This window comes from Paenibacillus sp. J22P59 (genome assembly GCF_059383895.1).
The window spans coordinates 1-57,671 of sequence record NZ_JBXENX010000007.1; the positions used below are offsets into that span (position 1 = coordinate 1).

Here is a 57,671-nt window from a genome sequence, read left to right on the forward strand (position 1 = left end):
ACATTTCATCATATTGCTGGCGGCTATTTCCCATGTCACACCTCGACCTTTTAGTTAATTCTATTTTAAAGGTTTTTCCTTATGGTGTGTCCACTATTTAGTTTAATCTCAGACCTTCTCCACTAATGGACATAACTTCACTGTTGCTCCTTTTTACCCGTATGAGCAGAGATATAGAGCAAATGTATTCATTAAATTGCACATGACATTCCTTCTCTAGTTTGGGAGCCTGCCTTTGTGGCCATTCAGGGCGGCGATTGGACAGCTACAGGAACCTGACGCCACCTTTCATCCGATTGAAAGAAGATCACTTGCATAATGGTCAACTTAAACCCAGCTACAATGTGCAGATCGGAACGGAAAAGTACAATTAAGGATACATGCTAGGGGGGATTGAACCGGAGTGTGTTCGGACAACTCAACAACAATCGGACATTCCGGAATTTTTCACTTCGAGAACTGCCGAAAGTGAGCCTTGAGGTCGGGTGGCTTTCGCTCGCCCACAAGTTGCGCAAGGAGACAGCAATAGACCAAAAAAAAAGAAATGGCGGTGCAAGGATAACCACCTCCCTAGCATCGCCATTTCTTAAATTCCCACCAAATTTCCATTATGCAAACTGTCTCTTCAAGTGAGCATGCCTACTTTGGGACAGCCTCTCTCCTCTAAATTCTCTTATCTGCTTCTTACCTCGAATACAGCGAATTTCAAGTAATGCCCTTCATTAACGCCAAGCAGCTGAGGATGGTCCTTCCCTGCCGCACGCCATTCTACAAGACGCAATAGCTTGCCCGCATCAGCCGCTGCATCCTGGATCGTCTCTAGGAACAGATCAGGACGCATATGGTAGGAACAGCTTGCAGTAACGAGATAACCGCCTTCGTTGACGAGCTTCATGCCGTGCAGGTTGATATCCTTATATCCTCGGCATGCGCCAGCTACGGCGCTTTTGGTCTTGGCAAATGCAGGCGGGTCAAGAATGACAACATCCCAGGTACGGCCGTTGCCGCTTAGTGGCTTGGATGTATCAGCGCCTGCACGGCTTCTTTCCGCACGCTCCTCATTGCCTTTTACCTGCACCCGCAAATAATCAAAAGCGTCTGCAACTACGAACTCCACTCGATCTGTGAATCCATTACGCTCCATATTCCTCCGCGCCGTATCAATTGCATGCTCAGAGATGTCGAGGCAAGTAACTTTCTTCGCCCCGTATTTGCATGCATGCAGCGTGAAGCTTCCCGTATGCGCGAAGCATTCCAATACTGTCGCTCCATCCCAATAAGGAAAGGTAACCTCTTTCCCATTGGCATTCACTGGCACAAGCTGCTCTCCCTCATCAGCTGCGTCACGGCGTTCCAGATGAATGCCGCTCCGTCCGCCCCAGCCTTTCATAAGAGGAGCAATGGATGCTCGATTCTCACGCTGATCATAGAAATAGCCTGTTTTTTGCCCTTCAACGATATCCACCTCAAGGCGTAGACCATTCTCCTCAATCTCAACAATGCGTGGACAATCCCCGTACAATACTCCCGTACGCTGCTCCAGACCCTCCAATTGCCTTACCCCTACATCGCTGCGTTCATAGATCCCTTTGGGCTGAAATACCGCTACCAGTGCCTCTACCAATGCTTCACGATGAATATCCATTCCTAACGTAAGGAGCTGAATGACCAGAACATCATCGAAGCGGTCAACCACCAATCCCGGTAAAAAATCAGCTTCCCCATACACAAGCCGGCAATCCCGGTCCTGAACGAAGCGATTCCGATGCTCACTGCATTGCTGCAGCCTCTCACGGAAAAAAGCCCCATCCATCGCTGCCAATGGCTGATAGGATACAATTCTAACTGTGATTTGGGATTGCGGGTTATAGTAGCCAGTCGCCAGATAACGCCCTTGATGGGACACCACATCTACCAAATCTCCAGGGGAAGCTTCTCCCTCCAGGCGTTCAATTTCACTTGCATAAATCCATGGATGACCCGACTCCAGACGCTTCTTGCGTCCACGCTGCAGCCATATTTTCGCTGTACTCACTCTATGTATCTTCCTCTCTATCGTAACGGCTTGTCATGCTTGTCTGCTCACCAGCATAGGTATATCTACAACCTGACTATAAGGAGAGCATGCAATGCTGATGACTATTCTGCTGCCGATCCTGATCGGCTTTACTATATTTCTAAGCGGGATGAAGCTGATGGAGCTCGCTTTGCATCGGCTGGCTGGTCCGCGCCTAGATCAGGTGCTCCGCAAATCAACCGCGACCCCTTTGCACGGGCTCGCAGTAGGCACCGTATCTACTGCCTTTCTGCAGAGCAGCACCGCGGTAACCGTCATTGCTATCGGTCTTGTCAATGCCAGACTGCTGACGTTCCCGCGTACGCTAGGCATTATTCTAGGAACCAATATTGGCACCTGTATTACAACAGAGCTCATCGGCCTGAACTTAAACAAGCTGGCCCTGCCCTTGCTCGTCTTGTCATCCATCCTATGGCTCATAACGGTGCTGTTAATGGAGCTGCAAGTAATTCCCGGGCTGCGAATACCGACATGGATGGAGACTACCCGCTCCTCCTCAGTTGCTCTCGGAGGCTTCAGCATGCTGCTTGCTGGCATGACAGTCATGCAAAGCGTAGGCCCAGCTGTACAAGACAGCATCCTATTCAGCTGGTTTCTTGACAAGGCCAACGAGAGCCTTTGGTGGGGCCTCGCCGCAGGCGCTGTACTAACGGCTGTCGTTCATAGCAGTGCTGCTGTCATTGGCATTATTATGGGCTTTGCCGCTATTGGGGCTATGCCTATCGAGCTTAGTATTGCCATTGTTCTCGGAGCCAACGTAGGAACCTGTGCAACAGCGCTGTTGGCTTCGATAGGAGGCTCGCGGGCCGGGCAATTCGTCGCTCTGTCTCATGTCGTGCTCAATGCAGGAGGGGCCTTGCTGTTCATGCCTTTCATTGGCGAGCTCGCGATAGCCTCAGGCTACCTCGCGCATTCTTCTGCCAGCCAGATCGCCCATTCACAGACGCTGTTCAATGTATTAAGCTCTTTGCTTGCTCTTCCTTTATGCTATTTGCCGGCCTTCCGCAAGCTGCAAGCCTAGTCGACCTTCAACCCTAACAGCTGAAGGGCACCGGCAACGATTCGGTTATTATTATCATAGCCTGACAGTCGCTGTCTCCTCCAAGCGTCATACGGCTCGAACCAATCCACCCCTCGGATCTCCTCGACCTGAGCTTGAAGCGTACCTCCGACCGCCTCGACCAAATAATAATGCACCTCTTTATCGACGGTGCCTTTGCGTTCATCATGATATTGATATTTAATCTGGTCAATCGGGGTAATGATAACGCCAATTAGGCCGGTTTCTTCGGCAATTTCGCGGAGGGCTGTCTGTTCAACGGTCTCTCCTGCCTCCATCTTCCCTTTTGGCAACGACACTTTGCCGTAACGATCCTGGATGAGCTGGATTTGCAGAGCCCCTTCATCCGATCTGCGGTACACAACACCACCTGCTGAAATTTCCTGCATTCCCGTTTCCCCCTTGCCTGCTTGACATTGATATGCAACAACGAGGATTCCCCCTCTCATTCCTTCAGCGGAAGTAGAATCAGAACCCTCGCTATTGACTAATATAGATTTACACCTTCAGCGCTTCAGCTGTTTCTCCTTTATGCTGCTCCAAGACAAAGGAGTGTGCATCCATGCTGCCTGCTAAAGCCCCTAATCCGTCCATGACACGGACTAGCTGACCACGGCATTCATTAACGCCTGCTTCCGTTATTTTCACTCGGCACAGCTTGCCTATCAGTGCTTCTGTCCCTTCAAATACAACCTGCAAATAGTTGTCGGAGTACCCCATCACAAGCCCAGTACCTGGAGCACCCTTATAATCACGCTCTGGAATGATATCCAGCACTGCGCCTACATATTGCTTCGCATACGTCAGCTGCATCTTCTCAGACAAATCAATCAGCTTATGAACGCGCTCATTTTTGATCTCCTCATCGACTTGCTCTTCCATCCGTGCAGCAGGTGTACCCGTCCGTTTGGAATAAGGGAATACATGCATTTCTGAGAAGCCGATCTCCTCCATGAAACGGTAGCCGCGCTCGAACATTTCCTCCGTCTCGCCAGGGAAGCCCACAATAACATCAGTCGTAATGGCAACTCCGGGCATAACTTCACGAATACGCTTGATCTTCGCTGCAAATTCCGCCGTTGTGTATTTACGGCGCATCCGCTTAAGTACAGAATCATCGCCCGCTTGCAGCGGAATATGAAGATGACGGCACATTTTGGAAGAACGGTTAAGCACGTCGATCATAGCGTCGTCAATCTGGCTCGCTTCAATGGAGCTGATACGAATCCGTTCCAGCCCTTCCACCTTATCCAAGTCCCACAAAAGGTCGGTAAGATGATAGTTTTCCATGTCATCACCGTAACCGCCAGTATGGATGCCGGTCAGGACAATTTCTTTATAGCCTGAAGCAACCAATTTCTTCGCTTGCTCGATTACACTTTGCGCATCCCGGCTTCTGGATAAGCCGCGTGACCAAGGAATAATGCAGAAGGTGCAGAAATTGTTGCAGCCCTCCTGAATTTTCAAGAATGCCCGCGTACGCTCTGAGAAATCAGGAACATCCAGCTCCTCGAAATCACGCGTCTTCATAATGTTGCGTACAGCATTGACAGGCTTGCGGTCCGCATGGATTTGGTCCACGAACGTCATAATTTTATCGCGATCCTGCGTGCCAATCACAAGGTCGACGCCTTGAATAGCCATAATCTCCGCAGGCGAGGTTTGCGCATAGCAGCCCGTTACCGCAATTACGGCATCCGGGTTGCGGCGAACCGCACGGCGAATAATTTGGCGGCTCTTCTTGTCCCCTGTATTCGTTACCGTACATGTATTTATCAAATAAACGTCAGCGGTCGATTCAAAATCAACCTGTTCGTATCCTTCATTTTTGAACAGCTGCCATATTGCCTCTGTGTCGTAGAAGTTAACTTTGCAACCTAAGGTGTAAAATGCTACTGATGGCATAATTGCTTACGCTCCTCCCATTTCTCCGGCTTCATACAGCAAGCATGTCAATCCGACGATACCTGCGGTTTCCGTCCGCAATATCCGTTTGCCTAAGCCTATAATTATTGCTCCTGCAGCTTCGGCTTCGTCAGCTTCCCGTTCCGTGAAGCCTCCTTCGGGACCAACGATGAGCAGAATGCTAGGTGCAGCGTTCATGCTCCCGCTTCCAAGCTTCCATGCCTGCAGAGCCTCTCTGATGCCCCTGCCAGCTTCTGCATCGCCTTCCCGCTCATAACAAAACAAAGCTAAATCAAATACTGCTATAGCGCTTATAAGCTCACGCCAGCTGCGCACCGGTTCAATCGCCGGAATACGGCAGCGATGAGACTGCTCAGCGGCTTCCTTGGCGATCTTGCTCCAGCGCTCCAAGCGCTTCGCTTCCTTCTTGCTGTCATATTGCACAATCATTCGCTCAGACTGAAAAGGCGCAAACGAATATGCACCGATCTCGGTCCCTTTTTGAATAACCAATTCCATCTTGTCGCCCTTCGGCAAGCTTTGGGCAATCGTAACCGACCACACAGACTCGCTGTCCATAGGAAGCTGCTCAATAATATCAGCTAACACTTCAGAGGAAGAAGCTTCACGAACGGCGGCAAGCGCAACCTGCGCCTTCCCATCACTAACAATAAACTTATCATCCGGCTTCATTCGCATTACGCGAACCGCATGAAAAGCATCTTCACCAAGTAATCGCACGCTAGAGCCTTCGAACTGCTCCGCTGCTACAAAATATCGCTGCATTTTCTTCTGTCCAACCATCCTTCATAATAGCATGTTTTAACTTCCAAAATCCATGGCAAACTAGTGCCATTCCTAATAAGAACAGGATAGAGAGCTAGAGCCGTTCTTAATGGCAACTGCTCCCTATTTTTTATCTATTAGTAGCCGAAGATCGTACGCGCGATCGATTCAAAGAAGTCAGCAATCGGATTCATTAGTCCAAGAATCGGGTCAAGCGTCACATTCCGAAGCGGTGGAATAAATACGATTAGAAGAAAAATAAAAACTCCCCATTGCGTATTCTGTTCCATTTTGTATCTCACTTTAAGAGGCATTAAATCTTGCACAATCCGATAGCCATCCAGTGGAGGCAGCGGAATTAAATTGAAAACGAACAACATTAAGTTAATGGATATAAGATAGCTGAGAAACCGCTCAATTGCGGCTACAACCCCTGGTGAAGCATTGGTCAAAATTCCCGAAGCAATAAGGGCATAGATACTGAATATACCGAGCACACCTACAACCAAATTGCTGAGCGGTCCTACAGCGGATACAATAATGCCCATCAGCCTTGGATACTTGAAGCGGCTCTGATTGACAGGAACCGGCTTCGCCCAGCCAAAGCCCGCAATCAGAATGAGAATAGCTCCGAACCAGTCGATATGTACGCGCGGATTCAACGTTACTCTTCCTGCATCGTACGCCGTATTGTCCCCGAATTTATATGCGCTGTAGGCATGAGCGAATTCATGCACTGTGAATGCGATCATCAGAACAAGTGCGATAAACGGCAAATCCTCAAGCGGATACCTTAGTATGCTATCCCAATTCATTCACTCACCTGCGGTTTTCTCGCTACGAACGCAATCCAATCCTCGTCGCGGTGTTTCTCAATATTAATAAAGCCCGAACGAATCAATCCTTCCTCTACGTCTGCTTCTTTATTCTTATAGACACCAGATGCGATGTAGATACCATTAGGCTTGAGGGCTTCATAAACATCATCTATGAACAATAAAATAATCTCTGCTAAAATATTTGCAACCACTAGATCAACCGGAAGTGTAACAGAAGTATTCTGCGCATCACTTTCATTGACCGCATATACGACCTTACCGCCCAACAGACCCAGCAAATCACTTTCCTTCACTTCAATCAAGTTGCTCAATCCATTCAATTGAACATTTTCCGTCGCGCTCGATACAGCAACAGGATCAAGATCCAGAGCAAGTACGCGCCGTGCTCCAAGCTTAATAGCCCCTATCGCCAATATGCCTGAGCCAGTACCTACGTCGATAATCTCCTCATCGCCTTTAATAACCGATTCCAGCGTACGCAGACAAAGCGCAGTAGTTGGATGTGTCCCTGTACCGAAGGCCATGCCGGGGTCTAGCTCGATAATTTTCTCGCCTGGAGCAGCTTCATAATGCTCCCATGTTGGCTTGATCGTCAGGCTATTCGATACTTTAATCGGCTTGAAGTATTGCTTCCAAGCATTGGCCCAATCCTCTTCATCGACAAGCTTAACCGAAATCTCAAATTGGCCGGGATCAATTCCGAACTCTCTAAGCTGTTCAATTGAAGGAACCAGCTCCGCTGTCAGAGCGTCTGTATCGACTCCTTCGGTAAAATAACCTTTAATGACAGCATGCCCTTCCGGGATATCATTAAGAGGCAGCTCATACCATTGCCCTAGCGATGTATCGCGTTGCTTATTCAAGGTTCCTGATTCTTCAATGGATACGCCGCCCGCGTCCATTTCATGCAAAAAATTAGAGATCATTTCGATCGCTTGTTCCGTCGTATTAATAGTAATTTCTTTCCATTTCATTTCTAATACCTCCAGTGTGAAAACTAACATCTATTGTACACTAATCAGCATATATGCACAAAACATCGCAATTAAGCGCTAACTTGACTTTATTAACACCCCAAATAAGTTTACGAAGCTCCTAGCGCGGCGGAGCGATCAGTGTCAGCAATCAACCACCTAGGGTAGACAATATCATTATGGAAAATTGCAGCCTAATTCAAACGAACGCCATGAAAAAGAAGAGCCTTCAAAACCACTTTTGTAGCGGCTCTAAAGGCTCTTCTGCTCTTCATATAGATTTCACTTACACAAAGGGAGTCTATTCCAAGGTTTCTGTAGTGCCGCCAATCTGCTCGATCAAATGCAGCGCACGATCAACTGTGCTATCTTCAACGGTTGCTGTAAGCAGTCCGCTGTCAATTAGCCCGCTAATATCAATCGCACGAAGCGCTTGCAGCTTGCGAAGCGCCTCTTGGGCAGCCTCCGGACCTCCAAAATTCGCATGAATCTCTCTTTGAGTCATAAGCAGATGGACCTATTCTTGGGTTTGCTGCTGCGCGCGTTGATCTGCCTCGGCTGCACGTTTCAATGCTTGATTGTCCGCATCATCTGCCAGCTCTTCCGCGAATTCAACATCTTCATTTTGCCCTACAGGCAATACACCAAAGTTTTGGTGCTCCAATTCATTCTGCTCATTGTGTTGCTCATTGTTGTGTGTCATAGTAAGTCTCCTTCACCCTATTATTGGTTTTTCCAGCACCAACATAGACTTTACTTCTCAGGCACAAACTATGCACGTATTCATAAAAAAAACGTTCCGGGCTATTCGCCGCGGAACGCTTTCTTCATTCGATCAAAGATCGACTCATGATGCTCAGTAGCATCAGAGGATGCTTCACCCGTATCTCCACTGAATTGACGAAGCAAATCCTTCTGCTCGTCAGTCAGCTTGGTAGGTGTTACAACCGTTACTTTAACATGCTGATCGCCTTGTCCGTAGCCGCGAAGCTTCGGAACGCCTTTTCCTTTGAGGCGGAAATATGTGCCCGTCTGAGTTCCTGCTGGAATCTTCAGCTTCACCTTTTCCGTCAACGTAGGGATTTCGATTTCAGCCCCTAGTGCCGCTTGAACAAATGTCAGCGGAACCTCGCAATAAATATCGTCATTCTCACGCTCAAAGAACTCATGCGCCTTCACCCGAATGACGATATACAGATCGCCTGCCGGACCGCCGCGCAGGCCTCCCTCGCCCTCGCCGGAAAGACGAATTTGCGCGCCATCATCTACGCCCGCTGGAATGCGAACATTGATTTTGCGCTGCTTCTTCACTTTTCCTGCACCATGACAAGTACCGCATTTCTCTTTAATCACTTTGCCAGTACCACTGCAATTCGAGCAAGCACGGCGGTTAACCATACGGCCAAATGGCGTATTTTGTACAACCTCCTGCTGACCGCTGCCTTTGCATACCGAACAGGATTCAGGCTTCGTGCCCGGCTTAGCGCCAGAGCCTGCACAGGTATCACAGCTCTCCGTCCGCGGAATCGTAATTTCAGTTTCTTTACCGAATACAGCTTCCTTGAACTCGACTGTCATCGTGTATTGCAGGTCATTGCCTCGCTGCGGTGCATTGGGATCACGACGGCCACCGCCGCCTCCGCCGAAGAACATGTCGAATATATCGCCAAATCCGCCTCCGCCGAAATCACCGCCGCCTGAGAATCCGCCAGCGCCTTGGTTCGGATCGACGTGACCGAATCGGTCATAAGTCGAGCGCTTGCCATCATCGCTAAGCACGTCATAGGCTTCCTTCACTTCTTTAAATTTCGTCTCGGCGTTCGCTTCCTTGTTCACATCCGGATGAAATTTGCGTGCTAACGTACGGTAGGCCTTCTTGATGTCATCGCCTGAAGCATCCTTGCCAACACCAAGCACCTCATAATAATCACGTTTATCTGCCAACTTTATCTCACCTCCACCCCAACTTGCGAATACGTTAATGCGCATGAAGAAGGTCAAGGACAGATAGCCCTATCCTTGACCGCTTCTTTTATATAACGATAAGACTATTCTTTCTTCTCGTCTACTACTTCATAGTCAGCATCGACTACGTTGTCTTTGCCCTTAGCGCCAGCATCTTGCCCTGCGCCTTCAGCGCCTTGCTCTGCTTGAGCAGCTTGCTCATACAGCTTCACAGACAGCTGTTGTACAATTTCAGTCAGCTCTTGAGCAGCTGCATTAATTTCTTCCAGGTTGTCTGTTGCAAGTGCAGCTGTTACTTTTTCTTTTGCTGCATTAGCTTTTTCGATCTCGGAAGCATCTACTTTATCGCCCAGATCCTTGATCGTTTTGTCAACAGAGTATACGAGTTGGTCAGCACTGTTCTTTGCTTCAACCAGTTCGCGACGCTTACGGTCTTCCTCAGCGTTCAGCTCGGCATCCTTCATCATTTGCTCGATTTCTGCATCACTCAAGCCGCTTGAAGAAGTGATCGTAATTTTTTGGCTTTTGCCAGTTCCTTTGTCCAGAGCGGATACGTTAACGATACCATTCGCATCGATGTCGAAAGTAACTTCGATTTGCGGTACGCCGCGCGGTGCGAGTGGAATATCGCTAAGCGTGAAGCGGCCCAAAGTCTTGTTGCCTGCTGCCATTTCACGTTCACCTTGCAGTACGTGAATCTCAACACCCGGCTGATTGTCAGCGTAAGTGGAGAACACTTGCGATTTGCTCGTAGGAATTGTTGTGTTACGGTCGATCATCTTCGTAAATACGCCGCCTGCTGTCTCGATACCGAGCGACAATGGCGTTACATCAAGCAATACAACGTCCTTCACATCGCCAGTCAATACGCCGGCTTGAACAGCTGCACCAAGTGCTACAACCTCATCCGGGTTAACGCCCTTGTGCGGATCTTTGCCGATCAATTTCTTAACAGCTTCTTGTACCGCTGGGATACGAGTGGAGCCGCCAACAAGAACGACTTTGTCGATCTCGCTAGCTGACAGGCCGGAATCCTTCAGAGCTTGGCGAGCAGGTGTAAGCGTACGCTCAACCAGTGCTGCGGACAGCTCATCGAATTTCGCACGAGTCAGTGAAGTCTCCAAATGCTGAGGAACGCCATCTACCATCGTAATGAACGGCAGGGAGATTGTTGTAGTCAGAACGCCGGAGAGCTCTTTCTTCGCTTTCTCAGCTGCATCTTTTAAACGTTGTACAGCCGATTTGTCCTTGGACAGATCGATGCCTTGCTCTTTCTTGAATTCCGCAACAAGGTGATCGATGACTACTTGGTCGAAATCATCGCCGCCAAGCTTATTGTCGCCGCTAGTTGCTTTTACTTCGAAGAAGCCATCACCGAGCTCAAGGATCGAGACGTCGAATGTACCGCCGCCAAGGTCATAGACAAGAATCGTTTGATCTTCTGTTTTCTCAAGTCCGTATGCAAGTGCCGCTGCTGTAGGCTCGTTCACGATACGAAGCACTTCAAGACCAGCAATTTTACCTGCATCCTTCGTTGCTTGACGTTGGCTATCATTAAAGTATGCAGGAACGGTAATAACCGCTTGCGTTACAGTTTGGCCAAGGTAAGCTTCCGCATCGGATTTCAGTTTTTGCAAAATGATAGCGGAAATTTCTTGTGGCGTAAAGTCCTTGCCATCAATGGTGTCTTTATGGTTCGTACCGATATGGCGTTTTACCGAGCTTACTGTACGATCCGGGTTCGTAATCGCTTGGCGTTTTGCCGTTTCACCGACAATACGCTCTCCATCTTTCTTAAAGCCGACAACGGATGGCGTTGTGCGGTTGCCTTCCGGATTCGGAATTACGACGGCTTCGCCGCCCTCCATTACTGCTACGCAAGAGTTCGTTGTACCAAGGTCAATACCAATTACTTTACTCATCGTCAGTTTCCTCCTTATTTATCTATCACATATATATGAATGGTTCGTTTAGCCGCTTACTTTAACCATGGATGGACGCAGCACCTTATCCTTAAGGATATAGCCCTTCTGCACTTCCTCCACGACAATGCCTTCCTCATGCTCTTCAGACTCTACAGTCATAATAGCTTGATGGAATTCAGGGTTGAACGGTTCACCGACAACCTCCATCGCTTTCAATCCTTCCTGCTGCAGCGTTTGCTCCAGCTGGCGGAAGATCATGTCCACGCCTTTGGCAAGCGAATCGAAGTCCTTGTTCGCATTAGTAGCTGCAATTGCCCGTTCAAAATTATCTACAACTGGAAGCAGTTGTTCAATAAGTTTCATGGACGCATATTGCGCCAGCTCTTCTCTTTCCTTCTGAGTACGGCGGCGGAAGTTATCGAAATCCGCTTGTGCACGTAAGTATCGTTGCTGGCTCTCCTCAGCTTGCTTCTGAAGCTCCTCAAGACGAGGATCCTCCTGCAATCCAGTTTCAACCTCAGCCGCTTCCGTATACTCTTCAGCAACTATTTCTTCAACTGTATCATTATGTTGTTCTTTACTCACCCTATTCACCTCCTTAAACCAAGTTATTTATACCAGCGACCAAGCATCAGCGCCATATCCTTCGATATGATATCAAGCAAGCTAATGACTTTGCCATATTCCATCCTTGTCGGACCGAGTATGCCGATTGTGCCAAGCGATTGACCATCGACCGAATAGGTCGCGGTAATCAAGCTGCAATTCGAAATGGCCTCATGGTCATTCTCTGTTCCGATACGCACCTGTATGCCCGAAGGCAGTGCCGTGAACATCTTCATAATAGTTGGTGTCTCATCGAGCAGATCCAATATCGTCTTCACCTTGTCGACATCCTTGAACTCCGGCTGCGTCAGCATGTTCGTCGTGCCGCTCATGAAGATGCGATGCTCATCCTCGCTCTGGAGCGCTTTATCAAGCACTCCCATCACTTCTTCACAATGATCGACATAACGTTCAAGCTCTTGCCCGACTTCGGCATACAGCTTCGATTTCAGACGAACAAGTGGAATGCCGACAAGCTTCGTATTCAGAATGCGGACGACCTTCTCCATCTCTTCCATGTTGAATCCACTCGGAATGGAGACGGTTCGGTTCTCGACATGCCCGGTATTCGTTACGATAATAGCAACTGCCGACGTCTGATCCAGCGGTACCAGATTGAAATGCTTGAGCGAGGTGCTGAACATTTCAGGACCGAGCAGAATCGACGTGTAATTTGTCAAATTCGACAAAATCATGGCAGCATGCTGGATGACTTGCTCCATCTCACTCATTTTCTCAGTAAAGAAGGATCGGACATTGTTAAGGTCCTTCTCATTCACTTCATTAATCTTTACCAGATGATCGACGTAATATCGGTACCCTTTTGTGGATGGAATGCGCCCTGCCGAAGTATGAGGCTGCTCCAAGAAGCCTAGCTCCTCCAGATCAGCCATTTCGTTGCGAATCGTCGCGGGGCTGAACCCTACATCTCCTCGCTTGGAAATGCTCCTTGACCCGACAGGCTCTGCTGAACGGATATAATCATCTACTATTGCGGTAAGAATCATTCGTTGTCGATCCGTTAACATTCGCATCCCTCCCAAAATGGTTCTTCATCCGTCGTTAGCACTCAATAGCGCCGAGTGCTAATCATTAATACAAAAATACCAAACCCACTTGATCGTTGTCAAGTCAGTTCAGTATTTTTACGACCACAAATGCATAATATGCGAAGGAATGAAGAACGTTTCAACAGCGCTTGTCCGTAAAAATAGCTGATGCTATTGAGGAGACATGCCAAAAATATGCTCTAGCACCAACCGCTTCTCTTCGAGAATGCGAATAGTTGAATCATAATCTGCCTCTTCTTTGGTAAAGCCTCTTGAATCTTGACTGCAGGATTTACAAAACTTTTGACTAGCTTTATTGCTTTTGCCGCAGCGGCAGAGCCACTTGTCCTGATCCTCATGAATCGCCGTATCCGGGAACTGCTCCTCCACTAAAGGAATCAACCTATTCAAGATCGCAATATCCTTTTTATCATAGGTTCTTTTGTCATCGGACGATATCGCAAATAATGCTTTCTTGGAAGCTTCGTCTGCACCCGGAATCCTGTCAGCTAACTGTCCATAATCAACAAGTTGAGCCTCCTTGATCAATCTAACCCATTTGTCCGCACCCATTCCCTTATCTTGCATGAGCCTCGCATAAAGAAACTCCTTCGCTCGCCACTCTTCAATTATTTTAAAATAGTCGAATGCTTGGCTATCTGCGTCAAGGTAAGAAGAGATATAAAATTCATATACCTGCTCCATTACCTCATGTACTGCATGGTGAATAATAAACTCCCAGCTTGTCTCGATATGATAACTATGCTGTTTAATAGCGGAAATTAGCTTCAAACGCGTATATTCAGCTTCGAATTGCTCCAAAGAAACTTCACTTACAGCCTCCACCTCATTCATGCTGTCATCCGCAATTAATACAGCTGTGCCCGTAGCCGTGACCATGAACATTTGCTTGCCTTTGCCTGATATTTCATCATTATCAATACTTACGCCTAATATGGCATTTGCTCCCCGCCTCTTGGCTTCCGCCGATAATTGTTCAATTACTTCATCGTATATCGTTTTGAGCTGTTCCTGATAAGTAGAGGATCGGCCGCCAAAAAAATCACTGATACCAGCAAATAAATCCGAAAAAACATCTGTCCCTGCCACTACCCTTGCCAAAATAATTCCTTTATATTGCTTGACTGCAATGCCTTCTATTGCATTTGTTGTCGTTAGCAGTATAGTATTTCCTATCATTTCAAGACCCCCATCCATTCATTTTATTTTCCATAATTCTACAAAAATATCTTAAGACCTGCTCATTGGCTCCAATTTAAGGTTATGGTATACTTTGGTATTCAATATTTTATAAGGTCATAAAGAATTTAGTCGATACTGATCGGACAGGAGTGCTCGCATGATCATTACAAAAGGACAAAAAATTGATATCACAAAGGATAGGAAACTGGATGCCATTTCTCTTTCTTTAGGATGGAGCACGAACGTTTCAGGGCTGGATATTAATGCCTCGGCTTTTTTGCTTAATGAAAACGGCATTTGTGCAAGGGACGAAGACTTAATATTCTACAATCAGCAGACAAGCCGTCAAGATGCCGTCGTTCACTCGCAGCAGCCCGGCCCTGAGCAGGAAGCGATCCGCGTTGCCTTCTCTAAGCTTCCAGCTGATATAGTTAAAATTGCAATTACCTTAACGATCCATGAAGGCGAAAGACAAGGCTTCTGCTTCAAGCAAGTAAGCCATTCCATCTGCCGAATCGTTAATCCTGCAACCGGGCAAGAGATCGGCCGCTTTGCTTTTGGAGAGGGCCTTCAGAATGAGACGGCAATCGTTATAGCCGAGCTGTATTTACATAAAGGGGAATGGAAGCTTAATGCCGTAGGCAGTGGGTTTAATGGCGGTCTGGACGCTTTAGTCATGAACTTCGGGCTTGAAGTGGCAGACGCGCCCGCAGAAGTCGCCGCAGCCGCAGCCAAGGTGGTAGAAAAACCTGTCGTACCACCCGCTCCAGTATCTTTAACCAAGATCGAATTGAAGAAGAAAGCCTCCATTAATATTGAAAAGTCAGCGCGAGTGACTGCCACCCTGGAATGGGAGACTTCCAAGGATCTGGACTTATATTGCTTTTTTGTTATGAAAGACGATCGCATGGGAACGATTTATTACAAAAACCTCGGATCAGCGACCGAAGCCCCCTATATTACGTTGGATGGGGATGCCAAGGGACATGGCAAAGAAACGATCATCATTCATAAGCCCGAGGAAATTAAATACGCGCTATTCGCTGCATACAGTGCTGTAAGTAATGGAACTGGGAGCTTCTATTCGATGAAAGTCCGTGCCATTATCGATAACCATCAAGGACATCAAATTACCACCCCATTGCATGAAAAAAATAATTATTCTTATTGGGTTGCTATTGCTTTAATTGATTTCACTAATGACAATGAAATGAAAATCAAGCACGTCGAAACCTATTCCAAAAAAAATGTAGAGAGAAGCCCAATCCTCTATCTTACCGGCAAATTCGAGATGGATGCAGGCCCTGTCGAATTCAAATAGACGACAAAAAGACCGCAACAGAGCCAGTCCCATTGTTAGGACTGCTCTATTGCGGTCTTTCTTAAAGCTTCCGACCGATTAAACTTTATGGACTCTTCCAGCCTCGTCTATTGTAAACCGCTGCTTCCTGACACGGTTGTCGCCTTGATAGAGCTCAACGACTCTGCTGGACGCATCGGAATCATCAATCGTAGCTTTCCAGCCCTGCGTATTCAGTAAAGCCAGAACCTCGTTCAAATCCATTGCTTTAAAGCCATAGAAACCGCTTAGGCCCGCCCATTTCTTCAACAATACCGTCGTTACGTTATTCAGCTTATCCGCTACAGCTTCCGTAAGATCTGTCCTTTGAGTCATGTTTAATTTATCTCCTCTATTGTACAATAATCGGATGCTCTAGTTCCCTGAGCAATCCCTTTCGTATCATTCTACCCTATATGCCGCTCACAAAAAAGCCACTGTTCATTGGCAGCATGCGTTCCTAATGAAACAGTGGCTTATGAAGTTGATCTCAATAAGCTAATTCAGCATTTTCAATACCGCTATTTCATCACAAGCATGCTGCTTTGGACAATTGACGCAATCTGTCCAGACCTTCTCGGGAAAAATCTCCTTATTCACCACAGTGAAGCCATTTCTCTCGAAAAAAGCGACCGCATACGTAAGCGCCATAATCTTCGATATCTTCTGCTCTCTAGCTTGCTCAACCAGAAAATCTACGAGTTTGTTCCCGATTCCCATTCCTTTGTAGCCCTCAGTCATCCCTAGTGAGCGAATCTCTACCAGTTCAGCACCGAGCCGACATAAGGAACCACAGCCAACAACCTTGTGGCCTATCTCCGCTACGACAAACGTATCAAGCTGTCGCAGCAACGTTTCCCGGGTGCGGGGCAGCATGATCCCCTGTTCCGCATATCCTTTAATTAATTCAACTAATACATCGACATCCCTCGGCTCTGCTTTTCTGCAGACCGCCTGCAAACTCCCTGTCGCCTCCATGCTGCTGTCGCCTCCACCCGGTGCATATTTAATCTATTGAATAAATATACAGTATGGCGCATGTTTTCTCAAGAGGGAATTTGCTTATTTTTTTCTAATGATTATAAGCTTGTTGCAGTCTCTTCAAGACCGATAAAAGAGCCGAATACGTCGTTGCCGAATAGGACGCCTTTATCGGTCAGCTTATAGCCAATTCCATCCTTATCCTCAAGCTGCTCCAACAATCCATCCTTCAATAGCTTGTTAATAACAGCCCCGAACTTCTGCTCCAATTGCTGCCCTGCGAATTGATTAGCGAAATCCGCATTTCGGACTCCCTTCAGCAATCGCAAGCCCACCATCATGAAGTCTTCCATTGCCTCTTGCTCGGATACCTCATTCGTCTCCAGACGAGGCAGCTTCGTCTTCGTATATTCAATATACGGCTGAACGCCCTTCACATTGACGTGACGCACTCTTCCCGCATAGCCATGTGCACCCGCGCCCAGCCCATAATAGGGCTCATTCCGCCAATAGGTCGAGTTGTGACGGCTCTCATAGCCTGGTCGAGCAAAATTGCTTATCTCATAATGGCCACAGCCCGCATTTTTCAATCGCTCCATTAGAAGCAGGAACATATTATATTCTTCATCCTCAGGAGGCAATGGCAGCTCATCGCGTTGATAGAGCTTGTGGAACAGCGTATTCTCTTCCACCTTCAAGCTGTATAGCGAATAGTGAGGAAGATTTAGCGCTAATGCTTTGTCCACACTGTCCTCCAATGCAGCAAGCGTTTGCCCAGGCAAGCCGAACATCAAATCAATGGATAAGTTCGTAAAGCCTGCCCCTCGCGCATTCTCCAGACTGCGATATACGTCATCTACGCTATGAATACGTCCGATTCGCTCCAGCAACCCGTTATCAAAGGATTGCACGCCAAAGCTTATTCGGTTCACCCCGCCCGCATACATAGCTGCGAGCTTCTCAGGGTCCGTTGTTCCCGGATTCGCTTCCATCGTAAATTCAACATCGTCTGCCAAGGGAAAATATCGCTTTACAGAGGCCAGAAAACGCTCCATCTGCGGCGGTGTCAGTACCGTCGGCGTACCACCGCCGACAAATACCGTATCTATGCGTTCAGGAGGCATAGTCGCAACGGTTAGCTCCATCTCGCGATCTAATGCTTCCAAATATTCGTCAACTGGCTGCCCTTTCAACACATACGATGTGAAATCGCAGTAATGGCATTTGTTCGTACAGAAAGGGATATGAATATATAGCGCTCTAGGCGCCTTGTTCGTTGTCATGATCATGTTGTCCTCCCTTCCTACTGTTCATAAATTAGAAAATCGACAGGCTTATAAGGAAAACAGCACTCTCCTTGTAGGCCTGCCGATGCACTTGTTAAGTGTAAGACTGCGGAATGAGACAGTGTAAACTGTTCTTAATCCTCGTCGATTTTCAGTACCGCCATGAAGGCCTCCTGAGGCACCTCTACGCTGCCGACCTGCTTCATCCGCTTCTTGCCTTCCTTCTGCTTGTCAAGAAGCTTCCGCTTCCGGCTGATGTCGCCGCCGTAACATTTGGCAAGAACGTTTTTACGCATCGCTTTGACCGTCTCACGGGCAATAACCTTCGTCCCGATCGAAGCCTGCACCGGAACCTCGAACATTTGCCGAGGAATAAGCTCCTTCATCTTCTGGCAGATGATCCGTCCACGATGATAAGCACGATCTCTGTGTACGATAACGGAGAGAGCATCGACTTGCTCGGCATTAAGCATAATATCCATCTTGACCAGATTCGATCTCCGATAGCCCGATACTTCATAGTCGAACGAAGCATAGCCTTTGGTGCTCGACTTCAACTGATCGAAGAAATCATAGACAATTTCGGATAATGGAAGCTGATAAGTAATCGTTACACGATTCGTATCCAGATATTCCATATTCACGAATTCACCGCGCTTGTTCTGGCATAGCTCCATAATCGCGCCAACATAATCATTAGGGACAATGATAGCGGCCTTTACGTAAGGCTCTTCTACAAATTCCAGCTTGCCAGCCTCTGGATAATTAGACGGGTTATCAATCTCAAGTGACGTTCCATTAGTCAGCGTCACCCGATAGACAACGCTTGGTGCGGTTGTAATCAATGGGATGTTGAATTCCCGTTCAATCCGCTCCTGGATGATCTCCATATGAAGCAAGCCGAGGAAGCCGCAACGGAAGCCGAAGCCGAGTGCCGTTGAAGTCTCTGGCTCATAACGAAGGGATGCATCATTAAGCTCCAGCTTCTCAAGCGCTTCCCGCAAATCATTATAATCTTGAGTCTCAATTGGATATAGACCGCAGAATACCATCGGATTAATCTTCCGGTAGCCTGGCAGCGCTTCAGGCGCTGGGCGTTTCGCTTCTGTAACTGTATCCCCGACACGTGTATCCTTCACGTTCTTAATACCAGCTACCACAAAGCCTACATCACCAATTGCCAGCTCATCGACGATTGACATACGCGGCATAAATGCGCCTACCTCAATAACCTCGAATTCTGCGCCAGTGGCCATAAACCGGATTTTCTTACCTGCTTTAATACTGCCATCCATAACACGCACATATACGATAACGCCTTTGTAAGGGTCATAATGCGAATCGAAAATAAGGGCTTTAAGCGGCTGATCCGGATCGCCTGTAGGTGCAGGGACCTGAGCAACGACCTGCTCTAATATTTCTTTGATGCCAATACCTGCTTTTGCCGAAGCCAATACGGCATCGCTGGCATCTAGCCCAATCACATCTTCAATCTCTTGCTTGACACGCTCCGGCTCCGCGCTCGGCAAATCAATTTTATTAATAACCGGAAGAATTTCTAAATTATTGTCCAGCGCAAGATAAACATTCGCCAGTGTTTGCGCTTCAATGCCCTGAGCCGCATCCACAACAAGCAATGCACCTTCGCAAGCTGCCAGACTGCGCGATACTTCATAAGTGAAGTCGACATGTCCTGGCGTATCAATTAAATTAAGCAAATATTCTACGCCATCATCCGCCTTGTAAGTCAAGCGAACAGCTTGCAGCTTTATCGTAATGCCCCGTTCCCGCTCCAGGTCCATCTGATCAAGTACCTGCTGCTGCATTTCCCGTGAGGACAATGCGCCAGTATACTCCAGAATACGGTCTGCCAAAGTTGACTTTCCGTGGTCAATATGAGCGATAATTGAGAAGTTTCTTATTTTCTTTTGTCGGTCACGAACGTCAGCCATGCCTAACCCCCACACAATCCAATGTCTCTAATCATTCTATCTATTATATCAGTTTAACCGAATGCCAGCAATGTTCATTGTTAAGGAAGAACAATATTTAATTCGTTACCGATTCAAACAAAGAGACAATGAGCTTCATTCCGTTGGTCGACATAGATTGCAAGAACCCCGCCGTTCCATCTGCCAGCTTATTGACAGACGGCTCATCCGAACCATTCTCTATCCCGGGCAGCCGTTCATGTCGGCTATTGCGTTCCGCCAGTTTACGTACTTCGGCCAGCTCAGCTTCAAGTGCCTCGATTTTACGTTCTGCTTCACTGGAAAGCCCTGAGGAGGGAGGAATCGCCTTTCCTGCATCAGAAGCGCTTCCCTGAGGCATAACGGCAACCGATGAACGACTGCTGCCTTCCTCTATTGGACCATAGATTTTCTCGATTCCTGCATTAGACATTTCCATGCCATACAAAACAATGAATACAAGAACTCCTCCAAGCACTGTCCATTTCAAAGCATTTTTTTTCATCACTTCTTCCTCCCTCCATCAATATGGCTGTCCGATTCATTTGGCTGCAATGACTGCTTTCGCATCGTCCCAATACAGCTCAGCTATTACTTTTGCCAGCGCATCTGCTGTCCGATATGATTCCTCAAGCGTATTGTCGACTCCGCCGACCTCTAGCAAGATGCTCTTATCTGAGAGCGATTGATTGTATTCTCCATTGCCAGTAGCAGCCGTTTTACCCCAGATCCCCCGAGATATGCCCGGATATTCCTTTTCCAGCGCTTCATTAATTTTGGCGGCGTAGGCTTCATTGTTTTTCCAATTGGGATTTTTTTGCCCTATTATAAAATAAACCTGCGCATAGCTTTTTCCATTGATTTCGACAGTCGTATGCTTACGCCTTTTGGAATCGCGGTGTATATCAAACATATAAGTTAATTCCTTGTTGCTGGCCATCGCTTCCTGTACAGACTTCTTTGAATATTTATATGAATGATTCCAATTGTAGCCAATAATTGAGGTTAAATAATCTGTATCAGAGTGCAGTGCACCTACCCCTTTCTCCTCCAGCTTTTCCGCCAATCGTTTTCCTACAAGCGTTATATTTTTGGTGCCTGAACTCGGGTCCTTCTGATCATCCTTAAGAACGGGATACCATGACTCCCGATTATGGGAATGATAAATAAATGCGACTTTCCCGGTATTGGAAGGTTTCTCTTGAGCTGGCTGCTTAGTCGGCTCCTCTAATGGAGGCACTGTAGGCGCTTCTGTCTCTTCAGAGTCAGTAATCTCCTCGCCCTCTGCTCCTTGCGGCGGATCGTGAGGAGCAATCGGCTCGTGATCCTCCGGCCCCTTCGAGACATCCGTGCCGATTCCTTTGCGAATCAGATTCGCCTTGTTTACGCCCATCCCTGGTATTTCCCCAGCAAGCAAGCTTTCAGGGTCACTTAGATTAATATCAGTCATCAAACGCATTAGAAACCCGCCAATTTGTTGCCCGGATAGCGTCTCTGTAGCGTTGCTGCTCTGGAAAGCAGGCATCTCCATTTCCAGCATGTCCCCAAAAAAGCTAGTTGAAACAGCAGCAGCGAAACCCTTCATCGAATGAATGGGCGCCGCCGTTGTAGTCGAATTCACCATTCCCACAATCCCTATCGCCACAAAAAAGAGCATGGAGCAAAAAGACAATACAACAAATGCTTTGCCCGTCCCAAGCAATTGACGGACACGTCTGCTTCCCCCAGCTAAATTCAGCAGCATAATTTTTCGTTTCATCGTTAGCTACCTCCCGCTTAACGGCTTGTCTGCTATTAATCTATGAGAGCAGATCGATTAGTAGAACCAATATCCCGTCACAAGGCAGCTGCTAGAGTGCTAGATTTACAGAATGAAAATAACGAAAAAAAAGCAGCTCTCTGCGCTAACAGAGGGCTGCTGGGCTTACTAAAAGTTAATGGGTATAGGCAGCAACATTGCTCGTGTCCACCGCTTCATGAAGCGAGGCATTCAGGCCGCTAGCAATAATATTGGCAATATCCTCGATAAACTGATCAATTTCTTTTGGAGTGACAAGAAGATCATGGCCGATAGGATTCAGTACCTCTTTCACAAGCTGGAGCCGCTCTCCCTCTTCCATCTGATTCATTAAGCCGAATATTTGATCATTATTGGCTTGATTCTTCGCCATATGATTCTTCATGAAATCAATCGTATTATTCACGATTGTAGAGGCATACACGACGGTAGGAACACCGATTGCAATGACTGGGATGCCCAGAATCTCTTTCGTCAGCCCTTTGCGCTTATTGCCAATGCCTGACCCTGGGTGAATGCCGATATCGGCAATCTGGATCGTCGTATTTATTCTTTCCAGTGAACGGGAAGCAAGTGCATCTATTGCAATAATAACATCCGGCTTCGTCTTCTCCGCAATGCCCATTACAATTTCACTAGATTCAATTCCCGTTATGCCAAGCACGCCGGGCGCAACTGCACTGACTGCACGATAGCCGGGCGCCACCTGATCCGGCATCAATTCAAAAAAATGACGGGTAACCATTACATTTTCCACAACGAGCGGACCAAGCGCATCCGGTGTTACATTCCAATTGCCTAATCCGACAATGAGGACACGCGCCGTCTTCCCGATGCCAATCCGCTCTAGAAAGCGTTCAAAATATTTGGCGAACTGTGTAGCTACCCGGTCCTGCAGCTCCGTATCCTGGTTGCGGAGGGCGGGTACCTCAAGCGTAACGTAATGTCCCTGCACTTTCCCAATCGCACGAGAGCCTTGCTCATTCTGCACATGAAGCTCCGTAATCGTAATGCCGTTTTCTTCTGTTGTCGCTGAATGAATGCCAGCAATAGGATTTCCGTTCTGCTCCGCCATTTCTTTAGCTTCCAGAGCCAAATCTGTTCGCACGTTATATAGCTGTAAATCGAGCTCGCTCACGCTTCTTCATTCTCCCTTCGAGGAACTATATTCTACTTCTGTTAGTGTTTGCAGAGTTCAGGTTTTTTATTTCAACGAAAAGCGTAAATAACAGCTGCCTTTGCCTGCTATTGCTTTTCATGCGACCCCGTGGTAATATATTTTAAGTTGTGTTACCTAGATTTACAGCGTAAGCTTTAGCACGCCTACGCAAATTCTGTAGGAGGTGAAACTCGATGCCAAACATTAAATCCGCTATCAAACGCGTCAAAACAAACGAAAAACGCCGCGCTTTGAACGCTTCCCAAAAATCCGCGCTTCGTACAGCTATTAAATCCGCTGATCAAGCGATCGCTGGCACTGATGTAGAAGTTGCTAAAGCAGCTCTTGTCGTTGCAACGAAAAAATTGGACAAAGCGGTTACAAAAGGCCTGATTCATAAAAATGCGGCTTCCCGCAAAAAATCTCGTCTTGCGAAAAAAATCAACGCCCTTTCGGCACAAGCTTAATAGGCTTACTGCCTGAAGAACAAAAGGCTTCACTTCCCGGGTAACCAGGAGGTGAAGCCTTTTTTAGTGCCTTATGCGCTGCGCCCCGCTCCAAGCGACAGCAAATACAATTCCAACCCTAACGTTTTGTCTATGGCGCCTGTCTTCATCTTATAATCCAATTCCGCGATGGCTGCCAGCAATATACCTAAGCGCTTCACACTAAACTTATTAGCCTTCTCTGCCGCCAGCTTAACCGCATAAGGATGCAGTCCCAGCTGGCCTGCCATCTGCTGGGGAGAATAGCGGTGCTGCTCAAGCTCTTTAATCTGCAGCATAATTCGCAATTGCCTCGCTATAAGAGCAGCAATCTTAATCGGCTCTTCACGTTTAATGAGCAGCTGGCGATATAATCGCAGCGAACGCTCAACCTGCAGTCCCACAATAGCATCCACCAGAGCAAATACATCTTCCTCAGCCGAGGAAACAGTCAATAGCTCTGTCTCCTCAACCCCGATGATGCCTCCTTCACCGGCATGCAGACATAGCTTGTCCACCTCAAGAGCAAGCTGCTGCATATGCGTGCCCACTCGGAGCAGCAGCAGATCAGCCGCTTCCGCTGTCATCGTCCTCTTCTGCTTTTCTGCCCGCTGCACGACCCAGCGCTTCAGCTCTGATGCATCCAGCTCTTGAAAAGCGATAAGGGCATTGCGGTCTTTGAGCAGCTTCACCAGCTTGCGGCGTTCATCGAGCTTCTCTGCATTCACAATAAATAACATAACCGTCGTCTCCGAAGGGATATCCAAATACTGCTGCAGCCGTTCGGTACGGTGCTCCAGCTTGCCGCCTTCCTTGCCCCCTGCTGCGAATACAGCGGCATCACGAACAATAACCAGCTTACGCTCCACAAAGAAGGGCAGCGTCTCGGCCTCTAATGCCGCTTCCTCGATCAATGTCTCCGAGGTATCGAACTTCACGATCCCCAGCTCCCGTTCCTCAGGGGTAAACATAGCTTCGCTCAGAGCATCGACAAATTGTTGAATGCGATACCGGTCTTTTCCGTATAGAACATAGGCCGGACGAAATTTCCGCCCTTTTATTTCCTTTAATGCTTCCTTTGCATCCAGCATATCGTCGCCTCCTTTTAAGTAAACGGCAACAAAGGGATGAGCCTTCGAGGGGCTCATCCCTTTGTCCCTGAACATCTATATAAACATTGCAGGCTGGTCCATGGTACCGCCCTGCGAATGGTCATACGACGGTCAAGGCTTGCTTCGTCGCAGACTTTCTACTCCCCTCACTATACGCGAATGGACTCCAAAGTGTGCAAATACCCGCAGTAAACTCAAGGTGTCGCTTTTGTTTCCTTAAGAGAAGGCAAATCAATGACATACTTCTCCATCCCGCCTGAATCCAATTGGATATCATACGTAAGCTGTGTATTGTCATCAGACCAATTCAAATTCGAAATCTGGCCATTTTTGCGACTTGTTTCAAACAGGGCAGTTGCCTCATCTGATTCAAAAACTTTAATCATAAATCCAACTACCTTCGCGGTATAAACTCCGTCAGCGGATACCGATTCAGTTAGAGCAGCACCACCAGCAATTTCCTTATTCACGGAAGAATCATTACCAGCGGCATCGAGCGCCTGCTCTTTCAACTTGTTATCCAGTTCAAATACATTGCCTGCTGAAAAATGATTGGACTCTCCCTTAAGAGCTTCCTGATCATTGCTCATCTTGCGCGTATTGCTAAGGCCTTGCTGCTCTTCCACATTGGGCGGAAGAGATTCGGTATTAACCTCACCGGGCTTATTGGAGATAGAGTATTGGGATGCGTTGCTGATATTATACTCAGAACCCTCTTCACTTGCTGGCAAATCCGCAGTCGAATTAGCCAGATCTGCTTGGCCCCCCGCAGGAGACTCAAATAGTCCCGTGCTGTAGGAGACGATGAATAATCCCGCCACAATACTTGCAGCAATAGCCCCGCTAAGCGTCTTCCAATTATGCCACTTCCTTGCCGACTTCGTTCGTCTTGTTTGTTCTATTACGGGCACAGCATCGGGCAGCACACGAATAACAGCATCGTTTATGCTAGGTTTATCGAGCAACTCCAGCTTAGGCATAATAGCATCAACCAGACTGTAGGCGGGCATGACTCTCGGTAAATGCTCGAGATCGGCAGAAAGCTTGCTTAGCCGCTCAAACATTGCAGAACAATCTGGACATTGCTGTGTATGCTCCATCAAGATTGCGTACTCTTGAGCATCAAGATCGCCGTCTAGCTGTCTGTGCATATATTCCATCACCTCTTGACAGGTCATCCCCTGACACCACCTTTCTGATAATCGTGAAGTAACGTTTGAAGCTGTTGCCTTGCTCGGAATAAGTAGGATTTGACCGTGTTCAAAGGCAAATCGAGCGAGTCGGCAATCTCGTTATAAGAGAAATCCTGCAAATAACGAAGGACAACGACAGCTCTATGATGCTCGGGCAGTTGATCGATTGCGGTGCGAATATCCTGTACCGCATAAGAGGACATCACCTCATCCTCGACATTCTGCTTCTCCCGAAATACCATATCATGCTCATCAATGGATACGGTTGGCTTGCTTCTTCTAAACTTGTCTATACAAATATTCGTTACTATTCGTTGAATCCATGTTTTAAATTGGGCCTTCTCTTCATAAGAACCGATCTTGGTATAGATACGAATCAACGCTTCCTGCGCCGCATCCAACGCATCCTGTTCATTATTCAATATATAATAGGCTGTCCGATAAACATGGGTTTCAATCTCTCGCAAAAGAGTAACTAAAGCATCATGATCTCCCGACTGGGCAGCTCTGATAAGGCCAGGCTCCACCACGAGCGGATCCCCCTCTCTTGCAACCTCTTTGACGTGACGGTTGCATCAAATGTTGCACAAATTAACGTAAATTACTTTATTTTATTTAGTGGGATTTATTGGATTCAGAGATTTTCGCATTCGTCCATTGTGAAATGCTCAAATTAAGCTGTTCATCAGCAAGCTCTCTGACGCATTCAGTAATGCTGCTCGCTTAAGCCTTCAACCAACAATATAGGCTAAATAAAAAGAGAACTCCACATTAAAGAATAACAAAAAAAAAGAACCCCGTATATAGCGAGTTCCTTTCCCTTCTTTCCTATAATTTCCTTCATGTACGTCTTCAGCTATTAACCTGCCTTATATACAGCCCTTTTGATTTCACCTTATAGGCAACCTCTCCATTAAGGTCTGTTCGTGACAAGCCTACGGCCGACTTTTGCAAACGCTTCAATACATCTGGATGCGGATGGCCGTAGCTATTCGTCGCACTTGCAGATACTACCGCATGGAATGGCTGCCAAAAGCGCAGCCATTCGTCGGTCGTTGAGAAACGGCTTCCGTGATGAGCCACTTTCAGCACATCAGCGGTCAGTCCCTCATCTGCCCATAAGGTATGGATGGATCGCTCTGTTGCGGCACCAATATCCCCAGTCAACAAGAAGGAATACTCATACATTTTCACATGAAGGACTACACTTGCTTCGTTCTGCTCCTCCCTTTCAGGGATAGCTTTGCTCTCCTGCTGTGGAGCCGGCGGCCACAAGACGGCAAGCAGCGTCTGCTCGTCAGGCAGCCAGCGCTGTCCAGCCTCTGCCCGATATAATGGAATTTCGGCGGTCAATGCCTGCTCCAATAGAGCAACGGCATCCTTCTCTTGTTTCTTCGTTCCATTCCATAGAATCGCTTTGACCGGCATAGCCTCAATAACGGCCTTGAGCCCTCTAATATGGTCGGAGTCCAGATGAGATACGACGAGCAAATCGATCTGATGCACCCCTCGCTTCATTAACAAGGGAACGACTACCTTCCCGCCCACCTCAAAAGGATCGCTCCTCTCCTTCCACTCCTCCCCTGGCTTTCGAAAAGAAAGAGTACCGCCTCCATCCACCAGTATGTTCTTTCTTCCCGGCGTACGAATATGTATCGCATCCCCCTGGCCAACGTCGAGAACATGAACCTTTCCATTGCGATCAAAGAGGTCAGGAAAATAGGCATACAAGAGAAGCCCGCAGACCCCTATGCTTGTAAAGGCAAGCGTTAGCCGCCCAGATCGTCGCCTATGAGAAGCATATTCTCTATCTTGATCTAATGGGATTGTATCTTGTTCATTCATTTGGGCAAGCGGGAATGCTTCTGCCGATTGCTCTGAGCTGACAATTGCTGCGGATGCTGCTCTAGCAGGAAGCTGGCGACAAATGATATACAACAGCAAATACCAGGCCCCGATCCACCACAAAGGCGGACTAGCCCATAGAGATCGCAGCGCATCGACCTCCGATAGCTTATCCACGAATAGGAAGGTCAGCTTATTCGCATATACACTAATAGATGCGAGCAGCTTCCCTCCAAGCGGCCATAAAGAGCTGACGGCTAGAGATACTGCGCCTATTGGCATAATGATAAAGCTGATAAAAGGAACGAGGAGGAAATTTGCTGGCATCGACAATAGATGAAACTGATTAAAATAATAAATACTGACAGGGAAGGAGGCTGCTTGCGAGACGATTGTTACCGCCGCCAAATCGAGCAGCGCCCCACCTCGGCTCCATGCAGGCATTGCCCTTCTTACGTAAGGAACGAATAGGATCAAGCCGGCTGTTACGATAAATGATAGCTGGAAGCTGACATCTTCAATATAATAGGGGTCTGTTATGAGCATTACAATCGCGGCTGCCGCCAAAATATGCAGACCATCCTTGAGCTTGCCCGCTCGCGCAGCAAGCAAAGCAAGCACCGCCATAATCCCTGCGCGCATAACTGAAGGGGGAAGCCCCCGACAGCAATACATAAAAGGGGACAGCCGCCATAAGCACAATAAGCATACGCTCGTGCGTCATTCTGCAAAAACGCAAAACGGCGCCCAGTACATAGATAAATACAGCTACATGAAGCCCTGATATAGCTAAAATATGCGTGAGCCCAAGCCGCGTAAACTGCTGGAACTGCTGCGGGTCGAGGTCCTCGCGAATGCCGAGGACAAGACCCTTCATATACCCGGACTGCTCTTCCGGGTATATGTTGTCCAGATGCGCGCCAAGCCAGCTGCGCGCATTATCCATGCGGCCCAGCAGCGCGGCCGCATGCCAGGGCGGGCCCGGCGACGTCTCTATCGCGCCGATGCCCGTAGCCTTGAACAGCCAGTGTATTCGCTGGCTGTAGAGGTAGCGGCGGTAATCGAAGCCGCCGCTATTCGATGCGCCGGCTGGCAGCGTCAGCTTGCCAGCCATGCGCACGCGGTCGCCGCGCTGCCACGCCGCGGCGATGTCCTGATGCGGCTGCTGCTCCAGCCGCACATGCACGATCAGGCGCTCGCGAAGCTTGCGCGGCGCCTGATCGCCCTGTACGCGGACGACGTCAGCCGTCACGCGAAAGCTCACGCGGTCACCGTCGACCTCGACCGCGGATACAATCACACCGTGCGCTTCCGCTTCGAAGGAAGCGCGAGGCCCCTCTGCCGCTGCCAATAAGTCCGGCAGCGCGGTAACATTACGGGCATCCGCCCACATCCGCTCTCCAGCGGCCAGGGCGCAGCCAAGCCAACAAATAGCCGCTAGCTGCCATGTTGCCTGACCACGCAAAGCTACAGCTAGCAGCACCAAGCCTAGCGCAGCAATAGTCATAAGTGCACCTAGCATGCCGAGCCCGGCCGCTACCGAGCTGCCGAATACAAAACATATAGCAAACCACACGATAGGCCTTCTATTCAATAGACTCCATCTCCTTCGTCTTATTGCTCAGCCCAGAGCATAAAAAAAGAACCTCCAGCCACACCAAAAGGTGTAATCAGAGGTTCTTCCCCACTTCTTCATTAACTTTTACACAGTAATCGACATATTGGCCTGAGGCGGAGGCTCATACCCTTCCAATGAACGGAACAGGATGCCTTTCTGCTCCATGAGCAAGCCGACTTTATCACTATCCTTCGGATAGCCCCGGTGATACACAATTTCCTGCACGCCGCTATTAGCTAGCATATTGGCGCAGGTCCAGCAGGGCTGGTCCGTGACATATACCGTTGAGCCTTCGCGATCTGCACGGTCTGTGAATAACAGCAAATTCTGCTCCGCATGAATGGTGCGAATACAGCGCTGCTTCTTCACCATGCTTTCCTTGCCATCCTCGAGCTTAACCTCCCACTCCTCCGAGATCATGCAGCCTGCTTCCAGACAATCATGAACACCCATTGGCGCGCCATTATAAGCGGTACCGAGCAGCTTCTTCCCTTGAACGAGAACAGCCCCTACATGGCGGCGCGGACAACGTGAACGCGTAGATACCATGTAGGCAATATCCATAAAATAAGTATCCCAGTCTTTGCGTGAAGCATCCTGAGTATGAGATTGTAACATTCCTGCATCCACTCCTTGCTGCTTACAGTTCGGGGATCGACTCATATACCTGATCCGATTTATTGCCGAACCATCTATTATCTCTAGTTGATATTACTTGGAGAAGGCGGAGCTTAATCGCCTTAGCCTTGCTGGCTGATCTGAAGGGCCTGCTCCAGATCAGCAATTATATCATCAATACCTTCTGTCCCGATCGATAGACGAATCAATCCTGGAGACACGCCAGCTGCTTCCTGCTCATCCCCTGACAGCTGTTGATGCGTCGTGCTTGCCGGGTGAATAATAAGCGACTTGGAATCACCTACATTCGCCAGATGCGAGAACAGCTCTACTGCATTGATTACTTTCTTGCCTGCCTCAACGCCGCCTTTAATACCGAATGTCAGAATCGCTCCTTGACCCTTCGGCAAATATTTCTGTGCAAGCTCGTACGATGGATGGCTTTCCAGACCAGGGTAGCTTACCCACTCTACTGCTTCATGCTTCTCCAAATATTTGGCGACAGCAAGCGCATTTGAGCTATGGCGTTCAAGACGCAAGTGGAGAGTTTCAAGCCCCTGCAAAAGCAAGAAGGAATTGAATGGCGATAAAGCCGCGCCCATATCGCGAAGCAGTTGTACCCGCGCTTTGATAATATACGCGATTGGACCTACTGCATCTGTATAGACCACACCATGATAGCTCGGGTCCGGCTCAGTCAAGCCTGGGAACTTACCGCTTGCCTTCCAATCGAACTTGCCGCCATCAACAATCACACCACCGATCGAAGTACCGTGTCCGCCGATAAACTTCGTTGCGGAATGAACAACAATGTCCGCACCATGCTCAATTGGACGAAGCAAATAAGGGCTGGAGAACGTGCTGTCTACGATTAGTGGAATACCATTCTCATGGGCAATAGCCGCCACTGCTTCAATGTCGAGAATATCGCCCTTCGGATTGCCGATTGTCTCGGCATACAATGCTTTTGTACGATCGGTAATCGCACTGCGGAAATTCTCAGGATCAGAAGGATCAACGAACTTCACATCAATGCCCAGCTTCTTCAATGTATTAGAGAATAGATTATAAGTGCCGCCATACAGGCTAGTTGCCGAGACGATCTCGTCACCTGCGCCAGCAATATTCAGAATCGAGTAAGTAATAGCAGCTTGTCCAGATGCAACCGCTAGTGCAGCGGGGGCTCCTTCCAGCAGTGCCACACGTTTCTCGAACACATCCGTTGTCGGATTCATAATACGGGTATAAATGTTACCAAACTCTTGAAGGGAGAACAGATTCGCTGCATGATCCGTATCACGGAATCCATACGAGGTTGTTTGGTAAATAGGTACCGCACGAGAAAGAGTAGTCGGGTCGATTTCCTGGCCTCCGTGTACGGATAGCGTTTCGAGAGAGAGCTTACGTTGGTCTGACATTGCTAAACAACTCCTCAATTATAGTTTTTGCCAAGCAAAAACCACTTCGAAAGCATGCGGCTCGGGTTTTGTCATACGTAAACGTAGAGCTGTAATAAGCATGTTGCTAAAGAAATGGTTTAATCGGATGGGAAGGTTTCCCTACCCTCCTACCATTCTCTCACAATTATGGACAGGCTACAACGCTATCTTTCAATCCCGACAGCACCTTTGGACCTATACCCTTTACCCGCTCCAAATCGTCGACGGATTGGAAAGGGCCGTTCCGTTCACGATCCTCGACAATAGCGCGCGCTTTGCCCGGCCCGATTCCCTTCAGGCTATCCAGCTCCGCCGCAGATGCGCGATTAAGGTCCACCTTGCCATCGTCCTCTTCTGACACCGCTGTCGGCGCTTCGCTTGCTATTGGTGCCTCCACAAACGTCTTCTCCTTAACCGCTACATTCTCTACATCAGTCTCTATCTGCAAGGGAAGCTCTATCTGAGCCTCTTCCTGCAAAGACAGCTCTCCTTCTCTCGGCTGCTGCAGCGCTGCCTCAACCGACCTATTCAGCGCGATCCACCCTTCTGGCTCGTGTTTCTTCGGGGCATACAGTGCCGCCACGAACAATCCTGCAGCTACAGCAACTAATAGACCAGCAATAAGTTTGCTTTTCTTATCCATGCTTTAGATCTTCTCCTCTCCTCATGAGAAAAATAGTACGGATCAAATGACATAACTGCCAAGTCATAATGAATAAGTTAAAAGAGCAAATAAAGCGTAAGAAAAAGGACAATGCTGCCGCATTTTGCTGACAGAACGCTTTATTATCCGAATACATTTACCTTTAAGGAGGGTTGAGTATGAGAGTCGGATTCATTGGCACTGGCTCAATGGGCAGCTTGCTTATAGAGGCCTTCGTTACATCTGGAGCGCTGGACCCGAGCCAAATCGTCATCAGCAACCGAACTTTTGCAAAAGCGCAGGCTTTGGCGAATCGCTTCAAAGGAATCAAAGCCGAATATTCAAATGCGAAGGCTGTTGTTGGCTGTGACCTTATTTTTCTATGCGTCAAACCGCTTGAATTCAAAAAAGTAATAGATGACATCCTGCCTGCCATTCGGCCTGAGCAGCTGCTTGTTTCTATTACAAGCCCTGTGCTTATCGCTCATCTGGAAGAAATAGCGCCTTGCAAAATAGCGAAGGTGATCCCCAGCGTCACCAACTGTGCTTGGAGCGGCGCAACGCTCTGCATCTATGGCTCCCGTGTCAATCATGAAGATCGTCAGCATCTCGAATCACTATTAAAGTATATTAGTGAGCCGCTCCGCATTAGCGAGCCTTATACGCGCATCGTATCCGACCTTTCAAGCTGCGGCCCGGCATTCATTGCTTTTTTGCTAGAGCAATTCATTGATGCTGCTGTTGCCGAAACCGGCATAGACCGGGATGAAGCTACCAAAGTGGCAAGCGAGATGCTGCTCGGGACTGGCTTGCTGCTTACGCAAAGCGGCATGACTCCCGCTGAGGTTCATAATCGAGTGGCTGTACCAGGCGGCATAACTGCTCAGGCGCTGCAACTGCTCGGGCGTGAGACAGACGGCATGTTCAATCGGCTCATACGTACTACTCATGCCAAATTCGATGAGGATGTGGCAAAAGTTTCGATCGCCTTTTACGGCGAAGAGGTGAACGGTCAATAGCTGTGCTTCAGCTGTAGACCACTCACCTCTTCCTGAACCTATTTAATTAGCAACAATATTGACAAGCTTGCCTTTTACGGCTACAACCTTGCGAATTGTCTTGCCCTCGATCAGTTCTTGTACTTTATCGATTTCTTTGGCGAGCCGTTCCATTTCCGCTACATCTGTATCAGCGGCGATGGAGAGGCGTTCGATAATTTTGCCATTAACTTGAACGACGATCTCGACCTCTTGATCAACAGTCCAAGCTTCCTCATAGGTTGGCCAAGGCTCATACGTAATGGATGAGGTTCCGCCAAGCTTCTCCCACAGCTCTTCTGCAATGTGAGGAGCAAGAGGAGACAGCATCTGCAAGAATTGAGCCATCGCTTCACGCGGCAATACTTCTGTCTTATAAGCTTCGTTAACGAAAATCATTAATTGGCTAATCGCCGTATTGAACCGCAGATTATCGAAATCGTCGGTTACTTTCTTAATCGACCGATGCCATGTCCGTTTGAATACGTCACTCGTTTCTCCATCGGTAATTTTATGGCTTAAAGTACCATCTTCATTCACGAATAAGCGCCAAATACGGCTCAAGAAGCGGTAGGTTCCTTCTACACCGTTCGTATTCCAAGGCTTCGTCGCTTCGAGCGGCCCCATGAACATTTCATACATGCGCAGTGTATCCGCTCCAAATTCACCTACGATATCGTCAGGGTTGATAACGTTGCCGCGGGATTTGGACATCTTCTCATTGTTCATGCCCAGAATCATACCTTGGTTGACCAGCTTGTGGAAAGGCTCTTTGGTCGCTACGACACCAAGATCGTACAATACTTTATGCCAGAAGCGGGCATAGAGCAAGTGAAGCACCGCATGCTCAGCTCCACCGATGTACAGGTCAACAGGCAGCCATTCCTTCTGTTTCTCTGGCGAACAAATTTCCTTCTCGTTCTTCGGATCGATAAACCGCAAGTAATACCAACAGCTGCCTGCCCACTGCGGCATTGTATTCGTCTCGCGGCGTGCTTTCATGCCCGTCTCTGGATCAATAGTGTTCACCCAATCCGTAACGTTAGCCAATGGTGATTCACCTGTTCCAGATGGCGTAATCGCCTCAACATCCGGAAGCACCAGCGGCAACTGGTCCTCAGGCACTGGCTTCATCGTGCCGTCTTCCAGATGAAGAATAGGAATCGGCTCACCCCAATAGCGCTGGCGGCTGAACAGCCAATCCCGCAAACGATAGGTTACTTTGCCTTGACCCTTGCCTGATTCCTCAAGCTTCTTGATCATTGCAGCAATCGCTTCTTCATTATTTAAGCCATTGAGGAATTCGGAATTTACGTGAGCTCCATCTCCGGAATAAGCTTCCTTCGTTACGTCGCCCCCTTGGACAACCTCAATGATCGGCAGTTCGAACTGCTTCGCAAACTCCCAGTCCCGTGCATCATGGCCAGGCACAGCCATAATAGCCCCTGTTCCGTAGCCTGCTAACACATAATCGGCAATCCAGATCGGTGTTTTTGCTCCATTAACCGGATTAATGGCATAAGCGCCTGTAAATACACCTGTTTTGTCCTTCGCCAAATCCGTGCGCTCCAGATCACTCTTGCGAGCTGCCGCATCCTTATAAGCTTCAACAGCTGCTTGTTGCTCTGCAGTTGTAATTTGCGCTACCAATTCATGCTCAGGCGCAAGTACGCAATAAGTCGCTCCAAACAATGTATCTGGGCGAGTAGTAAATACAGCGAGTGAAGCGTCAAAACCATCGATCGCGAAGGTCACTTCTGCCCCTGTTGATTTGCCAATCCAGTTGCGCTGCATATCCTTGATGCTCTCTGACCAGTCAAGCTCCTCAAGATCCTCAAGCAGCCGCTCTGCATATTCCGTAATCTTCAGCATCCATTGACGCATCGGCTTGCGGATAACCGGATGGTTGCCCCGCTCGCTCAGGCCGTCAATAACTTCTTCATTCGCAAGCACCGTTCCAAGAGCTGGACACCAGTTCACTGGTACTTCTGCTACATAAGCAAGGCCTTTATTATACAATTGGATGAAAATCCACTGCGTCCATTTGTAATAGTCCGGATCTGTCGTACTGAATTCACGTTCCCAGTCATAGGAGAATCCAAGCGACTTAATCTGGCGGCGGAAATTATTGATGTTCTCTACTGTAATTTCCCGCGGATGGCGTCCTGTCTGCAAAGCGTACTGCTCAGCAGGCAGGCCGAATGCATCCCAGCCCATCGGATGAAGCACATTATAGCCGCGCATGCGCTTGTAGCGAGATACGATATCGGTTGCCGTGTAGCCTTCTGGATGTCCAACATGAAGGCCTGCTCCAGATGGATAAGGGAACATGTCCAGCGCATAAAACTTCTTCTTCTCTGGGTCCTCCGTCGTCTTGAAGGTTGCATGCTCATCCCAATATTTCTGCCATTTCGGTTCTACCGAAAGTGGATTATAGCCGTGAAATTGCTGTTCCTGACTCATCCTGCACTTCCTTTTCAAAGTTTTGCGAAGCCAAGCTTAAGCTTCGTAGACAACAAAAAAACTCCCGCCCCCAGCGTATTATCGCTAGGGACGAGAGATTGCTCCCGTGGTACCACCCTAGTTAACGGCAGGCATGCTTTGCCTTCCGCTCACTCGTCGCCTTTAACGCAGGCCATTCGGTGCGCTCATCACGCACGGCTCCAAGGCGAGATTCATATCACTGCATGACCGGCTTGCACCAACCGCCGGCTCTCTAAGCCATGCTCCGTAATATTACTTGCTCCTCTTCAACGCCAATTATAAGAAAATACGATTAGCTTCGATTATAATGAAGCAGAAACCGCGTGTCAAGATAGAACCAGCCAATCTTTGCTCCAGCTTATTGTTCTACTTTCTTTAATTGTTTAATTTTTTCAATAAGCTGATCTTTTTTCTGCCCATTCATTTTTTTGGCGAATGTGAAATCGATACCTTTAATCTCAAATTTCTCATCTACAGCAGACAGCACGTAACCATCATCCACAATATAATACGCACCAAATTTGGTCGTGCTGTACTTCCCTTCTTTACTTCCCTTTTCCGCAAATAAAGGCAGAACCACCTGCATACCTGGTTTTAATTCAATTTCATATCCATCAAATTCTGAACTGCTTGTCAATATAATTGTATCCTCAGCCTTTCATTCCCTTTATATTCCGGTGTAACAATGAACTCATTGATTTTTCAATCCCGCATGAAAACTGCTCCCCTTGAGGTTATAATAAAGAAAGACTAGCATCAAGATACTGGAGGAGAGAAGCTATGCGCTTTATTAGCAACAATAACATTACAGATCCATCGCTCAATTTGGCACTTGAGGAATATATTCTTCGGTCACTCCCTGACGATGATGATTATTTACTCTTCTACATAAACGAGCCTTCCATCATTATTGGCAAGAACCAGAATACGGTCGAAGAGATTAACGCCGAATACGTAGAACACAACGGCATTCATGTCGTACGCCGTTTATCAGGCGGTGGAGCCGTCTATCATGATCTCGGCAATTTGAACTTTAGCTTTATTATGAAAGATGACGGACAGTCCTTCCATAACTTCAAAAAATTCACTGAGCCGGTCGTACGAGCGCTGCGTAAGCTTGGTGTTGAGGCCGAAATGACAGGACGCAATGATCTGCAGGTCGGTGAACGCAAAATATCAGGCAATGCCCAATTCTCGACAAAAGGGAAAATGTTCAGCCATGGCACCCTTCTTTTTGACTCAGAGATTGAGAATGTCGTGTCTGCTCTTAAAGCTAATGCCGAGAAATATGTCTCCAAATCGACCAAATCGATCCGCAGCCGTGTAGCCAACATTTCCGAATTTCTAGAATCGCCGATGACAATCGAGCAATTAAGGCAAAGCCTTCTATCTTCTATCTTTGAAGGTGAGGAGCAAATACCATTCTATGAACTAACCGAGCAGGATTGGTTGAATGTGAATAAATTAGCGGATGAGCGTTATCGCAGCTGGGAATGGAATTATGGCAGGTCTCCAGCGTTTAATGTCCGTCAGGCCAAGCGGATCAATGCGGCTGGCACATTTGATGTTCGCTTGCAGGTAGAGGATGGAATAATTGTCGACGCGATCATTTATGGTGATTTCTTCGGTCGTGGCGACAGCAGCGAGCTTGCTGCCAAGCTTATTGGAACAAGGTATGAAGCAGGAGCATTAAACGAGCTACTAAGCGACGTGGACCTTGCTTACTACTTTGGTCCTGTCACGAAGGAAGAATGGTTAGAGCTGCTTTTATAATAGAGGAACAAAAAAAGCAAAGTACCGGCTCATTCAAAATGAGCGTGCCCGGACTTTGCTTTTTTCTCTTTTTGTACGAGCTAATGTGCGGCGTCCCCATAAATAGATCATGCAGCCGATTATAACGCCGAGCAGGTTCAATACAATATCGTCTACATCGAGACTGCCGCGTCTGCTTACCATTTGCAGCACTTCAAGCAAGGATATAAAGAGCGTGAACATAAGCAGCGTCTTGGCAATTCCCCAGCGAAAAGCAATTGGCAGCCCTATTCCAAACGGAATAAACACCGCGATATTCCCGCCCATATTCACCAGCCATGTACGAAAATTATAGTGATCATAATGTAAAAAATAGCTTTTGATCGTATAAAAAAGCTCTAGATTATATCTCATTTCGGTGCTTCTATGCATGCCTCTGCCAAAACCGATGAACATCCAATATAATAGACAAAGCGTATAACACGCCAGCAAGAACGCTATAGCTCCGCGGAACAGTGGATGAGGATTCGACATCCTGTTGTCTCCCTTCATGGCTCCTGCTTCCCTCAGGAAGCAGGAGCCTCATGCTAGTCATCAACCCATTTTTTAACCCTGTACCAATATTCGTATTGCGTGGTAAAGCCAAATTTATCGTAAAGACGATTGGCTGGCACATTGTTTTGCACAACTTGCAAATAACCGAATGAAGCACCGTGCAACTTCCCCCATTGCAGCAAATACCGCACCAATTGCTCCCCATAGCCTAGATTTCGATACCGGGGATCGGTGACGATATCATACAGCTGAATATATCCTTTATCGAGTACGCCCAGCCCGCATGCGACCGGAACCCCCTCCTGATAGAAAGCAACGAATTGCTTCTTAAATGGAATGCTGTCCAGAAGCTTCTTCATCGTTGATAGATTCGCTCCGCTCAAAGGGCTCATACCCTTATAATCATCCAGCCATTGCTCACTCACCTGCGTGTCCACACGAAAGGCGCCGGTGAACGGTTCAATAATACGTAAGGTTAGCGGAACCGTCTTTACGAATACAGGCTCAATAAGCGAGTAGCCGAATTCATCCAGTTGGCGATCCAATTCAGGAGGCTGTAGGGAGGGAATTATTTTGAAAATGGAATCCAGCTGCTGCTCTGCATACAGCTGCTTGCAGTAGCGTATCTTCTCCTGCCAATTGTCGAAGCCTCCATATAAAGGGATCACGCAATTTGCTCTTTTGGTATAGCCGTTCGATAATCGCAGCAGCCACCCCCCATAATCAATCGTTTGGAGCGCGGGCCAACCTTCTATATTTAATTCTTCCAGTCTCAGATGCTCGGAATGCATACAATCACCACCTATTTTTTAACAAAAATTAGTTATGATTAACTATATAGGCAGATGATTCAGCATTCAACACTAAATTTAGCAGATATGGAACCGATCCAACTGATCGTGGAGACGTTCCTTCAATAGAATTTCCTTCTGCTTCATTCCAATCAGATCATAATGCGGATATTGCTCGCGGTCATGGATATAGCTGGGGTTCAATCCATTTGCCTCGCACCAGCGTACGAGCTTGTCCATGTCGGCACATCCGACTTTCGTTACCGTTGTCAGATTTGGGAATCTGGGATCGATCCAGTAATGGGTTAAAAAAGCGATTTCTCCGCTAGATACCTTGCTTTTCCATTGCTGCAGCTCGGATCTCGTAATACCGAATGCCATGCTCCCTCTCCTTATTTCACATAAATATGTTTGACCCGGCCGACCTGTCCATCCGCTAATCGAACTTTTATGCCATGGGGGTGGTTTGCCGAATTCGTTAGTAAATCCTTCACAATTCCTCTAGTCAGCTTGCCAGTTCTTTGATCCTGCTTAAGTACAATATCGACTTCAAGCCCAGGCTTTACCGAGGCGCGAACTGTTCCATTCATCGTCTATTACCATTCCTTTACGCAAAAGATGTCGAAATCAGCATAGCATATGTAATCGAAAGATGCACTTAAGGGGCACAACTGTTATACTAAACATCAAACGATGTAGATGAAATGAGGAAATATACCAATGTCAAATGATTTTAATGCAATGGGCATTATCCCGGCGATAGTAGAACGGCTTCAGCATGATGGGATAACGGACCCGACTCCTGTCCAAAAGAAAGCTATTCCAGTACTTCTCGCTGGCCAGGATGTCATTGCGCAAGCACAGACGGGGACAGGCAAAACCATTGCCTTCGCCTTGCCCATATTGCAAAAAATAGATGTGGACAAAGAGCAGGTTCAAGCACTCATCCTAACCCCTACTAGAGAACTCGCGATTCAAATTACGAGCGAACTGGCCAAGCTTGCTCCTGCAGTAGGCGTCAAGGTCCTTGCAGCCTATGGCGGCCAGGATGTTGATGCGCAGATTCGCAAGCTCAATAACGCTCCACATATTGTTGTAGCAACACCGGGACGCTTGATCGACCATATGAGACGCGAAACCATTAATCTTGGCAAGCTCAAAATGCTCGTTCTCGACGAAGCTGACCAAATGCTTCATATGGGCTTCCTTCCAGAAGTCGAGAGCATCGTAGTCCAGACGCCAAAGGCTCGTCAGACGATGCTGTTCTCAGCTACAATGCCTGAAGCAATTAAGCGTCTGGCAGAGAACTATATGAAGGTACCTGTGGACATCCGCATTCAAAGTGCGAATGTCACACTGGATAACATTAAGCAATATGTAATCGAAACTTCAGATCGCGGCCGCCAAGATGCACTAATCAAGCTGATTGAGAATCAGCAGCCTTACCTCGCCGTCATTTTCTGCCGCACCAAGGTCCGTGCTAAGAAATTGAACTCGGCGCTTCAGGATCATGGCTTTGCTTCGGACGAGCTGCATGGCGACTTGACGCAAGCCAAGCGTGAACAAGTCATGAAGCGGTTCCGTGATGCGAAGCTGCAAATACTGGTCGCGACTGATGTGGCTGCACGAGGACTCGATGTTGAAGGTGTTACACATGTGTTCAACTACGACGTACCGCAGGATGCTGAGATTTATATTCACAGAATCGGCAGAACAGGTCGCGCTGGGCAAAAAGGCAGCGCTATAACGTTCGTATCTCCTTATGATCGCGGTGCTGTTCAGCATATCGAGCGCAGCATTAGCGCTGTTCTGGAACGCCGGATTATGGGTGAAGACGGTACGCTTAAGACAGACCGTTCTCCACGCCCAGCAGCCCGGGTATCCGGTAAAGATGACAAAGGCCAAGAACGTGGAGGGCGCCGTGGACAAGGCTCCAAGCCTTCCCAAGGCGGACGAAGCGGCAGAAGCGACCGTAATGGTCAACGTCCGCATAGCGGTGGACGCAAAAAGCCGGATGACTCCCGTACAGCAGGAGGAGAACGCGAAGGTAACCCGTGGGCGACAAAAGAGAGCGTAGGCGAGCGCCGTACAGGCAAGAGCGGCGCTTCACGCAACTCAGGCCCAGCTAAACGCGGCGGTGGCGGATGGGCCCCTCGCGGTGCTAGTGGTGCCGAGCGCGGAGGAAGAGCTTCACGTGATACTGGAGGCGCTGAGCGCGGCAGCTGGAGCTCACGCGACACTGGTGGTGCTGAGCGCGGAGGAAGAGCTTCACGTGATACTGGCGGCGCTGAGCGCGGCAGCTGGAACTCACGTGACACTGGCGATGCTGAGCGTGGAGGAAGAGCTCCACGTGATACTGGCGGCGCTGAGCGCGGCAGCTGGAGCTCACGTGACACTGGCGGTGCTGAACGCGGAGGAAGAACTCCACGTGAAGGCGGTGGCAATTCATCACGCAAGAGCGGCAGCACTAGCTCACGTAATTTTGGGGGCAATCAAGCTAATCGCGGTGGCGGCGGTCGCTCCTCTGGTGCAGATCGCAGCAAAGGCGGTTCACGTTCATCTGCACCTAGCAGCCGAGGCCGCAAGAGATAGAATCAAATATTCAAGTAATTATTTTTGATCACCCTGCTAACCAGCAGTTGTATGAATAAAGAAAGTTAAGAACGCCATTCTCCGATGAGGAGAATGGCGTTCTTTTTTAAATAATATCTTGGTGACATAAATTCAACATTCCCCAACTCTCCCAACTCTCCCAACTCTCCCAACTCTCCCAACTCTCCCAACTCTCCCAACTCTCCCAACTCTCCCAACTCTCCCAACTCTCCCAACTCTCCCAACTCTCCCAACTCTCGTAAATTGTACTTTTCCCTATCATTACTTATCTGAAGAGAATATTTCATGATCTGCCCGCCTCCTCGCGTACCATTAGAGGAACCAAGTTCCGTTATTTTAACGTTTCTTCTCTTCAAAATAATAATAGCGGAACCACATTCCGTTATTGTCTCGTCATTCGTCCTTTATCTCTAAATATTAGGAAATAACGGAATCGCGTTCCGTTATTCTGCCTCAATAGTGCAGAAGGACAGAAATAGCGGAACCACATTCCGCTATTTCTGTCCTATGTTCAACAACACTTTCATCCGCACACGCCGCGCATCCAAGTGAACTACGACGGAGCCGCACTCTAAAACACGCAGCCCCAATCGAATCATTCAGAAACCTGAACATCTCTAAATAGCTTATCGAAACAAAACCGCCAAAAGCTAAGCTCTTGGCGGTTTTATTTGAATTGGCAGGCTAGCTCCACGCATGCTCTCGAAGAGCATAAGCTACGCCATTCTCCATATTCGATTTGGTTACGCTGTGTGCGGCGGCTTTTACCCCATCAGGCGAATTGCCCATGGCAATCCCATGCCCTGCGAATTGCAGCATCGTCACGTCATTAAAGTAATTGCCGATCGCAAGTATACGGCTCCGATCAATCCCCTTGCTCTTTGCAAACTGCTGCAAAGCTGTTCCTTTATTAGCCTCAGGATGCATAACATCAATAAAAAAATCACCACTGCGAATCGTATGCAAATGCGGAGGCCACAGTCCCCACTCCGATTCCACAAGGTCCATCGACTCTTTCGTACCGAATACCGTGAATTTGACAAGCCCCTCAGGGTATGCCGTATCAGGTTGCAAGAGCAACGGGGCAGCATGAAAACGGCTATACATAGCTTCTGCTTCCGGCGTCATTCCCTCCACCATCATCTCAAAAGCGGTATTTAAATCAAAGTGTATCCCATTCAACCGACAATAAATTAAAAACTGCTCCAACTGCTCTGGCAATATATCATAACGGTGAATAATCTCCCGGCTTGCCGCATCAATGGTTGCGCCGCCATTATGGGTAATCATCATGCCGCCCAGTCCCAGCTCCTCCAAAATAGGAATTGTGCTGATTGGGCTTCTCCCCGTACACAGAACAATTTCGGCACCTCGTTGTGCAGCTTCCCTGACAGCATCCCGCGTTTCTATCGTTAATTGATGATCATCATTCAGCAAAGTCCCATCTACATCCAAAGCAATTATGTCGTAATGAAGCGCCATCGCTTACATCCCTCCACTTCTCTATTTGGCTAATCCCCGATGCGAGCGAAGCAGCTCGACTTCTTCATCTGTCAACTCTCGATAGCTGCCCTCTTGCAAGGATTGATCGAGCTCTAGAGGCCCCATCGCCACTCTTTTAAGCTGGAGCACCTTTTTGCCCACCGCTTCAAACATCCGCTTAACCTGATGGAATTTCCCTTCCATAATCGTGAGCGAAATGTGAGACAGCATTCCTTCTTCATCGGCATCCTTCTGTTGAATTTGAAGAGAAGCCGGCATCGTTACATAACCATCATCCAACGTAACGCCAGCTGTGAATTGCTCCTGATCCAACTCACCAACATCACCCCTAACGAGTGCCTCATAGGTTTTGGCAACATGCTTGCGTGGGGAGAGAAGCTCATGTGCTAGTTGTCCATCATTCGTCAGCAGCAGCAGACCTACGGTATCCTTGTCGAGCCTTCCTACAGGAAACGGCTCCATTAGCTGATCCTCTGGCGCGAGCAGATCGATAACCGTCTGTTCCCTGCGATCCTCTGTCGCCGAAATAACACCAGGAGGCTTGTTCATCATAATATAGATGGTCTCGCGATACGATACACGCTCACCATCGAAGAAGACTTCTGTAAGATCCGGGTCCAGCAATAACCCGCTATCTTTGGCTACCTTGCCGTCAACGATTACTTTCCCCTGCTTCACGAAGCGCTTAATCTCGCTTCTTGTACCATAACCTGTATGAGCAAGCAGCTTGTCCAGTCGCAATTTTTTAGCCACCTTACATCCACCTCCAGCCTGTAGACAGCTCGTTCTTGAGCATGCCGCCGGCATCTAATTTTCCCCAGCCAATAGGATAACCGTCTGTACAGACAAGCACATAGCCGTGAGGCCGCGACTCAGCCGATTCGGCTAATTCAAGTCCAGTATCCGAATTGACGAATAGAGTCTCGCCTTTTAAGTACCTTATCGTATTAGGATCATCTGATCGCCAGCTTAACGATCTCGCCGCCTCTTTGCCGGTCAGTCCCATGGCAAGAGCCTGAGAGGGATGAAATCTCCCCCCGTGTCCTACTTCACCCACATACCAGCCGGCACGCACGACGCGCAAGCCGTCTAGAGAAGGCAAGGAGGAAGGCTGCAAATACACACGGGATCCATAAACTTGAATAATGCCATCCTTATGGAAGGCATTCGACAGATGCGCATTCGCAAATTCCAACCAAGAATTCTTCGGGTCCGCACTATTCTGAGAAAGGCGATTAGTCGACTGCTGCTTGCTTGGTTTCCCGCTCCGCTTCTCTTGTATGCGAAGCGAATCGCCGCTGCCTTTGCGATCTCGAGACTTCCCTGCACCCTGCTTGTTTCTAGTCGGCTCAACAATAACTGAAGCAGCAGAGTCAGTTCTATTCGATAACCTAGAATCATCTTCTTCTCTTGAATTCGGGATTGCAGATTCGTTCTTCTTGAGAACAGCCGCAAAATGCCCCTCTCCTTTTATGCGATGTGGCCATAGACGTACGGTTCCTGCTATCGTTGCAAGTCTCTCTGAAGCAAGCAGCGCACCTGATTCGCCAGCCCATTCCGGCCTGCCAGACGTCCAGCCATAATCATGCTTGACCTGAACCACTTCAAATTCCGGATGCGCGGCAAGGAAAGCCGCAATCTGTCCTTCATTCTCCTCGGGGGAGAACGTACAGGTAGAATATACAATCAAGCCTCCCGGGGCGAGCATCGCTGCAGCGCTGACCATAATGTCGCGTTGCATAATGGAGCAGCGTTCAACGGAATGCTTTTCCCATTCCGCAATCATCGACTCATCCTTACGGAACATCCCCTCCCCAGAGCAAGGGGCGTCTACTAGAATACGGTCGAACCATTGTTCAAACACTGGGACCATCGCACTTGGTTCCTCATTCAAGATCACGGCGTTACGTACACCCGCCAGCTCGATATTTTTCGCCAACGCCTTCGTTCGTTCCTTCGCATTGTCATTGCTGACGAGCACACCGCTGCCTTGCAGCTTCGCTGCAATCTGCGTCGATTTCCCCCCGGGGGCTGCGCATAGATCAAGCACCCGCTGGCCTGGCCTGACATCAAGAAGCTTGACTGGCGCCATTGCGCTAGGCTCCTGGATATAATAGAGACCTGCATGATAATGGGGATGCTTGCCCGGACGTTCCCCCTCTTGATAATAAAATCCATCCTCCGCCCAAGGAATCGGCTGGACAGTGCCTCCGAGGGGTGACAGCGATATCCATTCCTCTCCCGTTACCTTCAAGCCATTCGAGCGAATTCCATATACACGCGGATCGTTATAAGAATCCATGAAGGCATCGAACTCGCCCCCTAACAGTTCTTTCATTCTCTTTGTAAAAGCAAGCGGCAAATAACTTGGCATATTCCATTCCTCCTGCCGCATCCTGTAGGTTCTTACATACAAAAATTCGGCTCAATCTGATAAGTTGAACTTGCGATAAATAACAAAGTCGAAGAAGGAGCTGCCCGACAAGGTGTACAAATCCTTGGGGTAGCTCCTTGCTTTCTCTAGGATTGATTATTTCTCTTTGCACGGAGAATCGCAGCTTCTATTTCTACAGACAGCTGCTTCAATCCATACAAATCTTCGCTTTCCCACAGCTCGTTGAATTTCAACTGAAATTGAACGGCTTCGCGAATGCGATGATAGAAATACAAATCCTGTATGTCGCTCAACAGCTTGGATACAATAGTAGATCGCACCTCAAAATCTCGCTGAGCATCTAATATTTCATGTCTTATGCTAGACATTTCTGTATCGAGATGGAAGGCGGCCTCAGCGGCCTTCTTCAAGCGATCACGCACATCCTCTGGCAAGCTTTCCTTATATTTATAATTCAGTGAATGCTCGATCGTCGCCCAGAAATTCATAGCCAGTGTACGAATTTGAATTTCGGCCAATACGATTTTGTAACCGAGAGCAGTCTGAACCGGATATTCGACAATCATGTGATAGCTGCGATAGCCGCTATCCTTGTAGTTCGTAATATAATCCTTCTCATACACTAGGGTAAGATCCTTGCGCGTGCGGATCAAGCCAGCTACACGATGAATATCATCCACGAATTGACACATAATTCGAATGCCTGCAATATCCTCTATTCCTGTCTCCAGTTGATCGGGAGGCACATTCAACCTTTTTGCCTTCTCCAGCACGCTGGACACCTTTTTGACTCGGCCGGTGACGAATTCGATTGGTGCATACGACTCCCTCATTTTGAGCTCTACCCGCATTGTCTTAAGCTTTACCTTCAGTTCTTCTACTGCTTGTTCATATGGCTGCAAAAAAAGATTCCAGTCTCTTCCATCCATCCGGCCGCCTCCTGTTTTTATCGATGATCTGCCCCGATTGCTTCCGTTATGCTGCGGTAGCCGTCCTTCCGTAACTTTTCCTTCAGGCCAGTCGTTATTTCTCTAAGAATGCCAGGTCCTTTGTATATGAAGGAAGTATAGATTTCAACGAGAGAAGCGCCGGCGCGGATTTTATCGTATGCGTCCTCTGCTGTAAAAATGCCCCCTGAGCCAATAATCGGTAGTTTTCCTTCCGTCTGCCGATAGACTGCTCTAATCACCTCTGTTGACCGTTCACGAAGCGGCAAACCGCTAAGCCCGCCAGTCTCACTCGCGTTCGTATGTACTAATCCTTCCCGAGATACCGTCGTATTCGATGCGATGATACCAGACACGCCGCTGTCCTTAATTGTGGCAACCGTAAGCTCAAGCTGCTCATCGGTCATGTCGGGTGCGATTTTGACCAGTACAGGCTTCGGCTTCTCGCCTATTCTTGCTGCTTGCTGACCAACCTCCTCCAGCACCTCGGAGAGCAGCATCCGCAGCTCGTCTCCGTGCTGCAGCGCTCGAAGATCAGGCGTATTGGGCGAGCTAATATTTACCACGAAAAAATCACCATACGAATACAAGACTTGTATGCATGAACGATAATCCTCATGAGCCTTTTCATTAGGCGTTACTTTGTTCTTGCCTATATTAACTGCGAAAGGAATTCGGTGTATCTTGCGCTTGGACAAATGCTTGGCCATTGCCTCAGCACCTTCATTGTTAAAGCCCATACGATTGATCAAGGCTTCGTCAGGCGGAAGTCTGAACATTCTCGGCTGCTCATTGCCTGGTTGTCCCTTGGGTGTAACCGTGCCTACCTCAGCAAACCCAAATCCAATACTGGAAAAAGCATCTGCTACTTTGCCATTCTTATCTAAGCCCGCAGCCAGTCCGACTGGATGGGGAAAATGGATGCCGAATAAATCCATGGCAAGCTCTGGAGCATCTTTCACGCCATACATGGAATGGATCAGCTTGTTCATACCAGGCACTCGACCTGCCGTATGCAGGCCATCTATAACGAGATGATGGGCTCTCTCAGGGTCCATACGAAATAGTACAGGCTTCAATATTGAAGAATAAAGCAACTACATTCACTCCGATCTCAAAATAGATGTTCTATCGAACAGTTTATCTTTTTTAAAGGAAAAAGAAAAGAGCCCCGCTAGCTGCAGAACTCTCTCGTTGTATTGCGGTAATACAAGTAAACGATTACAATGGACCTATCTGCTATTATTAACCCATAGAAAGGTTGATTGTGAATGAGTTCAGCAAAACGCAAGGCTCCCGCCATCAAAACAAAGCCAAAAGAAGAGGTCAATAAAAAAGCGCTTATTTGGATCAGCTCCATCTGCGGCATCGTGATTGTCGCTGTAGCTGTCCTTCTCATTGTAGGACAATAACTTATTATTAATTCAACCACCGATAAACTTTATCAGGATTCGTTTCGTTCTGCTTAGGCACAAGCTTGAATCTCTCAGGAGACTCTGGTGTCTGGAACGGAAGAGTCCCGTTTTTTATTTGTACAGCCGTGCCAAGCGGCACCAGATCATACAGCTCCTCCACATCCGCTTTCCCCATTCGTATGCAGCCAAGTGATTCATCAAGTCCGATGCTGTCCGGCTCGTCTGTGCCGTGGATCGCGTACAGCCCCCCGGATAAGGTCATGCCTCGGCTCCCGAATTGTCCGTTATCTCGTCCATTGGGATTTTTAACCTTCTCGCTTATATAGAAGCTTCCTTCCGGCGTCTTGTCGCCCCCGAGTCCGATCGGATAGCTGCGAACTATGACGTCTCCACTCACAACAGCCAGCCGATACGTTGCCTTATCCACAATGATCTCTAGAGGCTTGCGCCAATGCTTCTCCTCGTCGCCAAGCGATTCCTCCTGAACTTGTGCGGTTAACTCCGATTGCTTAGGCTTATTGGCAGGAGTTCCGCGCTCCTTGCTGCTCTGATCCGCTTGAAGAGCCTTCAGCAGGGGCCCAAACATCTTGCGCATGCCAGGCGCCTCGCCTGACAATACATTTCTAGGGTATGGCTTGATCAGATCATCCAACTGCTGAGGCCATTTGCCATATTGCTTGTTGTAATGATGAATAGCACTGGCCAAAGTCCAACGCACCTCCTGCCTTGACGTCCAATCTGCAAGCTCCGCCTCTGCGGTTGTCGCATCAACAGGCTTGCAATTGCAGGCTGCAGCATCATGCATCTTAACCTGCATGATCGGGCTCATCGGCTCTCTTGTAACAGACATCAGTATCCGTTTGCGGCCTGTCCATTTGCGCCAGCCATTCTCCTCGTCCATTCGGGCTGCTATCGCAAGAGCAGGCTGTGTCGACCAAGCAAGCATGCGATCCCAAGCGCTGCCGATCGGCTTGCGATCCTGTCGGTCTACGAATACGACACCAATATTTGGTACGCTCTGCTCTGTTGTAGCAGAGATTGCTGCTTCCTTATCAGGCATAGCCGTATTTGAAGGAAGGAGGACCGCGAATACGAGCAGAACAGCGGCCATTAAGACCGTACGCTTCAATAGCTGCTTCCTTCGCTGAGTCGTATTCCATTGCTCCAAGAGCTCTTGCGGCTGCTCCGCCAGCGGATGCCGCTTTCTCTCGAAGGCATCATAAATTTCCTTAGCCTGAATAAAACAATAATTGGCCTTGGCTTCTTTGCCTTCTGCCATATATTGCTTGCCCAACAAATACCAAGCCATACGATTATTCGGATGCTGCCGTACATAGTGCTTCAAATAGAGCATATCATCAGGTTTATCCATCGCTTTGTATCTCCTCCAAACACTGATACCCTCTATATCGGCTTCTTGGCAGCCAAATACTTAGACTTTGGGGGCAAAAAAAACTTCGCCCCAAAATTCAGCAATGCCGAATCTTGGAGCGAAGTCGTTATATATCGTATGATTACATATTAAATGCTTCGTCAGCAATCTTAATGGAGTCCGTAGGGCAGCCATCCGCCGCATCCTGCAAATCATCGTAAAGATCTTCCGGAATCTCGGTGTTGCCGTGATTGCCGTCATTCTTGAAAATCACTTCCGCAATTCCCTCATCATCATAATCATAAATATCTGGCGCTGTTGCTCCGCAAGCACCACAAGCGATGCAAGTATCCTTCTCTACCCAAGTAAACTTAGCCATTATCGTTCCCTCCCAAAAATATATACGGAATAATCTCTATATTGCTTATAGGTAAGCTTGTCTTCCGTTTGCTTAATAGTAGTGTAATCCTTCACTCATCAATATATAACAAACCTTTCACCTTGGCAACAATTCTGCAAATACTAATCGCTCAAATCATCCTTTTGCAAAGAAGTTCCGCGAATACGTTTGTTGCGTATCAATGCGGAAGGGTCATCCCCAAGCATGCCCGCCGTAAGAACAGCATTCTCCCCAAATTTATCTCGCAGGGAGTCCATCGCCTTGGTCAAGGCCTCTTTGCGCGGTTGCTCCTTATAATCGAATAAATCGAGCTGAATAGCGGTCTCATCCTGAGCCGACAGGTTCTGAAGCGTAATGCCGAGCAGCCTGACAGGCTCCCCAGCAGGCCAATGAGCATCGAACAAACGACAGGCTTCATGAAAAATATCGTCGGTAGAATGAGTCGGCACGCGCAGCGTATTGGAGCGGGTAATGGTTGTCATATCAGGCTTCCGAATCGTAATCTGCACCGTGGTCGCCATTAATTTCTGCCGTCTTAGCCTTCTTCCCGTCTGATCTGCCAAATTAAGCATAATCCGATGCGCATCCCCTCTTGCTGTCACATCACTTGGCAATGTCGTTGTATGCCCGATTGATTTATTTTGCTCTCTATCTGGATTAACTGGCGCATGATCAATGCCGTGAGCGGCCATTTTCATCCAGGAGCCCACCGTACCGAATTGCTTGATGAGCATTCCTTCATCTGCTGCAGCCAATTGGCCGATTGTGCGAATTTGCAGCCTACTTAGCTTGTCCGCAGTTTTCTTCCCAATACCAAACAAAGTATCACAAGGCTTATCCCATAACAGGCTTGGCACATCTCGAATTCGGAGAACGGTCATCCCGTTTGGTTTCTTCATGTCGGATGCCATCTTGGCAAGCAGCTTATTGGGAGCAACCCCTATAGAGCAAGGAAGAGACCACTCCGTTCGGATGCGGCTCTGAATGGCTGCTGCAATCTCAAGCGGCGTACCAAATAGCTTGGAGCCGGTAATGTCCAAGTAACACTCATCAATGGAGATGGCTTCGACAAGTGGTGTATATTGTCTTGCGATTTCCATGAAGCCTCTTGAATATTGACGATATAAATAAAAGTCAGGCTGAATAATAATAATTTGAGGACATAGCTTCATCGCTTGTCGGACGGTCATCCCTGTCTTGATGCCTTTGCTCCGCGCTGCGTAAGAGCAGGTCACAATAATGCCCTTACGAAGCTCCACGCTGCCCGCGACAGCTGTCGGTTTGCCCTTGTACAGCTCGGGCTCCTCCGCCTCATGGACCGAACAATAAAAAGCATTCATATCCAGATGCAGAATGACGCGCCCCTTAACGGGATAATCACTTTGAATGTTGGACATATCCAATTCCCTCCTGCCCTTTTCCAGCATAACTGCCTTGCAGGAGGCACGTCAATTCCACTTGCAAGCATCTTGTTTATAAAATTTTCCCTATTCCTCTCTACTTTCTAATCCACAAGTGTTATAATAGTACATTATGATTTGTAATGGAGATAAGTGAAAAAGGAGGCGTCCCGGCTATGACAACATCTATATCGATATTTGATACTACGCTGCGTGACGGTACACAAGGTGAAGGGATTAGCCTGTCCGCAGATGACAAACTCAAAATTGCTCAGAAACTAGACGCTCTTGGCGTTCATTATATTGAAGGCGGAAATCCAGGCAGCAATAGCAAGGACATTGAATTTTTCCAACGGGTGAAGTCTTTGAACCTGCAAGCGAAGCTAACCGCTTTCGGCAGCACCCGCCGCAAATTCAGCTTGGCTGAGCATGATGACAGCTTAGTGCGTATTGTAGAATCCGGCGTCCCAGCTGCTACTCTCGTCGGCAAATCTTGGGACTTCCATGTTCATACGGCGCTGCAGACTACATTAGAAGAAAATCTCGCTATGATCTACGATTCCCTCGCTTTCCTGAAGCAAGGCGGAATGGAAGCCATGTTCGATTCGGAGCATTTCTTCGATGGCTATAAGAACAATCCTGAATATGCAATTGCTGTTCTTCGCAAAGCACAAGAAGCAGGCGCAGACTGGCTCGTACTCTGCGATACGAATGGCGGAACGCTGCCAGGAGAAATTCATGAGATCGTGAGCCGTGTACGTCAGGAGCTCACTACACCAATCGGCATCCATACTCATAACGACTGCGAACTAGCTGTAGCCAATACATTGGCTGCCGTACAAGCTGGCGCTGGCCAAGTACAAGGTACGATTAATGGCTACGGAGAGCGCTGCGGCAATGCCAATCTGTGCTCCATCATTCCGAACCTGCAATTAAAGATGAACTATAATTGCTTGCCTGCCGAGAAGCTGGCTTCCTTAACAAGCACTGCCCGCTTCATAAGCGAGATCGCGAACGTGAACATGCCTGTCGGTCAAGCCTATGTCGGCAACGCCGCATTCGCTCATAAAGGCGGTATCCATGTATCCGCTATCATGAAGGATTCCAAAACCTATGAGCATATCGAGCCAGAGCTCGTTGGCAATAAACAGCGCATCCTCGTATCCGAGCTTGCAGGTCAGAGCAATATCATTTTCAAAGCCCAACAGCTCGGACTAGACATTAATGCCAACAATGAAAAAACGAAAGAAATCATGGCCCACATCAAAGAGCTGGAGCATCAGGGCTACCAATTCGAAGGTGCAGATGCTTCTCTAGAGCTGCTGCTTCGTGAGGCTTTCGGCGAAACCAAGGAGATATTCAAGGTCGAGTCGTTCAAAATGCTCGTTGAAAGCTCCAATGGCCGTATGATCTCTGAAGCGATTGTGAAGCTTAATGTAGACGGGCAGCAAGTCTATACCGCGGCAGAAGGCAACGGTCCGGTCAACGCGCTTGATAATGCGATGCGCAAGGCACTTGTACAGTTTTATCCCAAGATTGAAGAGATCCATCTATCCGATTATAAAGTGCGTGTAATTGATGAGAAGGAAATGACTGCCGCCAAGGTTCGGGTGCTTGTAGAATCTACTAGCCTCGACAGCTCGTGGAGTACAGTCGGCGTGTCCAGCAATGTTATCGAAGCAAGCTGGGAAGCGCTTATTGACAGCATTCGTTACGCTTTGCTCGATATGGCCAAATCCGAGACTGTCCCTACCGATAACTTGGAGCGAATCGGCCTGGTTAATCATTAATCCTATAGCAAATAACGCCCGGCTAGAGCATTCTGCTCTGCCGGGCGTTATTATTGTCATTACTTATATTTATTAATAAGCCGTTCCCATTCAGCCAAAGGAATGACGCCATTAATTCGCTCTTGAATAACACCGTCGGAGTCGATAAGGAAGCTAGTGGGGAAATTCTCCACCTTATATTGCTTCGTAATATCACCCACCCGGTCCATGAGAATAGGGAATGTGAATTCATATTCCTCAACGAACTCTCGTGCTCCGCGCTCTTTATCGAATTTCGTTGCATTAATGCCGACTACATTAATCTCGTCTCCATACTTTTCTTGCAATGCTTGCAGATCTGGCGCTTCCAGCTCACATGGCGCACACCAGGATGCCCAGAAATTAACAAAAGTAAGCTTATCCTGCTTGCCGCCTATTGTATAGGGTTGGTCATTGAGGTCAGGAAGCTGGAATGCGGCGGCAGTGAATCCTGCCTTAGGCTTAAAGTCAGCAGCTGAGGCGGCGGCACTTGGATCATCACTGGACGTCATATATTGGTATACAGCCAATCCTGCTAATACAAATGCTACAACAAATAACGCAGATGCGCGTCTCATCGTTTCATTTCCCTTCTTTCTTCACATCTTCAATTGCTCCTGTCCATCGTACCACGATCTGGAATATAAGCTCAAGGGGAGGTCTTTATATTGAATATATCCATTGCCATTACAAAGGATGCTTATACGGAATTAATAGCCATCTGCCATCGCTTACTCCCGAATGAAGCCTGCGGCATCCTTATTAGTGAGCAAGGCGCTTCAAAGTCCTCCGAGATGCTTGTAAGCTCTGTGCGATCCATACACAATAATCACGTTGCCCCGAAGCATGCCTATTCCTTCGACCCACTGGAATGGACGGATGCTTACTTCACTGCGCAAAAAAACCAACAAACAATTGTCGGCTTCTTCCACTCCCATCCCTCAACGCCGCCTATTCCCTCGGAATATGACGAGAGCGGATATTGGTCAGGCGACAGCAGCTTCACTTATTGGATTATATCCATGTCAAGTCCAGATCATCCAATTGTCCAGCCATATTGCCGAATTTCATCTGTCTTCTATCCGCTTGCGTTAGTTCAACCTAGCTCTTCTTCTTCTCCATTATGGTTCTCAACTGAATAACCCTACTCCATTTACCTAATCATTCTCAAAATTAAGCTTCACAAAAAAAGCCCCAGCTTCGCAAGCCGGCAATCGACTGCTGTGCTAAGGGCTTTTATTTATAAAAAATTCGAACGATTAGTGCTTGCTTAGGTAAGCGTACAAATCAGCTAAGGTGGTAACATTCCTCTCCAGCATGCGAGCCAAGTAGCCACGCCATAACTTAGCCGTCATAACAGCATCTTGAAGCGCATGATGGCGTTCTGTAATGGGAATGCCACTGCTCTCAAGCAGATCATCAAGCGCATACGAGCGCTGCCCGGGGTCAAGCCACTTCGCCACCATCATTGTATCAAGCACGCGATGGTTAAGATTAACTTTGGATGTGCGCCACAGAGCAGCATTGAGGAACTGCTTGTCATGCCCAGCAGCATGAGCAATCAATAATCGTTTGCCGACGAACTCCATGAAATCATGCAGCACTTGCATCAAATCCGGCGCTCCCTCTACTGCCTTATTCGAGATGCCCGTCAAATCCACTATGTGATTTGGAATATGCCTCCCAGGGTTAACCAGGCTGTAAAAGGTCTGCTGCTCGTCTATTTCTGCTCCGCGCATCGACACAGCACCGAACGAGATAATTTCATCCCCATTAGATGGGTAGAAGCCTGTTGTCTCCAAGTCAAACACAACGATTTCGAGCTCCTTCAGCGGCATATCCAGCATAGACTGTTTGCGTTGTCCTTTATTGACAGAACGAATAAATGCCATCTGCTGCGCATTTTGTACGCCCATCATGGAAGCTATTGCAGGCGGAAATCCGCCCATCTTATAAAGATTCCACATCCGCCCCATACCTTTAGGCTCTTTCATTCACCTTCACCACCGCTTGCTTCGTATCTTACATAAGCTTCCTCATCGTTTGCTTGATTACTTTGCGCTGCAGCTTTTTGCTAACCCGCAGACCATTTTTCAATTCTGATGTCATTTCCTTAGATAACTCCCTGCTTGGAAGCTTGCCATTATTAGCATATAGCCCCTGCTTCTTAACCTCGGTAGTCATAAGCCTCAATCGAAGAAACAATCGGAAGGTCTGCTCATAGGCTGCGGCTTCTTCCAAACACAGCTTCTCCTGCCCAGCAAGCCCTCTAATTCTAGCCAAGGTCGAAGTATCTCTCAGCCCAGCTTGAACAGCAAGCAGGCGGAAGGCATTAACCATTGGAATATAAGCGCCGTATTTGATATCAATGCTGCCGGTATCCTCACCATATTGTTCCTTAAGCAATTGTCCAAAAACACCCAAAAGCACCTTATGCCGCATCGTGTTGTCCAGCATTCGCTGTACGATGATCGGATGATTAAGCATATCCGTGAAATAATAATCCTTGAGTTGGTCCAATAAACGGCTGTCCCCATAAATAGAGCGGCTATCCGCCATAATAAGCAAATAACGTACCGACTCCCAAGCAGCCTCCTGAAACCATCCCTCCAGAGTGCTGCGCCATTCCGTTAGGGATTGGCACCAAGCCCTATTGCTGCTAATAACATCTCCTTCACAGGGAGGGTATCCTGCCTGTTCCAAATAAGCAACAATCAGTGATGACAATTGGTGAAAATACTGCTTCGTTGTGATTGGTTCGTTCTCTGTATCCTGATATACAATTCCGCTATCCTGATCACTTGACAAGGTCTGCTCTCCGCGTCCTCCGCTGCCGAACAATAAATAGGTGTACGGCACGGGGGGAAGACCCTTCCCCAGCCGTGCCATCTCTGCCTCACCAAGAGCCACCGCGCGGCAGATTACCGCATCATGCGCCTCATTTAATTGTTCATTGAATGATTCAATCGGACTTTCGTGGAGAGAGGCCCCCATCAGTTCATGCAGCTGATCCCGTAAACTGCGCAGCACCATACTATTATCTGCCTTGCTAATTTGTTTGAGAAGCTGCACACGCACCGGATCTCCCATTCGGCTGTACTCTCCCCTCTGCCTGACATTCCCTGTGTGTAAATTATGCTTGCGTATCTTGTGCCGATTTTTTCAATTGCTCAGGATAACCATATGCGCCATGCTCACTAAGGTCAAGACCTACAATTTCTTGCTCTTCTGTTACACGGAACCCAATAGTAACTTTGATAAGACCAAGAACCAAAAAGGATGCCGCTAATACAAAAGCACCAGTTACTAGAACAGATTCAAATTGAACGACTAGTTGCTTCCAGCTGCCTGTATCAATAAGACCGCCTTGACCGACGCCTACTTTGTCAGCCAGCACTTGTGTAGCAAAAATGCCGTTAGCCAGCGTCCCCCAAATACCTGCCACACCATGAACAGATAACGCGTAGATCGGATCATCAATTTTGAGCTTTTCGAACAGCCTTGCACAGAAGAAGACTAGTACGCCAGCTATAAGACCAATAACAACAGCGGCCCACGGATCAACAAAAGCACAAGATGCTGTTATTGCCACCAGACCTGCCAGCGTTCCGTTCAGTGTAGCTGTTATATCTGCTTTACCCAACACGGCCCATGAGATCAGCAATGCCGCTACCCCACCTGCGCCTGCACCTAACATCGTAGTAAAAGCAACATAACCGAAGAAGCCATCACCGATTGCAAGCGTGCTTCCTGCATTAAAGCCGAACCAGCCTACCCATAGCAGCAAAACGGATAAAGCGGTAAACACTTGGTTATGGCCAGCAATTTCGTTCGCTGAGCCGTCTTTATTAAATCTGCCGATACGCGGTTTCAGCAGCACGGTCGCTGCGAATGCCGCCAATGCACCCGATAAATGAACGACCGTCGACCCTGCAAAGTCTTGTGCGCCATCTTCGGCGAGGAATCCGCCGCCCCAGATCCAATGAGCAACCACCGGATAAATGACTGCAATAAATACGACGGTAAAAATTAAGTAAGAGGATAATTTGGCACGCTCTGCAAAGCCGCCCCAAGCAATAGATAACGAAATCGCTGCAAAAGCCAGTTGGAACAAGAAAAATACGGAGGAAGGTATTCCAGAGCCATCATGCGTCAAAGCGGGGTTAAAAAAGAAATCGCCCCATCCAATTAATGCATTCCCGCTGCCACCAAAAGCGATGCCATAGCCAATAGCCCAATAGATGAGTGCTGCTAAGCCTACCGTAAAGATTGTTTTGCCTGCTACATGTCCCGCATTCTTCATTCTAGTAGAACCAGCCTCAAGCAGAATAAAGCCTCCTTGCATGAGCAGAACTAGCACAAAAGCTACCATGACCCAAAGCGAATTGATGGAAATGTCTAATGCTTCACCAGATAAATCACTGGCAAACGCCATTGCCGGGAACAATAAACACATTGCTGCTACCATGAATATCATTTTTTTGACCATTTCAAACACTCCCTTTTATGTTATGTTTTCTTACACGTTAAGAAAGACTTATTGTCATTATAGTCAGAGGCGTTAGGTTTGACAATCCGAATTTTGCATATTTCATATAAAATGCAAGGAATATACTGAAAAGTGCAAACTGCGTTATGTTAGCTAACAAATTATCGAAATGAATCATAAATCCGAATTGGAAGCATTATAATTCCCCATGTAACACGTTTGACTGTATGGTTGCTTTCCGATTATCATTATAGGAGAACATAGAAGGAAGGTGGAGAGCTTGGGAATATGAACCTATACCGTATTGGCGAGCTAGCCAAATTAGCAGACATCAGTTCTCGGACGATCGATTACTATACATCTAAGGGCCTAGTAGAAGCGGTAGAGCGTTCCGCTAAAAACTATCGCCTATATAGCGATGAAACCTTAGTCCGTCTAGAACGTATTGAAAAAATGAAAAAAGAAAAATATACTCTTGAGGAAATAAAGGCCGCTCTGGATGGCTGGAGCAAAGTAACTCCTGAAGAGGAATTATCTCGCAAGCTGAATGACCTTCAGCATCACTTGAATCAGCTGGAGCGCGAGGTCAAGGAGCTTGAACCGGCTATCAAGAAGATGAAGCCGCGACAAGCTAATCAGCTGTACACCCGTCTGATGCCTCAGACAGCAGCTTGCATTGAAGCCATTGTGCTTCTACTTAATAAAGGGTCATTCATGTAGAGGACCCTATACGAAATATGAACGGAGGTAATGCACTATGTTGTTTTTTCATCCTATGGACTTCCTAATCATCATCGCGTTTGCCGCCTCTATATGGGCTCAGTTCCGCGTAAAG

Annotated in this window: 58 protein-coding genes and 1 other annotated feature (1 of these 59 running past the window's edge); of the genes, 11 read left to right on the plus strand and 47 right to left on the minus strand. The window is 48.0% G+C overall.

The genetic code is table 11. The features are described from left to right. Window positions 1-673: 673 nt before the first annotated feature. Window positions 674-2,035, minus strand: a complete 1,362-nt coding sequence (locus AC50YO_RS13325; RefSeq protein WP_494847581.1) for a class I SAM-dependent rRNA methyltransferase — start codon at window positions 2,033-2,035, stop codon at window positions 674-676. A 94-nt stretch (window positions 2,036-2,129) separates the two neighbouring features. On the opposite strand from AC50YO_RS13325, the gene AC50YO_RS13330 reads away from it, so the two are divergent. Further along, on the plus strand, window positions 2,130-3,098 hold the full coding sequence (locus AC50YO_RS13330) for a Na/Pi cotransporter family protein (protein ID WP_494847582.1): 969 nt from the start codon (window positions 2,130-2,132) through the stop codon (window positions 3,096-3,098). Here the strand turns inward: AC50YO_RS13330 and AC50YO_RS13335 are convergent. The 12 genes from AC50YO_RS13335 to AC50YO_RS13390 form a co-directional block, all read right to left on the minus strand. Continuing rightward, entirely contained in the window at window positions 3,095-3,526 is a 432-nt protein-coding gene (locus tag AC50YO_RS13335; protein ID WP_494847584.1) for an NUDIX hydrolase, read from the minus strand. The genes AC50YO_RS13330 and AC50YO_RS13335 overlap by 4 nt on opposite strands. A 109-nt stretch (window positions 3,527-3,635) precedes the next feature. Continuing rightward, window positions 3,636-5,042, minus strand: coding sequence for a tRNA (N(6)-L-threonylcarbamoyladenosine(37)-C(2))-methylthiotransferase MtaB (mtaB, locus tag AC50YO_RS13340; protein ID WP_494847585.1), 1,407 nt, complete (start codon window positions 5,040-5,042; stop codon window positions 3,636-3,638). 6 nt (window positions 5,043-5,048) lie between these two features. Then, window positions 5,049-5,828, minus strand: coding sequence for an RsmE family RNA methyltransferase (locus AC50YO_RS13345; RefSeq protein ID WP_494848107.1), 780 nt, complete (start codon window positions 5,826-5,828; stop codon window positions 5,049-5,051). A 137-nt stretch (window positions 5,829-5,965) separates the two neighbouring features. Then, window positions 5,966-6,643: a site-2 protease family protein gene (locus AC50YO_RS13350; protein WP_494847587.1), complete on the minus strand. Its 678-nt coding sequence runs from the start codon at window positions 6,641-6,643 to the stop codon at window positions 5,966-5,968. Next, window positions 6,640-7,641 (minus strand): 50S ribosomal protein L11 methyltransferase, encoded by a 1,002-nt coding sequence (prmA, locus tag AC50YO_RS13355; protein ID WP_494847589.1) that lies wholly within the window; start codon window positions 7,639-7,641, stop codon window positions 6,640-6,642. Before prmA ends, AC50YO_RS13350 begins: the two co-directional genes overlap by 4 nt. Before the next feature lie 301 nt (window positions 7,642-7,942). Then, entirely contained in the window at window positions 7,943-8,146 is a 204-nt protein-coding gene (locus AC50YO_RS13360) for a hypothetical protein (RefSeq protein WP_494847591.1), read from the minus strand. A gap of 12 nt (window positions 8,147-8,158) precedes the next feature. Further along, window positions 8,159-8,344, minus strand: coding sequence for a YfhD family protein (locus AC50YO_RS13365; RefSeq protein ID WP_494847593.1), 186 nt, complete (start codon window positions 8,342-8,344; stop codon window positions 8,159-8,161). 101 nt (window positions 8,345-8,445) lie between these two features. Then, window positions 8,446-9,585 carry a molecular chaperone DnaJ gene (gene dnaJ / locus AC50YO_RS13370; protein WP_494847595.1) on the minus strand — a complete coding sequence of 380 codons (1,140 nt, stop codon included), beginning with the start codon at window positions 9,583-9,585 and terminating at the stop codon, window positions 8,446-8,448. A 104-nt stretch (window positions 9,586-9,689) separates the two neighbouring features. Next, the gene (dnaK, locus tag AC50YO_RS13375) at window positions 9,690-11,528 is read right to left on the minus strand and encodes a molecular chaperone DnaK (RefSeq protein ID WP_494847597.1); all 1,839 of its coding nucleotides are present in this window, start codon (window positions 11,526-11,528) and stop codon (window positions 9,690-9,692) included. Between the two features lie 48 nt (window positions 11,529-11,576). After that, window positions 11,577-12,116: a nucleotide exchange factor GrpE gene (gene grpE, locus AC50YO_RS13380; protein ID WP_494847598.1), complete on the minus strand. Its 540-nt coding sequence runs from the start codon at window positions 12,114-12,116 to the stop codon at window positions 11,577-11,579. Between the two features lie 23 nt (window positions 12,117-12,139). Continuing rightward, window positions 12,140-13,165, minus strand: a complete 1,026-nt coding sequence (hrcA, locus tag AC50YO_RS13385; protein WP_494847599.1) for a heat-inducible transcriptional repressor HrcA — start codon at window positions 13,163-13,165, stop codon at window positions 12,140-12,142. A gap of 192 nt (window positions 13,166-13,357) precedes the next feature. Beyond that, a complete protein-coding gene (locus tag AC50YO_RS13390; RefSeq protein WP_494847601.1) occupies window positions 13,358-14,386 on the minus strand; it encodes a YbjQ family protein in 1,029 nt (342 codons plus the stop codon). 160 nt (window positions 14,387-14,546) lie between these two features. Here AC50YO_RS13390 and AC50YO_RS13395 point away from each other — a divergent pair, with 160 nt between their 5' ends. Continuing rightward, complete coding sequence (locus tag AC50YO_RS13395) at window positions 14,547-15,710, plus strand: TerD family protein (protein ID WP_494847603.1); 1,164 nt, start codon at window positions 14,547-14,549, stop codon at window positions 15,708-15,710. A 78-nt stretch (window positions 15,711-15,788) separates the two neighbouring features. Here the strand turns inward: AC50YO_RS13395 and AC50YO_RS13400 are convergent, their stop codons facing one another. From AC50YO_RS13400 to gpr, 7 genes are all read right to left on the minus strand, one after another. Next, a complete protein-coding gene (locus tag AC50YO_RS13400; RefSeq protein ID WP_494847605.1) occupies window positions 15,789-16,064 on the minus strand; it encodes a hypothetical protein in 276 nt (91 codons plus the stop codon). A 162-nt stretch (window positions 16,065-16,226) separates the two neighbouring features. Beyond that, complete coding sequence (locus AC50YO_RS13405; protein ID WP_494847607.1) at window positions 16,227-16,706, minus strand: N-acetyltransferase; 480 nt, start codon at window positions 16,704-16,706, stop codon at window positions 16,227-16,229. A gap of 101 nt (window positions 16,707-16,807) precedes the next feature. Beyond that, window positions 16,808-17,992: a radical SAM family heme chaperone HemW gene (hemW, locus tag AC50YO_RS13410; protein ID WP_494847610.1), complete on the minus strand. Its 1,185-nt coding sequence runs from the start codon at window positions 17,990-17,992 to the stop codon at window positions 16,808-16,810. 137 nt (window positions 17,993-18,129) lie between these two features. After that, window positions 18,130-19,947: a translation elongation factor 4 gene (gene lepA, locus AC50YO_RS13415; protein WP_494847612.1), complete on the minus strand. Its 1,818-nt coding sequence runs from the start codon at window positions 19,945-19,947 to the stop codon at window positions 18,130-18,132. A gap of 97 nt (window positions 19,948-20,044) precedes the next feature. Beyond that, window positions 20,045-20,470, minus strand: coding sequence for a DUF3679 domain-containing protein (locus AC50YO_RS13420; RefSeq protein ID WP_494847614.1), 426 nt, complete (start codon window positions 20,468-20,470; stop codon window positions 20,045-20,047). Window positions 20,471-20,506: 36 nt separating this feature from the next. After that, a complete protein-coding gene (gene spoIIP, locus AC50YO_RS13425) occupies window positions 20,507-21,724 on the minus strand; it encodes a stage II sporulation protein P (RefSeq protein WP_494847616.1) in 1,218 nt (405 codons plus the stop codon). A 175-nt stretch (window positions 21,725-21,899) separates the two neighbouring features. Then, window positions 21,900-22,901 carry a GPR endopeptidase gene (gene gpr / locus AC50YO_RS13430; RefSeq protein ID WP_494847618.1) on the minus strand — a complete coding sequence of 334 codons (1,002 nt, stop codon included), beginning with the start codon at window positions 22,899-22,901 and terminating at the stop codon, window positions 21,900-21,902. 215 nt (window positions 22,902-23,116) lie between these two features. Between gpr and rpsT the strand changes: the two genes are divergently transcribed. After that, window positions 23,117-23,389: a 30S ribosomal protein S20 gene (gene rpsT / locus AC50YO_RS13435; protein ID WP_494847620.1), complete on the plus strand. Its 273-nt coding sequence runs from the start codon at window positions 23,117-23,119 to the stop codon at window positions 23,387-23,389. Window positions 23,390-23,460: 71 nt separating this feature from the next. Here the strand turns inward: rpsT and holA are convergent, their stop codons facing one another. From holA to AC50YO_RS13475, 8 genes are all read right to left on the minus strand, one after another. Then, the gene (gene holA, locus AC50YO_RS13440; RefSeq protein ID WP_494847621.1) at window positions 23,461-24,498 is read right to left on the minus strand and encodes a DNA polymerase III subunit delta; all 1,038 of its coding nucleotides are present in this window, start codon (window positions 24,496-24,498) and stop codon (window positions 23,461-23,463) included. 215 nt (window positions 24,499-24,713) lie between these two features. Next, a complete protein-coding gene (locus AC50YO_RS13445) occupies window positions 24,714-25,697 on the minus strand; it encodes an anti-sigma factor family protein (protein ID WP_494847622.1) in 984 nt (327 codons plus the stop codon). Continuing rightward, window positions 25,694-26,242: an RNA polymerase sigma factor gene (locus tag AC50YO_RS13450; RefSeq protein ID WP_494847624.1), complete on the minus strand. Its 549-nt coding sequence runs from the start codon at window positions 26,240-26,242 to the stop codon at window positions 25,694-25,696. The genes AC50YO_RS13445 and AC50YO_RS13450 overlap by 4 nt, the downstream gene beginning before the upstream one ends. Window positions 26,243-26,564: 322 nt before the next feature. Next, on the minus strand, window positions 26,565-28,184 hold the full coding sequence (locus tag AC50YO_RS13455; protein WP_494848109.1) for a DNA internalization-related competence protein ComEC/Rec2: 1,620 nt from the start codon (window positions 28,182-28,184) through the stop codon (window positions 26,565-26,567). Beyond that, complete coding sequence (locus AC50YO_RS13460; protein WP_494847625.1) at window positions 28,075-29,064, minus strand: ComEC/Rec2 family competence protein; 990 nt, start codon at window positions 29,062-29,064, stop codon at window positions 28,075-28,077. The genes AC50YO_RS13455 and AC50YO_RS13460 overlap by 110 nt, the downstream gene beginning before the upstream one ends. 195 nt (window positions 29,065-29,259) lie before the next feature. After that, window positions 29,260-29,793, minus strand: a complete 534-nt coding sequence (locus AC50YO_RS13465; protein ID WP_494847626.1) for a deoxycytidylate deaminase — start codon at window positions 29,791-29,793, stop codon at window positions 29,260-29,262. A 122-nt stretch (window positions 29,794-29,915) separates the two neighbouring features. Next, a complete protein-coding gene (locus tag AC50YO_RS13470) occupies window positions 29,916-31,211 on the minus strand; it encodes a homocysteine synthase (protein WP_494847627.1) in 1,296 nt (431 codons plus the stop codon). A gap of 166 nt (window positions 31,212-31,377) precedes the next feature. Continuing rightward, on the minus strand, window positions 31,378-31,875 hold the full coding sequence (locus AC50YO_RS13475; RefSeq protein ID WP_494847629.1) for a ComEA family DNA-binding protein: 498 nt from the start codon (window positions 31,873-31,875) through the stop codon (window positions 31,378-31,380). A 179-nt stretch (window positions 31,876-32,054) separates the two neighbouring features. Between AC50YO_RS13475 and comER the strand changes: the two genes are divergently transcribed. Further along, the gene (gene comER / locus AC50YO_RS13480; protein ID WP_494847631.1) at window positions 32,055-32,894 is read left to right on the plus strand and encodes a late competence protein ComER; all 840 of its coding nucleotides are present in this window, start codon (window positions 32,055-32,057) and stop codon (window positions 32,892-32,894) included. Between the two features lie 42 nt (window positions 32,895-32,936). Here comER and leuS read toward each other — a convergent pair whose 3' ends face one another. Together leuS and AC50YO_RS13490 are read right to left on the minus strand one after the other, a co-directional pair. Further along, window positions 32,937-35,375: a leucine--tRNA ligase gene (leuS, locus tag AC50YO_RS13485; protein ID WP_494847633.1), complete on the minus strand. Its 2,439-nt coding sequence runs from the start codon at window positions 35,373-35,375 to the stop codon at window positions 32,937-32,939. 83 nt (window positions 35,376-35,458) lie between these two features. Then, window positions 35,459-35,675: a binding site (T-box leader), on the minus strand. Between the two features lie 79 nt (window positions 35,676-35,754). Further along, window positions 35,755-36,033 carry a hypothetical protein gene (locus AC50YO_RS13490; RefSeq protein ID WP_494847635.1) on the minus strand — a complete coding sequence of 93 codons (279 nt, stop codon included), beginning with the start codon at window positions 36,031-36,033 and terminating at the stop codon, window positions 35,755-35,757. Between the two features lie 143 nt (window positions 36,034-36,176). Between AC50YO_RS13490 and lplA the strand changes: the two genes are divergently transcribed. Then, entirely contained in the window at window positions 36,177-37,169 is a 993-nt protein-coding gene (lplA, locus tag AC50YO_RS13495; protein WP_494847637.1) for a lipoate--protein ligase, read from the plus strand. 33 nt (window positions 37,170-37,202) lie between these two features. Here lplA and AC50YO_RS13500 read toward each other — a convergent pair whose 3' ends face one another. The 4 genes from AC50YO_RS13500 to AC50YO_RS13515 all read right to left on the minus strand — a co-directional run bounded on the left by AC50YO_RS13500 (window position 37,203) and on the right by AC50YO_RS13515 (window position 39,084). Beyond that, the gene (locus AC50YO_RS13500) at window positions 37,203-37,682 is read right to left on the minus strand and encodes a VanZ family protein (protein WP_494847639.1); all 480 of its coding nucleotides are present in this window, start codon (window positions 37,680-37,682) and stop codon (window positions 37,203-37,205) included. Between the two features lie 53 nt (window positions 37,683-37,735). Continuing rightward, window positions 37,736-38,494, minus strand: coding sequence for a GNAT family N-acetyltransferase (locus AC50YO_RS13505; RefSeq protein WP_494847640.1), 759 nt, complete (start codon window positions 38,492-38,494; stop codon window positions 37,736-37,738). Window positions 38,495-38,572: 78 nt separating this feature from the next. Beyond that, window positions 38,573-38,875: a hypothetical protein gene (locus AC50YO_RS13510; protein WP_494847642.1), complete on the minus strand. Its 303-nt coding sequence runs from the start codon at window positions 38,873-38,875 to the stop codon at window positions 38,573-38,575. Window positions 38,876-38,886: 11 nt separating this feature from the next. Then, window positions 38,887-39,084 (minus strand): YwbE family protein, encoded by a 198-nt coding sequence (locus tag AC50YO_RS13515; protein ID WP_494847643.1) that lies wholly within the window; start codon window positions 39,082-39,084, stop codon window positions 38,887-38,889. Between the two features lie 130 nt (window positions 39,085-39,214). Here AC50YO_RS13515 and AC50YO_RS13520 point away from each other — a divergent pair, with 130 nt between their 5' ends. Then, window positions 39,215-41,086 (plus strand): DEAD/DEAH box helicase, encoded by a 1,872-nt coding sequence (locus AC50YO_RS13520; RefSeq protein ID WP_494847648.1) that lies wholly within the window; start codon window positions 39,215-39,217, stop codon window positions 41,084-41,086. Window positions 41,087-41,151: 65 nt separating this feature from the next. Here the strand turns inward: AC50YO_RS13520 and AC50YO_RS13525 are convergent, their stop codons facing one another. From AC50YO_RS13525 to AC50YO_RS13550, 6 genes are all read right to left on the minus strand, one after another. Continuing rightward, window positions 41,152-41,394: a hypothetical protein gene (locus tag AC50YO_RS13525; RefSeq protein ID WP_494847650.1), complete on the minus strand. Its 243-nt coding sequence runs from the start codon at window positions 41,392-41,394 to the stop codon at window positions 41,152-41,154. A gap of 397 nt (window positions 41,395-41,791) precedes the next feature. Then, complete coding sequence (locus AC50YO_RS13530) at window positions 41,792-42,589, minus strand: Cof-type HAD-IIB family hydrolase (RefSeq protein WP_494847653.1); 798 nt, start codon at window positions 42,587-42,589, stop codon at window positions 41,792-41,794. Between the two features lie 21 nt (window positions 42,590-42,610). Next, a complete protein-coding gene (locus tag AC50YO_RS13535; protein WP_494847655.1) occupies window positions 42,611-43,363 on the minus strand; it encodes a pseudouridine synthase in 753 nt (250 codons plus the stop codon). 1 nt (window position 43,364) lies between these two features. Next, on the minus strand, window positions 43,365-44,984 hold the full coding sequence (locus tag AC50YO_RS13540) for an RsmB/NOP family class I SAM-dependent RNA methyltransferase (RefSeq protein ID WP_494847659.1): 1,620 nt from the start codon (window positions 44,982-44,984) through the stop codon (window positions 43,365-43,367). Window positions 44,985-45,130: 146 nt separating this feature from the next. Continuing rightward, window positions 45,131-45,934 carry a GTP diphosphokinase gene (gene yjbM, locus AC50YO_RS13545; RefSeq protein ID WP_494847663.1) on the minus strand — a complete coding sequence of 268 codons (804 nt, stop codon included), beginning with the start codon at window positions 45,932-45,934 and terminating at the stop codon, window positions 45,131-45,133. Window positions 45,935-45,951: 17 nt separating this feature from the next. Beyond that, window positions 45,952-47,049, minus strand: coding sequence for a quinone-dependent dihydroorotate dehydrogenase (locus AC50YO_RS13550; RefSeq protein ID WP_494847664.1), 1,098 nt, complete (start codon window positions 47,047-47,049; stop codon window positions 45,952-45,954). A 174-nt stretch (window positions 47,050-47,223) separates the two neighbouring features. On the opposite strand from AC50YO_RS13550, the gene AC50YO_RS13555 reads away from it, so the two are divergent. Continuing rightward, window positions 47,224-47,364 carry a hypothetical protein gene (locus AC50YO_RS13555; RefSeq protein WP_494847665.1) on the plus strand — a complete coding sequence of 47 codons (141 nt, stop codon included), beginning with the start codon at window positions 47,224-47,226 and terminating at the stop codon, window positions 47,362-47,364. Between the two features lie 7 nt (window positions 47,365-47,371). Here AC50YO_RS13555 and AC50YO_RS13560 read toward each other — a convergent pair whose 3' ends face one another. From AC50YO_RS13560 to AC50YO_RS13570, 3 genes are all read right to left on the minus strand, one after another. Further along, window positions 47,372-48,739 carry a L,D-transpeptidase gene (locus AC50YO_RS13560; protein WP_494847667.1) on the minus strand — a complete coding sequence of 456 codons (1,368 nt, stop codon included), beginning with the start codon at window positions 48,737-48,739 and terminating at the stop codon, window positions 47,372-47,374. A gap of 142 nt (window positions 48,740-48,881) precedes the next feature. Further along, complete coding sequence (locus tag AC50YO_RS13565; protein WP_494847668.1) at window positions 48,882-49,118, minus strand: ferredoxin; 237 nt, start codon at window positions 49,116-49,118, stop codon at window positions 48,882-48,884. A gap of 143 nt (window positions 49,119-49,261) precedes the next feature. Then, window positions 49,262-50,536, minus strand: coding sequence for a DNA polymerase IV (locus tag AC50YO_RS13570; RefSeq protein WP_494847670.1), 1,275 nt, complete (start codon window positions 50,534-50,536; stop codon window positions 49,262-49,264). A 179-nt stretch (window positions 50,537-50,715) separates the two neighbouring features. Between AC50YO_RS13570 and cimA the strand changes: the two genes are divergently transcribed. Beyond that, window positions 50,716-52,329: a citramalate synthase gene (cimA, locus tag AC50YO_RS13575; RefSeq protein WP_494847671.1), complete on the plus strand. Its 1,614-nt coding sequence runs from the start codon at window positions 50,716-50,718 to the stop codon at window positions 52,327-52,329. 59 nt (window positions 52,330-52,388) lie between these two features. Here the strand turns inward: cimA and AC50YO_RS13580 are convergent, their stop codons facing one another. Next, window positions 52,389-52,925 carry a TlpA family protein disulfide reductase gene (locus AC50YO_RS13580; protein ID WP_494847673.1) on the minus strand — a complete coding sequence of 179 codons (537 nt, stop codon included), beginning with the start codon at window positions 52,923-52,925 and terminating at the stop codon, window positions 52,389-52,391. Window positions 52,926-53,015: 90 nt separating this feature from the next. On the opposite strand from AC50YO_RS13580, the gene AC50YO_RS13585 reads away from it, so the two are divergent. Beyond that, window positions 53,016-53,489, plus strand: coding sequence for a M67 family metallopeptidase (locus AC50YO_RS13585; RefSeq protein WP_494847674.1), 474 nt, complete (start codon window positions 53,016-53,018; stop codon window positions 53,487-53,489). Between the two features lie 117 nt (window positions 53,490-53,606). Here the strand turns inward: AC50YO_RS13585 and AC50YO_RS13590 are convergent, their stop codons facing one another. From AC50YO_RS13590 to AC50YO_RS13600, 3 genes are read right to left on the minus strand one after another with little or no spacing between them, the layout of a single operon-like run. Beyond that, window positions 53,607-54,341 (minus strand): 3'-5' exonuclease, encoded by a 735-nt coding sequence (locus AC50YO_RS13590; RefSeq protein WP_494847675.1) that lies wholly within the window; start codon window positions 54,339-54,341, stop codon window positions 53,607-53,609. 28 nt (window positions 54,342-54,369) lie between these two features. Further along, a complete protein-coding gene (locus AC50YO_RS13595; protein WP_494847679.1) occupies window positions 54,370-55,437 on the minus strand; it encodes a DUF294 nucleotidyltransferase-like domain-containing protein in 1,068 nt (355 codons plus the stop codon). A 43-nt stretch (window positions 55,438-55,480) separates the two neighbouring features. Then, window positions 55,481-56,836 carry an ammonium transporter gene (locus AC50YO_RS13600; protein WP_494847683.1) on the minus strand — a complete coding sequence of 452 codons (1,356 nt, stop codon included), beginning with the start codon at window positions 56,834-56,836 and terminating at the stop codon, window positions 55,481-55,483. Between the two features lie 288 nt (window positions 56,837-57,124). Between AC50YO_RS13600 and AC50YO_RS13605 the strand changes: the two genes are divergently transcribed. Further along, entirely contained in the window at window positions 57,125-57,556 is a 432-nt protein-coding gene (locus AC50YO_RS13605; RefSeq protein ID WP_494847684.1) for a MerR family transcriptional regulator, read from the plus strand. Window positions 57,557-57,593: 37 nt separating this feature from the next. Next, window positions 57,594-57,671: the 5' end (the start) of a zinc metallopeptidase gene (locus tag AC50YO_RS13610; RefSeq protein ID WP_494847686.1), read on the plus strand. The gene runs 609 nt beyond the window's last position; the window shows 78 of its 687 coding nt (coding positions 1-78); its start codon is at window positions 57,594-57,596; its stop codon lies off the right edge, out of view.

Excerpts from the sequence above, each read along its gene's own strand:
- AC50YO_RS13330 (WP_494847582.1), top strand. The coding sequence starts at position 2,130 with ATGCTGATGACTATTCTGCTGCCGATCCTGATCGGCTTTACTATATTT.
- AC50YO_RS13335 (WP_494847584.1), bottom strand. The coding sequence starts at position 3,526 with ATGCAGGAAATTTCAGCAGGTGGTGTTGTGTACCGCAGATCGGATGAA.
- mtaB (WP_494847585.1), bottom strand. The coding sequence starts at position 5,042 with ATGCCATCAGTAGCATTTTACACCTTAGGTTGCAAAGTTAACTTCTAC.
- AC50YO_RS13345 (WP_494848107.1), bottom strand. The coding sequence starts at position 5,828 with ATGCAGCGATATTTTGTAGCAGCGGAGCAGTTCGAAGGCTCTAGCGTG.
- AC50YO_RS13350 (WP_494847587.1), bottom strand. The coding sequence starts at position 6,643 with ATGAATTGGGATAGCATACTAAGGTATCCGCTTGAGGATTTGCCGTTT.
- prmA (WP_494847589.1), bottom strand. The coding sequence starts at position 7,641 with ATGAAATGGAAAGAAATTACTATTAATACGACGGAACAAGCGATCGAA.
- AC50YO_RS13360 (WP_494847591.1), bottom strand. The coding sequence starts at position 8,146 with ATGACTCAAAGAGAGATTCATGCGAATTTTGGAGGTCCGGAGGCTGCC.
- AC50YO_RS13365 (WP_494847593.1), bottom strand. The coding sequence starts at position 8,344 with ATGACACACAACAATGAGCAACACAATGAGCAGAATGAATTGGAGCAC.
- dnaK (WP_494847597.1), bottom strand. The coding sequence starts at position 11,528 with ATGAGTAAAGTAATTGGTATTGACCTTGGTACAACGAACTCTTGCGTA.
- hrcA (WP_494847599.1), bottom strand. The coding sequence starts at position 13,165 with ATGTTAACGGATCGACAACGAATGATTCTTACCGCAATAGTAGATGAT.
- AC50YO_RS13390 (WP_494847601.1), bottom strand. The coding sequence starts at position 14,386 with ATGATAGGAAATACTATACTGCTAACGACAACAAATGCAATAGAAGGC.
- AC50YO_RS13395 (WP_494847603.1), top strand. The coding sequence starts at position 14,547 with ATGATCATTACAAAAGGACAAAAAATTGATATCACAAAGGATAGGAAA.
- AC50YO_RS13400 (WP_494847605.1), bottom strand. The coding sequence starts at position 16,064 with ATGACTCAAAGGACAGATCTTACGGAAGCTGTAGCGGATAAGCTGAAT.
- AC50YO_RS13405 (WP_494847607.1), bottom strand. The coding sequence starts at position 16,706 with ATGGAGGCGACAGGGAGTTTGCAGGCGGTCTGCAGAAAAGCAGAGCCG.
- hemW (WP_494847610.1), bottom strand. The coding sequence starts at position 17,992 with ATGACAACGAACAAGGCGCCTAGAGCGCTATATATTCATATCCCTTTC.
- lepA (WP_494847612.1), bottom strand. The coding sequence starts at position 19,947 with ATGGCTGACGTTCGTGACCGACAAAAGAAAATAAGAAACTTCTCAATT.
- AC50YO_RS13420 (WP_494847614.1), bottom strand. The coding sequence starts at position 20,470 with ATGAAAAAAAATGCTTTGAAATGGACAGTGCTTGGAGGAGTTCTTGTA.
- spoIIP (WP_494847616.1), bottom strand. The coding sequence starts at position 21,724 with ATGAAACGAAAAATTATGCTGCTGAATTTAGCTGGGGGAAGCAGACGT.
- rpsT (WP_494847620.1), top strand. The coding sequence starts at position 23,117 with ATGCCAAACATTAAATCCGCTATCAAACGCGTCAAAACAAACGAAAAA.
- holA (WP_494847621.1), bottom strand. The coding sequence starts at position 24,498 with ATGCTGGATGCAAAGGAAGCATTAAAGGAAATAAAAGGGCGGAAATTT.
- AC50YO_RS13445 (WP_494847622.1), bottom strand. The coding sequence starts at position 25,697 with ATGACCTGTCAAGAGGTGATGGAATATATGCACAGACAGCTAGACGGC.
- AC50YO_RS13455 (WP_494848109.1), bottom strand. The coding sequence starts at position 28,184 with ATGGCGGTGCTTGCTTTGCTTGCTGCGCGAGCGGGCAAGCTCAAGGAT.
- AC50YO_RS13460 (WP_494847625.1), bottom strand. The coding sequence starts at position 29,064 with ATGACTATTGCTGCGCTAGGCTTGGTGCTGCTAGCTGTAGCTTTGCGT.
- AC50YO_RS13465 (WP_494847626.1), bottom strand. The coding sequence starts at position 29,793 with ATGTTACAATCTCATACTCAGGATGCTTCACGCAAAGACTGGGATACT.
- AC50YO_RS13470 (WP_494847627.1), bottom strand. The coding sequence starts at position 31,211 with ATGTCAGACCAACGTAAGCTCTCTCTCGAAACGCTATCCGTACACGGA.
- AC50YO_RS13475 (WP_494847629.1), bottom strand. The coding sequence starts at position 31,875 with ATGGATAAGAAAAGCAAACTTATTGCTGGTCTATTAGTTGCTGTAGCT.
- comER (WP_494847631.1), top strand. The coding sequence starts at position 32,055 with ATGAGAGTCGGATTCATTGGCACTGGCTCAATGGGCAGCTTGCTTATA.
- leuS (WP_494847633.1), bottom strand. The coding sequence starts at position 35,375 with ATGAGTCAGGAACAGCAATTTCACGGCTATAATCCACTTTCGGTAGAA.
- lplA (WP_494847637.1), top strand. The coding sequence starts at position 36,177 with ATGCGCTTTATTAGCAACAATAACATTACAGATCCATCGCTCAATTTG.
- AC50YO_RS13500 (WP_494847639.1), bottom strand. The coding sequence starts at position 37,682 with ATGTCGAATCCTCATCCACTGTTCCGCGGAGCTATAGCGTTCTTGCTG.
- AC50YO_RS13505 (WP_494847640.1), bottom strand. The coding sequence starts at position 38,494 with ATGCATTCCGAGCATCTGAGACTGGAAGAATTAAATATAGAAGGTTGG.
- AC50YO_RS13510 (WP_494847642.1), bottom strand. The coding sequence starts at position 38,875 with ATGGCATTCGGTATTACGAGATCCGAGCTGCAGCAATGGAAAAGCAAG.
- AC50YO_RS13515 (WP_494847643.1), bottom strand. The coding sequence starts at position 39,084 with ATGAATGGAACAGTTCGCGCCTCGGTAAAGCCTGGGCTTGAAGTCGAT.
- AC50YO_RS13520 (WP_494847648.1), top strand. The coding sequence starts at position 39,215 with ATGTCAAATGATTTTAATGCAATGGGCATTATCCCGGCGATAGTAGAA.
- AC50YO_RS13525 (WP_494847650.1), bottom strand. The coding sequence starts at position 41,394 with ATGAAATATTCTCTTCAGATAAGTAATGATAGGGAAAAGTACAATTTA.
- AC50YO_RS13530 (WP_494847653.1), bottom strand. The coding sequence starts at position 42,589 with ATGGCGCTTCATTACGACATAATTGCTTTGGATGTAGATGGGACTTTG.
- AC50YO_RS13540 (WP_494847659.1), bottom strand. The coding sequence starts at position 44,984 with ATGCCAAGTTATTTGCCGCTTGCTTTTACAAAGAGAATGAAAGAACTG.
- yjbM (WP_494847663.1), bottom strand. The coding sequence starts at position 45,934 with ATGGATGGAAGAGACTGGAATCTTTTTTTGCAGCCATATGAACAAGCA.
- AC50YO_RS13555 (WP_494847665.1), top strand. The coding sequence starts at position 47,224 with ATGAGTTCAGCAAAACGCAAGGCTCCCGCCATCAAAACAAAGCCAAAA.
- AC50YO_RS13560 (WP_494847667.1), bottom strand. The coding sequence starts at position 48,739 with ATGGATAAACCTGATGATATGCTCTATTTGAAGCACTATGTACGGCAG.
- AC50YO_RS13565 (WP_494847668.1), bottom strand. The coding sequence starts at position 49,118 with ATGGCTAAGTTTACTTGGGTAGAGAAGGATACTTGCATCGCTTGTGGT.
- AC50YO_RS13570 (WP_494847670.1), bottom strand. The coding sequence starts at position 50,536 with ATGTCCAACATTCAAAGTGATTATCCCGTTAAGGGGCGCGTCATTCTG.
- cimA (WP_494847671.1), top strand. The coding sequence starts at position 50,716 with ATGACAACATCTATATCGATATTTGATACTACGCTGCGTGACGGTACA.
- AC50YO_RS13580 (WP_494847673.1), bottom strand. The coding sequence starts at position 52,925 with ATGAGACGCGCATCTGCGTTATTTGTTGTAGCATTTGTATTAGCAGGA.
- AC50YO_RS13590 (WP_494847675.1), bottom strand. The coding sequence starts at position 54,341 with ATGAAAGAGCCTAAAGGTATGGGGCGGATGTGGAATCTTTATAAGATG.
- AC50YO_RS13595 (WP_494847679.1), bottom strand. The coding sequence starts at position 55,437 with ATGGGAGATCCGGTGCGTGTGCAGCTTCTCAAACAAATTAGCAAGGCA.
- AC50YO_RS13600 (WP_494847683.1), bottom strand. The coding sequence starts at position 56,836 with ATGGTCAAAAAAATGATATTCATGGTAGCAGCAATGTGTTTATTGTTC.
- AC50YO_RS13605 (WP_494847684.1), top strand. The coding sequence starts at position 57,125 with ATGAACCTATACCGTATTGGCGAGCTAGCCAAATTAGCAGACATCAGT.